The following is a 57,671-nucleotide window of genomic DNA, read 5'->3' as shown; positions in this document are numbered from 1 at the left end:
ACAAGCTGCAAATTCACAATTACAAATAGTAACAGGAGTAATAACAGAGATACAAAATAGAGTAGCAGGACTGCAAGCACAGAATCTTCCGGTACCGAATACCGCTGCACTTTTGCGATCACTAAATAATATAGAAAATAGGGTAAATAACAGAATAATAGCATTAGAGACTGCCCAGAGAGAAGTGACAGAAGGTAGGGAATCAGATCATGTACTTTTTTTAGATTCAATACGAGAAATAGCTATAGCACGAATGCTAACAAATCTAGCACCGCAAATAGGTCAGATAGCACCAGTTCCACCGCCAATGCCCGTAAATGCTCAGAGAAATCCAAATGCTCAAGGACGGCCTTTACCTCAGCTTCCTGGCCAAGGAAATGCTCAAGCGAATAATCAAGGAAACGCTCAAGGCAATGCTAATAGACCGCATAGAAATAGGAACAATCAAAATCGAGGAATGTAGTAAAATCGTAGAGGCTAACAGCCACTATTTACATGATTTATTGTATCTAAGTAAACCGAAAATATGGAGAGAGTTATTTACTCCATATTTTTTTGTTTTACTTAGATTATTAGTGTCATTTAGTTAGAGAGATAATTTATGTACTTTACTAAGCATATTTATTTTTGTAGTTGCTTTTTCTTTATATGATCTGAATCCGCTGCATTCTGAGTAATCATTTGATTAAGGAAATAGGCGAGGATCATTCATAGTTCGAGAATTCTTAGTGTGTTTTTGAACTTTTTTACGGGTTTTCTTTATAATAGCCTGCTCTCTTACCGTTTTCCCTTTAAGAACAGTCCTTTGTTTTAGAAAGGGTAATTCTTGGTTAAGCTTTGCTAATCGATCTAAGTACTTTTTATCAAATGCTATTTTTTTCTCAATAGGGTTGGTTTTTTTGATGTTTTTTTTGTTGATTATGTTTATACTTTTGATAGTTTGAATTAGGTTAAGAAGTGTAGACCGTAATTTCAGGTGTGCTCTCTTTTTTTTGAAATTAGAATTCTCCTTCTTATTTGTTGATATTGCTTCTTTAGTTTTGGGTTTAACAACATCTTTTTTTTGAATTGAATCCGTTTTTATACGAGATGGTGCAATTTGTATTCCCAGGTTTTTTGCTATTTTAATAAGTGTTTTTTTCATGATCTGTGATTCTTATTATTTCTGTGCAGAGAGTACAGTATACCTTGTTTTTCTTTTTTTAGAAAGTTACCTATAAGATTTTAGAGGTAATAAGTACAAAGTAATAAACGATGATATTCGATTAATATCTGGTGCTTTTGAGGAATGAAACTTTATAAAACGAGTTGAATAGTATAAGTGTGTACATTTTGGATTATAAGTGGGATATTTTAATATTGATGAAGGTTATTTACATGTAGATCAAGTTTTTTTGTTTAAGATTTCAAACCACAGACTTTTCTGATATTCAAAATGTTCAAATACTTTATAAGAAAAGCTTATAGTACTATGTTAATTTTTGTTTAACTGATATGGTTAAAAGTTAAACATTTTTGTAGATTTGAACTGTTAGGACCAACAAATGGGCTTATTAATGAATAAAATTGATCCTAAAAGCTCATATAATTTTGTTTGTCATTGACAAAAAATAGCAACCTCACCTCTTAAAAAAAGAAAATTAATGAAACTAAAGACTGAAACTTTGTTACGACCCAATGGTTACAAATTAGATGGTTTTTCTGTAGATGAGATTGGTGATGATCATATCAGTACCGGACTCGAAACCCCTATGAAAAAAGATGCTTTTGACATTTCTGATATAGAGAAAAAAGAGCGGATAGCTCATTTATTTGCAGAAATCATGGATGTTATGGGTTTAGATTTATCTGATGATTCTCTCAAAGGAACTCCGAATAGAGTTGCTAAAATGTATATAGATGAGATTTTTTCTGGGTTAGATCCAAAAAATAAACCAAAAGTAGCTTTGTTTGATAATAAGTATAAATACCAACAAATGTTGGTAGAAAAGGATATCACCTTTTATTCTAATTGCGAACATCACTTTGTACCTATTATTGGTAAAGCACATGTAGCTTATATTTCCTCTGGTAAGGTAATTGGTTTATCTAAACTTAATAGAATAGTGCAGTATTTTGCGAAGCGGCCTCAAGTACAAGAAAGGTTAACAAATCAAATAGCTGTAGAGTTAAAAAAAGTGTTGCAAACAGAAGATGTTGCCGTTATTATTGATGCCAAACATTTATGTGTTTCTTCAAGAGGAGTTAAGGATGATACTTCTTCTACAGTTACTTGTTATTACGGGGGAGCATTTAATAGACCTAATAAAATAGTAGAGTTGCAAAACTATCTTAATAATTAGGTTTTTAATAAATAAAAATAAGGACATATGCTCGGATTATTTAAGAAAAAAAGTAGGACAGAAGTATTACAGAAAAAATATGAAAAATTGATGAGTCAATGGCATGAGTTGTCAACTGTAAATAGATCAGAAAGTGATGCTAAATATGCAGAGGCTCAAAAGGTTCTCGAAGAGATAGATGCATTGAGTAACACGTAGTTTAGTATGTCTATTGAAAAAAAGTAAACTAGTTTTAAGACCTTATATAGTTCAACCAAAATTTACGGATTAGGAGATTATTATCTACAAAACCTAACTCGTTTAACATTAATGTACCCCTTTAAAATTAATTTTTTAAAGGGGTTTATTTTTCGAGTTTTACAACGTTTATGGCTACTTAGCATCTGTATTTACTTAGACTTGTTTGAGTTTCTATAACGATGAATAATATGACCACAGTACACTACTTCAAAAGAACATAAACTAAGTTTTTTTTAAAAAAAACTCTTAAAACGTGTTATTAAAAATAAAAATTGCGTCATAAGTATAGAAGGTATAGAAAAAATAGCTAGTCAGATTTAGTATAATACCTAAATGATTTATCTATAACAATAATGTGAATACACATTATACTTTTCATTGTGTTAATAGTACCCCTAAATGCAATGCCTTTTTTCCCCACATCATTTTGCGATTACGTGAATACTCACGTAATATAATATTGATTATAGCTTGTGTAGTGCATTTTTAGAAACTCATACACATCATTAAATATCAAGAATTTGCCTTAATAACCAAACAATAAGAATGCACAACTTTAGGGTAATTTTTGTTAAAGTTTTTATTAAAATCTAAAATCTAACTAAATGAAAAGATCACAAAGAAAAAAAAGATTATTTTTAATTGTTTTATCATCTGTTTTTATGTTCTATTCTTGTCAAAAAGAAGAAATCATTAATAGTGAAGAAGTCGTAGTAGCTTTAGAAACTTCAGAAGTACAAAAATCAAAAAATTTTGTAGGTTTGGCCGAAGTAAAATCATTAGCAACAGTTCTTGAGTATCCTGTAATAAATGATATTGAAATTTCTCATGTAAAATCATCTGAAGTTCCTAGCACTTTTAAGGATATTGAGGCTGTTCTAGAAGTACCAGATGAAAACGGTGATCCCTCTTTTTATATTGTTAATTATCAAGATGGGGGATATATTATGATTTCTGCGGATAATCGGTTAGAACCGATCCGAGCTTTCTCGTATAATGAGAAATTCCCCTTTAATTCTGATGATATGCCTAGTGGACTTATACACTGGTTATCTCAAACCACAGATATGGTGCATGATGTCAGAATATTAGATGAAGAGCAAACAGTTTCTGTTGCTCAGGCTTGGAATATTTGTGAATTGCAAGCTACACTTGCCGTTACTAGAATTGCAGAATGTGAAGATCCTAATCCATCATGTCAAAATTCATCAGAAACCGTAGGTCCTTTAATGACTACAGAATGGGGGCAAGGCGGATTGTATAATGACTTAGTTCAGTTTGAAAATTGTACTACTGGTACGGCACCAACAGGATGTGTTGCTACAGCAATGGCCCAAGTTATGAGATTTCATGAATCTCCCGCTAATTATAATTGGGACGCGATGCCTGATAACTCGGGTTCTAATGCAACGGCTATCTTAATGAGGGATATTGGAAATGCTGTTTCTATGGAATATACGTGTACCACTTCGGGAGCGAATATGAATAATGCAGCTGTTGCACTTATGGCTAACTTTGGATATCAAAGTGTAAGTTATACCGGATTTGATCGTGATGATGTTATCCAGCAAATTCGTTGGAGACGACCTGTGATTTTAAGTGGATATAGAACCAAAGATGAGGATTGCTTTTTGTGGTGGTGTTCATCAAGTTATAGTAATGGACATGCTTGGGTTAGTGATGGATTTAGAAAATATAAAAGATGTAATTATGATGATTACGGAAACTTATATAGTACCTCTACTTATTACTATTTGCATATGAATTGGGGTTGGGATGGTTCAGAAAATGGATTTTATAATTGGAATGATTGGAGTCCCGGAACCAGAGATTATCAATACAAAAAAGAAATGATTATTAATATCAGACCATAATTATGAACGCATATTATTTTTTTATACTTCCAATACTGATGTTTATAGGTTGTACAGATGAAGACAAGAAGACTGATCAGTTCGAAAATGTCGATATAGCTGTAGATATATCAGTAAAAAACATAGACTTAATAGACCTTCTTGATCCAAATACTCCCGAGGGATATGATTTTGAAGAAATCAAGTTGTTTTATAAAAACGGAGATGAAAAAATTGAGATCTATGATCAGGATCTAACATACCCTAGAAAACTTAAACTTATAAAAGATGAAACAGCGTATCGATTAAGAATATTTGCCGATATTTCATACGAAGATGATCAAGCGACATTTTTTGTGAAATGGAATAATATTGATGAGGATACTCTTATATGTAGGTTTTTAAAAAGCGAAAATTACTTGGCCATTGATAAATTGTGGTTTAATGGAGCATCAGTTTGGGATTTGAATGTTGATGGAGATGATAGGCATTTTTCGATAAGAAAATAATTTGCAACCACGTAAAATTAAAACTAAAAACTCTCTATTAAAATTTATTTTTAATAGAGAGTTTTTCATTACACATACTAATTAATGCAGCTAGAAAGCTTACTCTAACACCAATAAATAATTTCTAAAAAGAACTCTTGTTGGATTATATTTGATTTTTTTTGACAATATCAAAAAAGCAAGTTTTCATTGATGCCTTTGATGAAACCACTAAACTCATAACCCTAAAGCCCACTTTATTCTTATCAAGTTTTATAAGAAATGAATTCAGAAAGTTTATATATTCCCATCAAATTATAGGGGTTTTATATGCATAGCTATAGAAAACTTGCCATTGATCAATTTTTATTATAAAAATTCATATCAAAAATTATAATCACTCTATTGAACGGTATAGTTTACAATTACTTGATTATCCAAAATGACGTTAGTCGACCAAATGAATTCTGCATCATTTTCGGGGTCATCAAATATATCGGTAAAATTGGTGTATGAGGGTTTGTTATTTACAACAATAGTTTCATTTGTATAGGTGGTTGCATTGGGCCAATCGGTACTGTCAAAATCTTCATTCATCCATGTTTCTGGTAACTCCCAGTGCAAGGCATAAAATGAAGTTCCATCATTTTCGCTATCGGTATTACAATTTGAGGTACTTCTTGTGGTTCCATTTTCGGTAGGACAACTTAAATCTTTAATAGGAGATGTGTAAAATGTTTGTGCCTTCCATTCACTGCCTGTTGTGGCAATACTATTTTCTGAAACATCTTTAAATACAGCTACCATACCCCCGTCACCAGCATAATAATCACTCCCTTGATTATTTTCAGAACCTAAACCTAAATTTTCTTCCCAATCTACCAATTTCATTGCTATTTTGAATGGTCTAGACACCCTAAACTTTACAATGTGAGAGTTGAATTGTGTAAATGGAATGGCGTCTTTTCCTACGGGAACTCCATTTATATAGAGTTCAAAATAGTTGTCAGAAAAAATATATCCAGTGATGATTTCACCACTTGCATCTATTTCGACAATATTGCTGTCATCAAATGCAGACAATGCTTCTGCTGCCGAAGCATATTCGGTACCATCAGGATTAGATAAGTCAGGAGCAAATGGAAAGGAACTATCGGTATAATTTACTTCTGCTGGTACGATCCAAACAGAGTCATCAGTTGCTGTGATTGTGCCAATTCCTGCTACACGCTGACCTGCAGGATAGAGGTTCTCTGTTACAGTAGTAGCGAGACCTTGCGATACAGAAGCTGTACCAGAGTAGTCTCCTGTAGTTACACCATCATCATCAGTTACTACTTCATCATCGGTATTATTGTCGTCTGAATTATCACTATTACAGCTTATGCAAGATATGATTACGAACAATATAGTCATTAAGTACATTTTTTTATTAATTTTCATGTTTACAATATTTAAGAGGTTATAGAATTAAATGTGATGGTCGCTGTTTCAATAATAGTTACTGTAGAAATTGCTTCAATAAATGCAGTATAATCTACATCTAAAGAACTTGTAGTAGGTAGACTTGATGGTGTTTCTGAAAGTGCATAAATAGTAATAATATATTCGTGAGTCCCTGCACCTTGAGAACAAGGAGAAGTATATGATATCGCATTACCATCTTTATTTGCACCCATATACCAAGGTCCTTCATCGGCAGTACCGTAGGGTATAGAAGTGATATCAGTATCAATATTCCATAAAATCATATAGGAGCTTACATTTTCTGTATTATCAGGATCGGGATAATGGATCATATGTATAGCTAATGATTTTGTGCCATCAGGAATTCCTGACCAAGCTAAAGGAATAGAGTTTTCGATACCATCTATCTTATCCTCACATTTATATTCATCAAGAAGTTCTCCATTTTCTATTGCTATACTAGTAATCGAAAATTCTGAAGTATCGTTGGTGTCGTCGTCAGGATTACATGCACTAACGGTAATTAGAAAGCAGAATATATAGATATGTTTTAGCATGGCTGAATGATTTTATCTTTGATACGTTTCAGTAGTTACATTGCCTTCACTATCAACATATTCATAGGTATATAACCCATTTTCATCCCAACTGTAATTGGTATAGTATGTGTCAGTTCCTATTTGATACTCTAGAGAATAAGCGTTGGTACCGGTTGATGTAAATGCTGTTATTTCTGCACCTGCTAATGGGGTTAATGCAGGTCTGACTTCTTGAGTCATTGCTTGCGGCAAAATTTGATCTTCGGGAGCGGTGGTACTTGGGTCTAGTGTAACTTCACCTCGCATTCCTGCGATAAAATAGGGGAATGTATCGGTTGTATGGTATTGGTATGAGCCATCGTCATTAAATTTACCTAAGTATTCATCCAGTTCATCTGTTGTTTGGCCATAGACAGGAAAACCGTCTAGCGCGTAGGCTAGGGGTTGATCAGATCCTAGGATAGATTCTAAGTGAGTTGGCGGAATATGATAATGGTAGTCGTCTGCTCTTCCGCAATGTCCGCCCCAATCATCTAATTCACCGATTGTAAATGCATCTTCTCCTCGGTTGTTAAGGGGGTTAAAAATTGGAATCCCATTTACCGCAATGGCAATGGCTCCTCTTAAAAAATGTTCAGAAGATAGTAACGGAGTTTCAGCAAGTACAGGTTGAATAGGAAAAGCCCAGCTGTTCGCCCCAGTATACTCTTGTGGGATTGGTACCTGCTGCTGCCAATTGGTAATGCCCACCATCATATCATGATCAGGTATACCCGTTGATGAAACATAGAAATAGGTGTCATCAGAACTAGTGGTGACATTTGAAAAATTTCCGAAGAAAGATTCTAACTGAGTGATTTCATTTGCAGGTACAGATATAGGTTCATCTGTAGAATCATCAGAATCGTCTTCTTCAGAATTATTGTCATCACAGGCAAGCAAAATCAAAACCCATGAGCAGAAAAATGTATTTACCAATAGTGGCTTTTTCCGTTTAAAAAGAAAGAAAAGAAGTATCGACAAAAGAAGTAGCCCGATCAGAACTTTTCTTTTGGTACTTTGGTGTAGCAGCAAAGATTGTTTTTTATCACTGCTTATTTTACTAGAAGCAAGGTGGTTAATCTCCTTAATGTGGGTTATTTTTTTTTGAATAAGGTGCTGGTTTTCTGGGGAGAAAGAGGACAGTTTATGCACTATTATTTTTCCTGACCTTGTTTCTAAAAAGATATTGTCTTCTGTCGATTTTAAAAAAGAAGCTTCTATTGTTTTGTCGTTAATGGTCCATTTGGTAAGGTTTTTAAATCCATGTCCCTCTTTATGGGCAAATGAATGAAGACTGAATAGTAAAAAAAATACTATTAGAAATGAAGATTGTTTCATGGTAAAAAGAGTTTTAATTTTACCTTTTGACAAGAACCAATATCAAATCCTTCGTTTGTTTGTTGTTTTTTTTTAAATTTTCTTTGTCTTACCGCAGTATGTAATCGATAGCTTTTTCTTTAAAGTTCTTGTAATGAGGTTTTTGTTCGTTGTTTAGAATAGATTTCATAGCCTCAAAATGTTCCTCAGTAATTTTTATTTTTTTAGCTTCAATTTCTTTAATATGATCTAATAAGGAGTCCGATGGAGTTAAAAAGTAGTTTTGCACATATTGTTTTTGTTCATTTCTCAATAGAGACATAACTTCACCGTGTTTTCTTCCAATTTCTTTGAATTCCTGATCTTGCTTTTGATCTAAATGCAGAATTTCTATAGCATTTGGTTTATGATGCGGGTTATGTTTTTGCGGAGGTTTTTTTGTTAATGGTGTATTACCAATCTGTATTATGTTCAGCACTAGTAAAATAGTTATGGCGATTTTGTAAAGTAGTTCTTTTTTCATTTTTTAGTATTAAAATACATAATTCGATAATAGAGAGACTTCCTTATCAGAACTCTCGGTTACATTTTTGATGGTTGTATTTTGCAATTGCAAGGCATAAACATTTACTACGATTATTGCAACCGCAGCAGCAGCTATCCAGGTTAAGTGAACTAGAGGAATTATTTTGTTTTCCTTTTTCTCCGGAATTTTAGCTAGTATTTCATCAAATAAATCATTTTTTGGGATCGCACGTTTTGCACCTTCTAAGCTGTGTAAAATGTCATCTGCCCACTGTTCTTTTTTATCCATTGTTTCTAAAAAGGTATTTTTCCTTTAGACATTATTTTTTTAATTTCCCTTCGGGATACATTGAAATTAATTTTTTTTTCAATGTTTTCTTACTTCTTTGTAATAAACTTTCAACTGATTTGAGTGTTGTTTGCATAATAGCTGCTACTTCTTGTCGGGGTAACCCTTCTACATAACTTAAAATAAATGCAGTTTTTTGATTGTCCGGCAGTTTGTTGATAACCGAAAATAATAAGGTGGCTTTTTCCTGATTTTCTAACAATATTCCGGGATGATTAAAATCTATACTATGAAACTCTTGTATTTCTGTTCTAGAAAAAAGTTGTCTTTTTCTTTTCTGTAGCAGATTTAGTGCCTTGTTCACCGTGATTCTATAAATCCAGGTACTTACTTTTGATTTTGCTCGAAATGTTTCTGCTTTCTCATAAATGGTTAAAAAAACATCTTGAGTAATTTCTTCTGCCTCCTCGATATTTTGTAAATAACCAATAGCTGTATTATATACTTTGTCCTTATACAATAGGTACAATTGCCGAAAAGCCTTTCGATTACCTTGAGCTACTTTTTTAAGAAGTTGAGTTTCTATGGTCATTCTAAATTACATACTGCGATAAGTGTATGAGTTCAGGATACGCTAATCAAGGGGTATATCTGTGTATGTTATTTGATTATGAATGTTGTACATACACTTGGCCATCACAATATTTTTTAAAATTAAGAATAAAAAATAAAGGTACCATTGGTATGAAACTTAAAACAAACCCAAAGTTTTTAAAAATATGTGAAAATTGAAAGATATAGAACAAAAAAAAGAAAAAGCATTTTGAAGCATTGATTTATGGTTTTTATTTATAATGATTATCTCATAGGAATGTTTTACATCTGGTCCTTACAAAGTTCTGTTTGAGAACAATAAAAATATCATCTAACACAAAAAAGCAAGCTCTTTTATTTTTAACTTTTGTTTATTTATAAACTCTAAAGAAAGAGATCGAAACAGTTTGAAATTGAATTCTCTAAAATCGAATAGTTTTCTTATTATTAGAGTTCAAGATCTCGTCTGTTTTTAAATACGACTTCAACACTAGATATGTTATCATTCCCTGCACGTGTTCCTACTAAAGAATCCTTAGAAACAAATACTTCAAAATTATCAAGAATCATTTTACCAGTTCTTCCTGATTGATTAGAATACTCAATTTCTTTGTATCTATTTATTAATTAGGTAATTCGACAAAGACTTCGATATTTGCTGTTCTACTTGTGAGTGTTTTTAGAAATGCTTCTATGGCATCTTTTTCTTCGGTACTTAGCTTTAGAGGTTTCAAAAGTACCGATGTAGTAGGAAATAAAGTGTCATTTTCTTGCTTTGGTTTTCGTCTTGGGCGAGGCATTCCCACATTGTACATGTTCATAATACCACCTAAATCAGGAAACAAACCATTATGCATGTAGGGCCCTGTTTTGGCTACTTCTCTAAGTGTTGGAGTTTTAAATCTACCAACATCCTCTTTTTTCCCCGTTTGATTATAGACTCCTAAATCTTCATAATAACGTTGATAATAGGTTAAGCCTACATTATGAAATTTTTGATCCGAAAAATAAGGGCTATAATGGCAATTTACGCATCTCCCTTTGGTTCTAAATAGATGTAACCCTAGTACTTCTTGATCTGTAAATACTTCTTCATTACCTCGTATAAAATGATCAAAACGTGTATTTGTACTTTTTATAGTCCGTTGATAGGTTGCTAAGGCCTTTTTAATGCGATTTTCAGTAACTTTTTGATCACCATAAACACCTGCAAATAATGAGTCATACCCCTTTATATTTTGAATGTTTTGTACCGCTACCGCAAATTTTGTATTCATTTCTATAGTACTTTCTACTGGTGCATGTGCTTGTTCCTCTAAAGAACCAGCGCGACCATCCCAAAACAAACTTTGGGCTTGCCCAATATTAATTATGGTTGGGGCATTACGACTTCCTTGTTTTTGTAAATCTCCATGTGAAACTCGTTTTCCGTCTCCCCATGCAAGTTGAGGTTCGTGACAACTCGCACAAGAAACTTGACCAGAACCTGATAACCTTGGATCAAAAAAAAGCTTTTTTCCTAATTCAGCTTTCTCTATAGAATATGGGTTGTTTTTGGGATGGTTAATGGTTTCAAGATTTCCAATTTCGACATATTCATCAATAATACTGCTATCTAATGTAGGAATGGGCCAATTTTTAGAATCACCACTACTGTAAAGTGCTCTTAATTTTTCTATAGTGTAGTCTCCAATTACAAACTCTTTGATACTAAATGAGGTGATCAGGCATGATATACTTACTAAGAAGAATATCAAAGTTAAAACTCTAAGATTCATTAATATGCTAAGTTAAGGTGTATAGAAAATGTATTATTCGTTCCTGTGATGGTATCTATATGGTGGCCCATGCCTATTAGATGAGAATAGAATGCTGCTATTGTGGCGATTTCCTTTTTCTTCATCCGTATTTGATAATTTATTCCTAAAACAGGACCAATTTTATGTAATGAATCATACGTATCATCGAATGCTATCACATCAGCTCCAAAAGTACTTCTAGGAGGAATTACTGATGCACCAGTACTGGTTGAAGAGTTGGTTGCATCATATATCAAAGAAGTAGTAATAGGAAGGTAATAATTAATTCCTGTTTCTAGATTGATAAATGATTTGGGGGTAATTTTCAGATCTTTATTAATAGAGAATTTAGTTTGCCAATATGTAACTTCTTTATCTGTGGTATTGATATCTTGAGTACGAGTCTGTCTTATATGTGTTTCTAATTGCGCTCCAATTTGTGTTCTATGATCTCTAAGTTTACCCCATTGTATGGTACTTTCTACATGTATAACTTCTTGTTTATAATTTGTTTTTACAGTACGTTGGGGATCATTTTCGATATAGTCATCAAAGGTATGAGCATTTGTCCCTTCTCCAAAAATCAATTTGGTATCTGAGATTAAATATTGCGATTTAGATTGTTTGATATAAGAAATTGCCAGTGCGGATTCTTCGGTATTAAAAACAGCAGCTAGATTCGCATTATCTATAAATGGTGTCGAAAAATAACTTTCTTTTTGATCTTTATACGTATAGATTAAAGTAAAGAAATTAGCTCCAGACGTATAGGAGTATCCACCTCCGAATACAAATTTATCTTTTTGAGTTATTCCGTCTAATAAAGATGCATTAAACCCTAGTATATCTCCATATCCAACAGAGTATCCAGCATAATAATCAGTTTCTGTAACAGAGTCAATACGAATCCCATCAATAGTATCACTATGATACGAAAAATTAGTCTGATGTTTTCCGAATTCAGCGATTCCGAATATATGATGTTTCTTGAATTGATACCCTAACTCAAACTTCCCCGAATAATCAATTACTTCCTGTTCAGTTTTCGGGATTGTAAGTCCAAAAAACTTTTCGAGATTGTAATGTATAGTTATGCTAAAGGGGAAACTCTTTTTTATAACACCACTATACCCTCCCATAAGTCTGTAATGCTGATTCTCTGTATTTCCGGCACGTATGGCAAGTGGGTAATGTGGACTCGTTACTAATTCATCAGAAAACTCTTCTGATAGATTTGGCATTAATTGGTAAGAAGATTCCTTGGTATATGATCTAGAGAAATCTAAGTGTCCAAAAAGTTTAGCTTTATTTTGTAGTGTAAAAATACCTCTACTTCTAAAACCGTAAGATTGTACATTGTTAGGCGTCTGTTTTTTGGAAAGAGGTTGTTCTTTGAGTTGTCCATAAAGACCAGTCTCTGTAAAATCAGCGATTGGTAACAGTTGATTATTAGCAGGTGCATTAACAAAATGTTTCCACGCAAGTGAACGAAGTCTAAACATCGAAATGTCTAAACTATCAATTTGCGCATTTAACTGAACGCATGTACAAAAACAAAATGTAATGCAAATACCTAAAATCTTCTTCATAACCATAACTAGAGTACTCCTTGATTTTTTAGTCCATTTCTAAGCTTAAAAAATCAAGAAGTATATTCTATTTTTTTATTCTACAAAGGCACCTGGCGATGCCATGTCTAAGTATGTGAAATCTACTGATGAGTTATTAGTATCGAATAACACTTTACGTCCGTTTACCTCTTTTTCTACTTTTCTGATTACAGATTGCGAAGAAAAATAACCATTTGGTACATAGGCATACCCCGCATCTAAGGCTGTGGGTAATTGTCTAGGGTATAAATTTGTTGGATCTTCTGTGTTTACTTCTACAGCATCCACTATATTTTCTACAGGGATTTGCATATATAAACTGTCATCAGAGGTATCAGGGCTTAGATATGTAGGTAAGTCATTTGGTGTATCATGGGTGAATATAACAAAACTATCAGCCCCACCTGTATTGAGTACCATATCTTTTCCCGATTTAAAATGTATAATTTCTAAATCAGGCACATTGTTATTTTGTACATCCCAAGTTCCTGGATATCCATCTGAACTGGTAATATAGTCTACTAAATATCCTTCGAAATCTGCTTCACTAAGATCAATAGTAAGTGATGGGTCCGTAACAGTCGACTCCCATCCATCACTCTCGATCAATGTTTCCTTATGATTATATGCATTTGTAGCAATTACGATGCCCTCACCAGGATTAATAGGATATGTAGTTCCGTTACCCGGAATTTGATATACAAAATCTGCATAAGCATACTTATCATTCGCATCAGCACCTACCTGATTTGACGGTGATTTAGTCCAATCAAACTGACCATTTTCTAATGTGTAGTCAGCAACACCTGTAAATATACTTCCGTATACTTGTGCTACTAATAAACCATCTGCATATAAAATTTCGTTAGAGTTGTTATAGATTTCGATAAACTGATCTCTAAAAGAGGCCCCATCAAACCCAGAACCTGCATAATAGACTTGTTTAATTAATAAATCCCCTATTTTACCAGTAGTAAGTTCGATATTGGTAGAAGTAACATTGACATTAATAACAATGTTTTCCTGAGCCCCATTAAATGTAACTTCTTCTGTGTCTGGGGTATATCCTAGTTTGTTTTCGAACTCTTCTTTTGTTAATGTCAATGTTGCTATCGCAGCGTATAGCCCAATTTCTAGTTGATCAAAAATAGCAGTTCCGTTTTCATTGGTACTTGTTTCAAAAATTTCACCTGTCGTAGTGTTTGTTAAACTGATGGTCACATCTTCTAGGTCAGCCTCTCCAATATCTGAACTTAATGAAGTTTGTATTGTAAAATCTATTAATTGTGTTTCATCTTCTTCTGTAATTGCCCCAAAATCATCGTCATTACTACAACTTATAATTGTAGAAGTTACTAGGAGGATCATAAATAATTTAAGTACTGAGTTTGTTTTCATGTTTGTTTGTAGTTAAAGTTTATAGTTTAGCTTCATCCCAAAAGATAATGGAGTAATGTCCCTTAGTATTTCATCACCATTATTATCTATATATGTGGGTTTTAGATTCAGAAAATTGTTTGCGTAAAAGTCAATTCTAAATCCATTTGTAAAGTCCTTTGATATTCTTAAGTGCAGATTATGAAATACTTTATCCGAAGTATTTGTAGCTACAGTATTTACCGTTCTAAATAAATGTCCGTATAACTCAGTATTTGATCTATCCGTTTCTGGGATATCGAAATATCTATTTTCTTGATCAAAATAGCCAATAGGATATGTATCATAAGTATCATCGAGAAATGTGTTGTTGATGATAAAATGTTCTGTACGAAGATTTACTAAAAGCCCTATTTTTGAGATATGATAATTAATAGAAGCACCTATTCTGAATAGTTCCTGAATCGTAGTAATACTTTTATCAAAAACACCAATAGTAGCGTTCTCGCTCTCTAATGAACTGTCGGTATAAATATCAGAGATGTTGTTATTTTCAGTTTTTGCAAATAAGCCATTAATCGTAGCGTCTAGATTAAGCCCTCTTATTTTAGGAATTCTAAGCAAAAATTCGAATCCATAATCTAAAGAGGTAAGACCATTAATTGTTTTGGAGTCTTCATAAGTATATAATTTTTCTCCAATAATATCTATGGTTGGTGCTTCGGGTTCATTGAATAGAACAAGGTAATCATCTCCTATTACAGTATTAAATACACGAAGGGATGTTAGACCATCGGATAATTTTTTGTAAAAACCAGTTATACTAAAATCTGCCCATCCCAATTGATAATCTAATCCCAATTCTGTGTTTAGACTTTTGGTAGGTTTTAGGTCAAGATTTTGTTCTTCTTTTACAAAGGTCTGTACATAGGCCACATTGTACTCATTTGATCTAAAATCTCCTATGATTTGATCAAAGTACTGTTTCCCTGTATAGATACTATTTAAAGAAGGAGCTTTGGCAGAGAGTCCTATGCCTCCACGTATTTTTATTTTGTTTTTCTGAAAATAGGTATTAATTCTAGGTGATATTGTATTGTAATTGTTTTGATTGTCCCATCGCAAACCTGCTGCTATACTCAAAGAACTATTATCCCAATATTTTAGAACATTATCTTGGATAAAACCTGCTAATTGAAGTTCTGGACGTAAGCTTTCGTTAAAGCTATATGGTCTAAAACCTGTTGTAGCAGAATTAAATCCACTAAGTACAAATTGCACATCAGCGGTTTGAGGATTACCAATTCTACCTGCTCCTAAATTATCACTATAGCGTAATGTGGCACCTGTAATGAATTTGTGTGTCCATTGTTTTTTAGTAGAAAAGCTCTTAAGCAATTGTATATCAAAAAAACCATTAATTGGTTTTCCGTCTATTTCTCTGGTAGAAAAATAAACAGTAGGGGTGTATACACCCTGAGAAATGCCGGATTCTAATGCTATAGGGATTACCTCTCCACCTGTATTTACCTTAGCCCGTCTAATTGTATGCTGTTGTCTATACTCAAAACTAGAAAGTATAGATACTTCATCAATCCACTGATTAACTTTATATGCAAATCGATTACTTATTCTAATGGACTGATCCTTATTTTTTACGAATGTTTCTGTAATGTCATTAGGGTCTTGTTTTCCATCATCTAAACTGCTAGAAAAAGCAAAAGACAATGTGTTTTTTGTTTTCGTTGTAAAAATCGACCAATCTGTATTTAGATTCACCCGGTTATACACATCCAAAACATCTTTAGGATCTTCTTTAGAGTTTAAATACGAAATCCCCATATTAAGTACTCCCCAAGTATCAGAAATTTTAAATCCTTTAGAAGCATTTATTTGTGTTGTCCCATCTCTAAAAGATATGGATGATATAAATGGAGTAATCCCCGCTTTTGTTTTAATTTTTACTAATCCAGATGTTAGGTCACCGTATCTAGCTTCGGGAATTCCTTGTACAACCTCTATCTCATCAATATTTTCTGTAGGTATTTGTCGTAGATCAACACCCAAACCAGCATTATTATAGGTCGTAGATGTATTAGAGGCATTTGCTTCTACGGTAAATTGATTGAATGCAGCACCGAATACACCCGCAGTATTCGGAGCCCATTTTTGCATATTTTCGTTATTAGATAAAGGAATATCATTAACTAAAACGGCTGTACCAAAGGCTTTGTTTGCATAAGATTCTCCACCTGTCAATCCTACTTCTGCTGTACGGAAAACCATGTTTTTATACCCGTTTAGCGATGTTTCTGAGGTAGATTGCCCGGGTAATTGTTCTAACACTCCTAAGGCAGAAAAAGATTGTATATTATCTACGGCTTCAGATTTTAAAACAATTTCTGAATACTTTTTATTTGTACCAATCAGCAAAATTTCATCAATACGCAAATCATTTTCTGCTAATCGTATGTTAATCGGGGTGTTCTCATCAGATGTAATAAAAACCTGTTGATTAACATAAGATAAATGTTTAACCTCTAGAAATATCTTTTTTGAGAGAGGGAGAACAATTGTAAAGTGTCCAGTAGCATCGGTAATAACCCAAGTGTGTGTTTCTGTATGTTCTACCAGGACATTTTCAATAGGTTTTCCTGTGGTATCGTTAACTATCATCCCACTATAACGAACCTGCGAAATTGCAGACGATAGATGTAGTATAAAGAAATAAAAAAGAAGTTTTTGCAATTGATTTTATTTTGGGAGGGCAAATATATTGTTATTTTTATTTATTCTAAATAAAAACATGTGAGCTCTTTTTTATTTTTTTGCATTCTTCATCTCACTGCTTTTTTATTGGTATTTATTAGGTTTTTTAACAAAAAAAATAAAAATATCAGTAGATAAGTAGAAGGGATTTCTTCTCTTCCTAGGCATGTAACCACAATATTTTTCTAATTAGAAGAGAACTTTGATATAAATTTGTACCGACAAACGGTCTCATATATAATGAACTTTTTATTAAAAGAGTTTTGATGTGCAAAATTGTAGAATTATTTTTTTCTAGTTGATAAATTGCAAGTCAATAATAGTTATAGTCTTTACAATTTAGAAACAGGTACACTAAAATGCATTATGACTGTGTTGTGAAGTCCGAAAATACAATTTGTACAGGTGTTTTCTTAGTTAGCATATGTCACGTAATCGATCTCATATACTCGTAATATTTTTGATTTATCGTAATTACTATAAAATACTAAAGAGATTATATCATGAATTTCTTTTCGACTAAACATCAAACATAAATTCTGTTGTAATGTAGGGATAGGAATTTTTCGTTTCAGATCTGAATTAGAATGATGATGCTCCCAATAGTCTAATTCTATACTTAATAAGTAATTCTTGAAGCTTATAAATTCTTCGTTTGTAAACTCAAACAACAAATTATTATAAGTGAGAAGATATAAGTCACAGGTAAGACATTTTGATAATTGCCCTTTTTTAATTTTTGATACTATTTTTACATCTTTGCACATAGACTTGATACATGTTTTTTAGGGTTTTCTTAATAACAATCCATTCTAATTTGCCCTTTACTAATTAATTCCTGAATGGTAGTATTTAATTTGGTTTGAATAATTTCCTCTAAAACAGCTATGACACCTTTTTGCATCTGCATTGATCCACAGATCATTATTGTTCCATTTTTAGATAAAATATCTGTTACTAATTCTTTTTCTTTTTTTATCAAATCTTGTACATAGGTTTTACTTTTTAACTCTTTTGAATAGGCTATTTGAAAGCTTATAAGTCTTTTTTCAAGCATTCTAGGATTGATTTGTTTTTGGTAGATATCCAAAGAATCGTTTGTTCGAACTCCCCAGATAATATGCTTTTTTATGTTCTTATTATTACAAAAAATCATACCTAAAAAAGGTGCAATTCCGGTTCCATTAGCAATCATAAGAACTTCTGGTGCAGAATCTGGAAAATGAAATTTCGGATTTGTACGAATGGAGGCTTGTAACTGGTTAGTAGTAGTTAATGTATTCAAGTAGTTTGAGCATAGTCCCAAATCATGCTTTTTGATACTTAGTACTATGTTTCTATCAATTTTACCTATAGAATAAAGTCTCGGAGGGTGGCTGTTATCAGCATTTGGTCTTATTGCAATCAAGTCTCCAGATTCAAATTTCAGATGACTAGGAGGCCTTAATTGAAGCAAAAAAGTATGATCTTTATTTATTTTTGTTTTGTGAATAACTGTAAACCTGAACATTTTTTCTGTTGGAGTGTTAATTTCCTCCAAGGGAGTTTTTGTATTTTGTTTCCATGTGGTTGCCCATTTTTGAAAAGCCTCAATAGACTGTTCATTGATTTTGAATAGCGGCATGACTGGATTAAATTTTTCATGCGTATTAAGCATTTTATCTATTTCACCTGCATATTTGCAATATTCGGGATACTTGGTCGACCCTAAGCCAATTACAGAAAATTGAAGAGGGTTAATGGGCTCGGTATTTTGGAACAAATTTGTAAACTTATTTGCATTAGCCGGAGATTCTCCGTCACCATAAGTCGAAGTAAATACTATGAGGTGTTTAGCTTTATTATAGGTGCTGTATGTGTTCAATTCAGATACAAATACTTGTTTACCAATTTTTGTCAGGCTCCTACTAAATGCTCTTGCAAAATTAAAAGTAGTACCTGTTTCGGATCCAACCAAAATAACATATTCACATTCATCTTTGCTGGCGAGATTGACTAATTTTCCTGATTTTTGTCTTTTGATAGTCATAAAAAAACCAGAATACATAAAAAATAAAAGAGAACAAGAACACAGTAATAATACTAAAGACCATAAAACATTTCCTTTTCCTGTATGTAACAAAAAACTATAATAAGATGCTACAGCAAAGAATGGATACACATTTTCTTTAATAATACTCCCGTCAAACTGATTGATTATCAATTCTTTGTTTTTTAATTCTAGTTTGAAATAGTCTTCAATATCCTCAGAAAACGGAAATTCAATAGATTTTACATCGGCTAAACGTGTGATTTTAAAAATATGAAAATGCCAAGGTGCAGTTTTCTTATCGGTTTGATTAAAATTAATTTCATTAGAGAAATTATGTTTGGGTAAGAGAGAAAACTTTTCAAGGGATAGATAAACGCCAGTAATCGCTATAATGAGTATAGGGATAAAGAGCCAACGTCCCAAAACTACATGAAAATATTGATTTGGAGACTCAGGAGTCACCTTAGAAAAGAATTTTTTGATTCCTCCTTGTCTTTTCAGAATAAGAAAAATTCCGGTTATTACAATTACGACTAATAATAAAGAAACAAATCCAACAAAGAAGCGTCCAATACTTTTTAGAAATAAGGACCTATGTAAGTTCGTTGCAAATTTAAAAACAGGATGTTTTTGTTCTATTCTCCCTAAACGTTTACCGTTTTTTGGATTGATATAAATTGTTTCGCTTTCCCCTTCTTTATTGATTACAGATGCTATAACAAAATCAGAATCAGTAATTTTAACCGTAATTATTTGATCATATTCAAGTTGTAATACTTCAATGGTTTCAGAAACTGAGATGCTCTTAATCCGATCTATTTTATAGGGACTTTGATTCTCGGTAATGGGTTCAATGGCAAGAATAATTCCCGTTATTGAAGCGAGCGTAAGAAAAATAGAAGAAGATATAGCCAAAAGCATATGACTATATCTCCATATTGAAATGGTCATTTAGTGATTAAAATTATTGAGGAAGAAGACGTACGTAGCGAATAAAACCTTTTCCCTCTACTTTATTTTTTATTGTCTCTGATGTTAATTCGAACTCAATATCGTCCTTATAGTATTCTTGATCCTCAACAGCTGTTTCGAAACGAATTTTGTACCCAGTATCAATTTTGTCATTTTCAATTTCAAAAACACTAATAGCTCTTTTTCCGCCACTAATAGTTGCTCCGGTGATGGCATCAATATTAGGCCGGTGTTTTCCATAAAAACGCCACCACTCCGGAATATCATGATACCATTCTTCGTCGTCACCTTGAACATATAATGTTTTCTCATAATTACCCTGTTGATCTAATAAGGATATTACGATATATGCTCCTTCTCCTGTATAATTTATCATTTGTATCATACACTTATATGTGGAGGTAGCATTCGAGGTTGAATTAAACCCTATCAACATAAAGCTTAGGAGTACTAAAGGAGTAATTATTTTATATAGTAAACTGAATTTCATTTTATTTTAAAAAATTTATAGCAATTTTATTCTTTTGTAATAGTTCATTTTCACTTGCAAGATCATACACGGATTCTTCAAAATCAGTCTTGATATTTTTGTCTGCTCCTATAGAAAGTAAATATTTAAGAATCGATTCATCCTTTGCAGTCATTGCTGCTTTATGTAAAGGAGTAATACCTTCTTTATTTTTGGTATTTACATCAATGTCAAAAGCTTTAATTCTTTTCAGTAATGTTATGTTATTTTTATCTAAAGCAATGTGATATAATGAGCCTCCATTTTTTTCTGATCTTTCTTTTATATCGAACCCTTGTTTTGTAAGTGTGGTAAGCTTTTTATTAAACATTTCTGGTTGATCAGCATCGAAGCTATGTAGGAGGTAATAGGCCAAGGTATTTCCCTGGTTATCTTTTACAGATACATCAGCGCCATTTGCTACAAGAAAATCAACTACTTTGGTTGTACCCCATTGTACAGCATTAGTCAAAGCTGTTCGTCCTGTATGGTCTTTACTGTTAATAGAAACCCCTTTTGATAAAAAATAACCCAACACATCAGTTTCTTTAGATTTATAGGCAAGAGCATGTAATGGAGTTTGACCTTTTTTTGTGGTTACATTGGGGGCTATTCCTAATTTTTCTAAAAATTGATAGGTTGCCAAGGAATTAGTGTGGCCACGGGTGCCGTTACTTGCAAAAAGCATAGCGTTACCATTGTTATTATTTAGGCCTTTATAAGCTACTCCTTTTTTTACCAGTATATCTAGCAGATTGGTATTCCCTCTTTTTGAAGCATAATTAAAAATCCCATTTCCCTGCTGATCGGTACTGTGTAGATCAATTCCTTTAGAAGTAAAATACTCAATAAAACTATATTCTTTTATGAATGGAGCTACTAATAATAGGGCATTTGCCCCTTCCTTATTTTTCTCATTTACAATATCTGCTCCATGTGCAATACAAAAATCATATAATTTGGTATTCAACTGTCCTGTAACTGCAGTAAAATTAAGTAACGAGTAGCCATGACTATCTATAATATCAGTTTTTGCTCCCTGATTGACCAAAAACTTCATCATTTCTAAATTATCACGATAAGCAGCCCAAAAAATATACGTTCGTGCATCATGGGTAAGTTTATTAACGTCATTTCCCTGTTTAGTAAGCAAATACTTAATAGTTGTATTGTCTGTTTTTTCTATTAATGCCCAAGAAACAGCATCAAAAAAATGTTCATTAAGAGCGGTTATATTGTGCCCCTCTTTGATTTTTTCTTCAATATCAGAAATACTTGGATTAAGTTGCCAATAACTTCTTTGTAAAAAGATATTCTCTTTTTGAGCAATTGTTATAGTCGTTTCTAATAAGATTACTAGAAAGATAATACACTTAATAAATTTCATTTTTTACTTTTTTACAAATGACTCTATAACTTTAGCAATATCATTTTGTTGCTTATAGTCTTCAGAAAATAAATGTTTATAAAGCGGCTTGTTATCTACTTTTGTTGCTAATGATAAGTCCTTATTTCTTGCGTAAACCTCTTGCCATTTGTTTCTTACTAAAGCCCATTTATCCTGATGCTCTTTCCACCAATTGGCAGCTGCTTCACATTGGCTATCAGGAACTTTTACATACGTATTATATCCTTTTTCTTTGGCAAGAAGAACATCATCTTTTCCTTCTTCTCGAATAACTTTATCATTATCCTGATCATGAATCCATCCTTTTTTAGTGATTTCATGACGATTTCCTCTTACAGTAAGATTATAATCGCTTCTTTTTGTATACTCTCTTCTTGGTAGGGGAGCATCAGTAGTGTTTTCCCAGAAACTTTTGCCATCTATATGAACCCATGTAGCAGAACCTTCGTATCGAGGGCTGTCATCAACCTGAAATACTTTTTGAGTCCATTGTCCATTCACCTCCTTTTTTGGTTTATTCTGAAATTTCCATTGGTTATTTGCATTATACATATAGAAAACTGTGTTTTCGTATAACCAATCTTGCCTCCAGTGTTTTACTATATGGGGTTCTGATGGATTACCTACTTGCAATAAATGCTGAATAGAAACTTTATCTTTTTCATCAACAATAAGTTGAGCCCATTCTAAAGCTTTATCTATTTTGGTTTTAGAAGGTTGATAAAGTGAGTCTTTACTGAATTGGAAAGTTTCTGCGAAATTAAAAGTCACTTCAAAACAACCACACATGCTTTTTATCGCATTAATGTCTTTTTCCTTTTTGTCTTGTGCAAATGTATTTAGGATCATACCAATTGCTAATGTAATAGAGAGTAATGTTTTCATCGATGAAATAATTATAATATATGTTTTAACAAACTTTCCGTCAAAAATAATTAAATTTATTTAGAATAAATAAAAATAACGAATATATTTGCACTCTATTAAGAATGATTTTAAATAGTGATGTCAGTTAGAGTTACCCGAATATGTATAGTATTGTTTTTGTTTTTTCAAGAGAGCTTTGGCCAGAAAAAACAAGTAGACTCCCTACAAGTCTCTGAAATTGATGAGGTTGTTATTACGGCTACCAGAACACCACGACAACTCTCTTCATTACCATTGCCGGTAACTTTAATTTCAAAACAGACTATTGATCAAACTGGTGTTGTTCGTTTAGACGAAATTCTTAATGAACAAACAGGAATCATTACTGTTAGTGATGAAAGTGGGTTTGCAGGGATACAGATTCAAGGAATTTCTTCAGACTATGTTATGATTCTAATAGATGGAGTACCGTTAGTTGGGCGCAGTGCAGGAAATTTTGATTTGAGTAGGATTACCACCGGAAACATTAAACAGATAGAAGTTGTAAAAGGGCCTTCTAGTAGTTTATATGGTTCTGAAGCTTTGGGAGGTGTCATTAACATAATCACAGAAAAACCAACTTCTGAGGAGTTTTCTGGGAATTTATCCTATCGTTTAGGAAGTTTTACACAGCAAGATGTTACTATTGATTTTAAACAAGTAATAAAGTCTTTTCGTTATTCCTTTTTTGCTAATCGTTTTTCTAGTAATGGTTATGATTTAACCCCCGAAATAGAAGGGGCTACTATAAATCCGTTTGAAAATTATACCTTAAATGCAAGGATGTATTATGACTTTTCTGATGCACTTTCTTTATTTGGATCTACACGTTTTTATTATCAAAATCAGGATGTAGGTTTTTCATTAGATAATGTGGCCTATGATGGAGATACTAAGGGAAATGAGTATAATACCCACCTTCGTTTTGATCATAAATGGAATAAAAAATTAAATCTCAACTATGAGTTTTATTATACCAATTACAAAGCTAAAGAAACTATAGTCGAAAAGTTATCTCAAGAAGTATTTAGTGAAAGTGATTTTGATCAACATCTTTTAAGACCAGAGATCAGAGGTACATATTCGTTTACCAAAGCAGGAGAATTTGTTGCTGGGGTAGGGTATCAATGGGAAGAATTGGATAGAACTTATTTTAAAGAAAGTGTTGATTTCAATTCTCAATATATATATGCTCAACACGACCATACATTTTTTGATCACCTCAATATCATAGCTGGGATTCGTTTTGATAATCATTCAGAATATAGTAATCAACTCAGCCCAAAACTTGCAGTTCGGTGTAAAATTTTTGATGATTTTGCTTTTAAGGCCTCAGTCGGGTATGGATTTAAAGCACCGGATTTTAGACAATTATATTTTGATTTTACGAACTCTACAGTAGGGTATACCGTATTAGGATATAATGTAGCTCTAGGTGAATTAAACGAATTAGAAGAACAAGGAGAAATTGTTAATGTTGTTGTGCCAGAGTCTGAACTTATGGGGGAGTTAAAAGCAGAAAGTTCTATTGGGTATAATATAGGGGTTACTTATTCCAAAAAGAAGTTGAGTACAGAGTTCAACCTCTTCAGAAATGATTTTAAAAACTTGATTGATACCCGGATTATTGCCCGCAAGACAAATGGACAAAATGTGTTTAGTTACGTCAATTTTGACGAGGTATATACAACAGGATTAGAATTTAATTTGGCGTATGATATTCTTCAGAACCTAAAAATCAGTTCTGGCTATCAATTACTTTATGCATTTGATAAAGCTAGAGAGCAAGAAATTGAAAATGAAGAAGTCTTTATAAGAGACCCAGAAACAAATGAGACCGTGGCGATTACGAAGTCTGACTACTTTGGACTCGTAAATCGCTCACGGCACAATATAAATTTTAAACTATCATATAGATGGGAGGCCACAAAAACAAACATTAGTGCAAGGCTGATTTATAGAAGTAAATACGGACTTCATGATACTAATGGTAACGGGTTACTTGATATATATGATACTAGTTTTGTCGATGGTTATTCTCTTACAAACTTCGCGGTAAGCAAAACCATCTATTCAAACCTTACATTTCAATTTGGGATAAATAATGTATTTGATCATACAGACACTAATATTCCTTCTCTAAATGGGAGACAATTTTATGGAAAAATTAATTATCAGTTATAAATTTTTAAACACAATGCAATGAAAAAAGTATTTCTTTTATTTATCGGAATAATAAGCATGTTAGCCTCATGCGATAGTAATGATGATGCAACACAATCTGAAGAATTTACCGTGGTTGGTTTATCAGTCGACCAAGGTAGTTCTGGCACAGAAATAACCATTTCGGGGACCGGTTTTCCTGATTCCTCAGAGGATGTTACGGTAACATTTAATGGTGTTGAAGCAGAAGTAAGCAGTATATCAAGTACTAGTATTTTAGTTATTGTTCCTGATACTGTTGATAGTGGTGAGGTGAGTGTCACCTTTAACGCTGAGACACTTAGTGCGGGTACATTTACGATTATAGAAGCGCTTGTTGAAGGTACTATCGAAAATTTGTATGCACCGTTAACAAGTAATTTTGGCGAACCTGATGCAGGTGAATTCACCAAATTTGATTTCGAAACAGGAGCAGAAACAGATAGTAATACAGATTGGGATATCGCTTTTAGAGGAACAACCATTGCCGTTAACGGTGGTGCTGCTACAGGAACTGATGATGAACCCGAGCGTAATGGAGATGCTAGTGTAGCTATAGTTACAGGTACTTTTGATAGTGTTGCTTCAGTTGATGGATTAACTTTTTTGCAGGATTCTATTGAAGATGGATTCGCAATACCAACAGGAAGTAATAATGGTTGGTATAATTACGATTTTACTACAAATATTATTTCTGCAATACCAGGTGTTGTACTGGTTTTCAAAACCAAAAATGGAAATTATGCTAAAGTTGAGATTTTGAGTTATTATGAAGATCAGGACAATTCAGGCAATGGACGCTATTATACATTCAATTATGTTTATAACCCTAATGATGGGGGAACTTCTTTTTAAAAAAGAAAATAAGCTATCAGCAAACATTAAAATTGTTTGGTCAAACCACCTAGGTTGAAACTATTTTAAGGACTATATTTTGTAACCGGATACGATAACTATTAGTATCCGGTTTTTTTGTTTAGATATTATTTTTATAAAATCTAAATATAAAGTATTAGATAATAGTTATTTAGATTGTTTCTTGCTGGATTTGAAAGTAACTTTATGAAATAACCTAAAAAAGACAAAATTATGGCTATTAGATTAGGAAATGGTTGCTCTAACTGCGCAAATTTAAAAGATAATAACCTTTGTGGAATACATGGAGTGAAGGTAACTAGTAGTTACACTTGTGATAGTTTCGAAATGAAAGCTGTTTTAAAGGATGATCGCAATTGCGAAACTTGTTTGCGATATGAAACAAGCGATTGTTCGAACCCTCAGAAAGCGGCACCGCATATGTTATGTTCTCATTGGGCTCCTCAAACAGGAATGGCTTAAACCCACTTTACTATAGTAGAAAATCTATTACACTCTAGACCTACTACATACACTAGCACTTCACTACATTTTTTTGTAGTCACTATAGCAATGCTAAGTAGAAAAGAAGAAAATGTCAGTGTTTATTGAAGTTTTGCTGCATAAAACGGGTTAAAGAGAATCTGAATATTTTAAAAAATTAAAAATAAAGTTGGTGTGCTCTTTTAGGTGATATGCAAACTTTGTAGCATCATTCGTACCTACTTTTCTAATAAAACAACAAAATATCTTCTGTTCACCATTTGACCGGATTTGCTTTTTACATAGTCAGTCTTGGGTAGAATACTTATAATTTTGAAAAAAGTGTTTTTTATTAATTTCTTGATTTTCTTTTCGTTATATAACTCAAAATTGTAAAGTGTAACGGGTAATGTTTTCATAAAATCCACATCTGCAAATACAAGACTGCAGCGACCTAAAGTTCGTAAAACCCGGTATATTTCATTAATAAATAGCGAGGGGTTAGACCAAAAATATATGGTGTTAATTTAATACTTACTATTTTATCAAAATGATTATCTCTAAAAGGTATGTTTTTTCCATCATAATGGTAAAAAGAAGCTATGCTATTGGTTATTGCAGATGGATTAATTTTTACAGCTTCATCCCTCATTAATAAAGAGGTCTCTAGCCCAAAGTACAGAAAAGGTTCTTGCTGAAATAAAAATTTACTTAAATGACTACAGTTGCCATGGCCTATTTCTAATAAACGATCTCCTTTTTGTATTTTTACAAAGTCTAATACTTATATAATTCGGTGTCTTCGGCAAGTACTAAGCATTTTACTTTATGGAAAGGAGAACCTTACTTTTAGAAAGTAAGAGCGAGAGATTTGCAAAGAAAAGAAAGTTAATATAGGTCCACAAGAACATTGTATATCGTTCTTGGCGGTATCTCTTAGAAGTCTTATAGATGTACCTCTTGTAGTAATTTATAAATAAGTAGACATAAAATGGTTGATGGGCTATTTGCAGATCATAGCTTACTAAAATATTTACGTTACAAAAGCTGTTACAAATAAGAGTTTAATAGAATAAAAAAACCACAATTACTTTGTTATTAGGTGGTTATGGTTTTTGTTTGTGACCTCGGTAGGATTGCCTTAGGTTTTCCTTTGAACTCCGTAGTCTAAATGAAAAGTCGCAAATCACAGATTTGTACTTTTTTGTTTGTATTTCGATTTTTGAACTTGTTCAAATCTCATACAAACAAAAAAGCTCACCGATTGGTGAGCTTTTCGTTTTTAAGTGACCTCGGCAGGATTCAAACCTGCAACCTCTTGAGCCGTAATCAAGTGCACTATTCAGTTATGCTACGAGGCCGTTAGGCGGGTGCAAATATAGTTTAAATTATTATTATATACCAAACTATTTTTGTCAAAATTTTCTCTTTCAAAAACACAGGAAATCTCCTCTTTATAGCAGCGAATCTAGAGACTTAATAATGTTACGGTCTGTTGCTTTGGTCGCTTTGAACAAAGTTATTTGTCCAGTGGTATCAATAATCATATAGCGAGGTATCCAATCTAAATCAATAAATGTGCAAAATGGGCTTCCTTTCCAACCTCTTTTAATCAAATAATGATCACCATACTCAATTTTGAATTTTTGTATCCCTTTTTTCCACTTTACTACATCGTGATCCACGGTTAGAAAAACAAACTGAACATCAGGGTACTTTTTATGTAGCTTATTCACTTTGGGCATACCAATAATACAGTCCTTGCACCAAGATGCCCAAATGTCTATAAAAATTGTTTTGCCTTTGTGTTTTTCTAATATCTCATCAAAAGGAGTATCAACAGCATCGAGAGTAACAAAAGTATCTTCTAATGAGGTAGTGTCAAATTGTGTAGGAGGTTGGGCACAGGAAATAAATAAATTTCCGAAAATAAATAACAAAATAAATCTCATAGATAATTTTTTAAGATGTGTTGAACAGGAATTTGAGAATAATCTAAGTAAAAATATTAAATTTCATTATTTTCGATTCATGAACATAGAAGATTTTATCAGAGATATTCCAGATTTCCCTAAACCGGGTATTTTGTTTAAAGATATAACTCCACTATTAGCAAATCATAAAGCATTGGTACGTTGTGCAGATCAATTGGCACAGTGTTACTCTGGTGATGTTAAAATTGATAAAGTGATTGGTATAGAGGCAAGAGGTTTTATTTTAGGAGGGATGCTTGCCGAACGATTAGAGGCAGGGTTTATTCCGGTTCGAAAAAAAGGAAAACTTCCGTATGAAGTAAGATCTAAGAGTTATGGTCTTGAGTACGGTACAGATACCCTTGAGATTCATGCTGATGCCATAAAAGAAGGGGATAATATATTAATTCATGATGATGTTTTGGCAACTGGTGGTACAGCAAAAGCAGTATCAGACCTAGTCAAAGAATTAGGTGGAGTGGTGGTACAGTTTAACTTTATTATGGAATTAGGTTTTCTTCATGGAAGGGATAAACTTGATGCACCTATTGCTTCTTTACTAGAGTACTAAAAAACAAGGGACTTTTACACTTTGATTGTAAAAAAGTCCCCTGTCACTTCTTCTATTATTTTTTGGTGATGGCAATAATGGCACCATCTTTTGCTTTGTCTCCATAGATACTTATAGCGGTAATGGGTTTGAGAAAATCCACTTCGGCCAATTGATCTGAATTTGCCAGATCATCTAGTGTCTCAAAATTAGCTTCTTTACCATCAATGATAATGAGTTTCTCGATATTTGGGTTGTCTACAAAACTATATTTTTGAGATCTTTGATTTTGAAAAGGTTGCATTTGTTTTCCGCCAAAAACCAGATTTCCGTTTTCATCTTCTTCAAAATTAAAAGATTGCATGAACTGATCTTTTAACTTGTGGATGTCAAAATGGCTACCCAATATAGAATCATTTTCTTCTTCAAAATTAAAGTTAAACGCTAATCCATGTTTTTTCATAATACTATCCATATCAATATTTGGATAACTGAAATGAGATAAATTGTTCAAGATATTAGTTCCTGATATTCCTGAATTAGTTATGAACAACCCTCCATTTTTATATCCTAATTCTAGTTTAGAGATAGGTGTGTTAGAGGAGGAGGAGTATTGGCTTTTTGAATTTCCTTTTTTTAGAATAATGCTTAAACTTGTTAACTCATTATTCTGATTATATTCAATTTTTTTAATAATCAATTCTATGCCATTATCATAAAAAAAAGCTTTCAGATCATCTAACTCTTTTTCTGAAGTGTCTTTGTTAATAATAGCTGTTATTTCATCGGATTGGATGTTGTTACTGTTGTTACGCAGGGTAGAGTTGGTAGCAGAAGCTGTTAAGGATAGCGTACCTAGTATGCTCATTCCCAAAATGATCCATTTTCTCATACTCAATGTTTTTTGGTTATCTATAATAAGGATATTTGAACTATATTCTTAATTACGAAAAATAAGCAGAAGTGTTGCAAGATTTTGTAAACATCAAATTTTTCTGAAAGAAAATTTTATAAAGCTCGTTTAGTTACATACAATCTCCATCCAAAAATAAGTAATTGAAGTTTTGAAGCCTTACTCAAGTCCAGACCTTTTTTAGTATAGCTTGGGAGAATTAATTTGTTGATTTTGGCAAGTAGTATGAAACCATGTTTAGTCATATATCAAAAGTACAAAAAAACTTAAGTAGTTAAAGAAAGTTGATTGCAGATTCTTAGGGGTAGGTGTGTTAATTTTTTATCAGAATTTTTGAAGATCATTTTTTTAATTATGATATTCCTACTTCATAAAAAATAACATGAACTGTATTAACAATGGGTTACTTATTTTATCTTCGCAAAAAAAATATAGTTTATGATTGGGAGTGTTTTTTATGTTATTGTAGGGCTTGTATTGCTTGTAGTTGGAGGAGAGTTTTTGGTTAGATCCTCTGTTGCATTGTCTTTTAGGCTTAAATTATCTCGTATGGTAATTGGTTTGACTGTGGTTTCTTTTGCTACCTCTGCTCCCGAGTTGTTAGTGAGTATACAAGCGGCATTAGATGGGTTGTCTGATATATCCTTGGGGAATGTGATTGGGTCCAATATTGCTAATATAGGATTAGTATTAGGGATCACGGCAATTATTGGTCCATTGGCGATTGATAAAGATTTTTATAAGTTCAATTGGCCCGTTATGGTTTTGTTGTCTTTTGCATTATACATACTTCTTATGGATGGCGTTTTGACTCAGTTAGAAGGGATGCTTCTGTTTGTATCTTTAATTGTATATTTAATTCTGTTGATAAGAAGGGCCAGAAAGTTCTCTGATACTATGGTAGAAGAAGTAGATGATGCTTTACAAAAAACATCAAATTTCAAAATAGTTATTTGGTTGCTCATTGGTGGCGCTGCGCTATATTTTGGTTCTGAATTTTTAGTTAGTGGTGCAGAAACTATTGCGCTCAAAATGGGTATTAGCGAAGGGGTAATTGCGGTAACGTTAATTGCTGTAGGAACTAGTGTTCCAGAATTAGCGGCATCTGTAATAGCCGCATTAAAACAAGAAAAAGCAATTTCTTTAGGAAACTTAATTGGATCTAATATTTTTAACATAGCTTCAGTTCTGGGGATTACCGCTTTGATTGAGCCCATTATGGTTAAAGATGAAACCTTAATGAATGTAAATATTTATTGGATGCTTGGTTTTGCAATTATTTTGCTTCCGTTGGCTTTTATACCTAAGAAAATGATTTTAGGTAGACCCAAAGGACTTTTGATTTTTGCGTCATATTGTATTTTTATCGCATTGGTTTTTTTGAAATAACGAATAAAAGAGAAGTGCTAGATTCCAATATTTTTTAAACCTTCACGAAATCATATTATAAGATTCGATTTATACAACTGGCTGTTTTTACAAGAGTAGGGTCCAGACCTTTCTGAAAATGAATAGCAATAATGTATTTGATTACTACTTTTTTTGTGATGTTGGTTAATGCTAAAGCTTCAATTTTCTTATACATGATAAATACCTTACGGTTGACTAAGTTTTAGGATATTTATTTGTTTTATAAAGTAAGTTTAGAAAAAATTAAATTTTATAAATAAAAAACACCTCTAGAGTTTGATCTCCAGAGGTGTTTTTAGCGTTTAACCAACAATTGGTGTTTTACAATTTTGTTATGCTAACAAAGCTGTAACATCTGCGGTTTTAACAGTTTTGATAATTCTTGCTGCAATCTTATATGGATCTCCATTAGATGCAGGACGACGATCTTCTAACCATCCTTTCCATCCATTCTCTACAGTAATGATAGGAATACGGATAGAAGCTCCTCTATCTGATACTCCGAAAGAGAATTCATTGATAGATTGTGTTTCATGCTCTCCAGTTAAACGTTGATCGTTAAACTCACCGTAAACTTCTATGTGCTCTTTAGTAACAGGTCTGAAAGCCTCACAGATAGTTTCGTATACTTCTTTAGAACCACAAGTTCTTAATACTTCGTTAGAGAAGTTAGCGTGCATACCAGAACCATTCCAGTCACCTTTGATTGGTTTTGGGTGATACTCAATGTACCAACCAAATTGCTCAGTAAGACGATCTAATAAGTATCTAGCAATCCAGATCTCATCTCCTGCTTTTTTAGCACCTTTAGCAAACAATTGAAATTCCCATTGTCCACTTGCAACTTCTTGATTGATCCCTTCAAAATTAAGTCCAGCAGCGATACACAAGTCTGCGTGCTCCTCAACAAAATCTCTTCCATGTGTGTTTTTTCCACCTACAGAACAGTAATACATACCTTGTGGACCAGGGTAACCACCAACAGGGAATCCTAATGGCAATTGTGTTTGGCTGTCCATAATAAAGTATTCTTGCTCAAAACCAAACCAGAAATCATTGTCATCATCATCAATTGTAGCTCTTGCATTAGATGCGTGAGGTGTTCCATCAGCATTTAAAACTTCAGTCATTACTAAATAACCATTATTTCTTGATGGATCAGGATAAATGGCAACAGGCTTTAATAAACAGTCAGAAGAACCACCTTCTGCTTGTTTTGTAGAACTCCCATCAAAAGACCACATTGGGCAATCTTCTAGCTTACCACTAAAATCATCCTCAACTTTTGTTTTACTTCTTAGATTAGCTGTTGGCTTGTAACCATCTAGCCAGATATACTCTAATTTAGATTTACTCATAATTAACACTTTATAAATTGAACTCTTTATAGTAGACAAATTTAGCTTTCTTTTTTATAATCATGAAAAAAAGAGAGGGTTAAAGTTAATTTGTTCTTATAATTTTATTAATACCCTACTTTTTTTGGGGTATTTTTTATTTTTTTTAATTTTTGGAGAATATATTTTTAAAATCGACAATAAAACTTACTCTATATTTGCATTAAAATTTATGCGATTATGCCGACACTTAGATTTCAAGCATTAAAAGAAACATTACGCCGTAATTCGATTGTTATAAAAGAAACAGAAAGGCGATCCGCTTTGTTTGGAGAAAATGTATTCAATCAAACTACAATGCTTCAATATTTAACTAAAGATGCATATGATAGTGTTATTGATGCGATAGATAATGGGTCGAAGATCAGTAGGAGTATTGCAGATCAAATCGCATCTTCAATGAAAGAATGGGCGTTATCAAAAGGAGTGACGCATTATACACACTGGTTTCAACCTCTTACAGGAGCAACAGCAGAGAAACACGATGCTTTTTTTGAGACATTGGGTAATAGTGGTAAGGGTATAGAGAAGTTCGGGGGAAGCCAGTTGGTACAGCAGGAACCCGATGCTTCCTCATTTCCTAGCGGGGGTATTCGAAATACGTTTGAGGCTAGAGGATATACGGCCTGGGATCCTAGTTCTCCTGCTTTTATTTATGAAACAACACTTTGTATACCAACTGTTTTTGTTGCGTATACGGGGGAAGCATTAGACTACAAAACACCGTTGTTACGTGCTTTGCAAGCAGTCGATAACGCGGCTACCGCAGTAGCTAAATATTTTGATAAGAATGTAAAAAAAGTGAATGCGCAATTAGGTTGGGAACAAGAGTTTTTTTTGATAGATAGCGCGCTTGCCATTTCTCGTCCTGATATTGTAATGACCGGAAGGACTTTGTTAGGTCATTCATCTGCAAAGGGTCAACAATTAGATGATCATTACTTTGGGACTATTCCCGCCAGAGCTTTAAATTTTATGCGGGATCTTGAGATCGAATGTATGCAACTTGGTATTCCTGTCAAAACACGCCATAATGAAGTGGCGCCTAACCAATTTGAAGTGGCTCCTATATTTGAAGAAACAAACCTTGCAGTTGATCATAATTCATTACTAATGGATGTAATGGGGCGGGTAGCTGTGCGTCATCATCTTAAAGTGTTATTGCATGAAAAACCTTTTGCAGGGGTTAATGGGTCAGGAAAACATAATAATTGGTCCTTAGAAACTAATACCGGGATTAATTTATTAAGTCCAGGTAAAACACCTATGAGTACACTTCAATTCTTGACATTTTTTATTAATACTATCAAAGCAATTAATGAAAATGAAGAGTTAATGAGAGCCGGGAGTGCATCAGCAAGTAATGATCATCGTCTTGGTACTAATGAGGCACCACCCACAATAATGTCAGTTTTTATCGGTCAGCAACTTAACAAGGTTCTCAAAGAATTAGAAGGAGTTACCGATGGTAAGTTATCTCCTCAAGAAAAAACAGATCTTAAACTTAATGTAATAGGCAAAATCCCAGAGATATTATTAGACAATACAGACCGAAATAGAACTTCTCCTTTTGCATTTACAGGAAATAAGTTTGAGTTTCGAGCTGTAGGATCAAAAGCGAATTGTGCTAACCCAATGATTATTCTGAATACAATTGTTGCCAAACAACTTATTGATTTCAAGAAAGAGGTAGATGTTTTGATTGATAAGAAAGGTCTTAAAAAAGATGAAGCAATATTTAATGTTTTAAGAGAATATATAAAACAATCTAAAAATATTCTTTTTGAAGGAAATGGATATAGTCCTGAATGGCAAAAAGAGGCAAAGAAGAGAGGGCTAAGTAATAATAAAACAACTCCCGAAGCATTAAGCGCCAAAATATCTGAAAAAAATATTACTCTTTTTGAAGAAATGGGAGTAATGAACAGAACAGAAACAGAAGCCCGCTATGAAATTGAGATAGAAGAGTATATTAAGCGTATTCAGATTGAAGGAAGAGTACTGGCAGATGTTTCTCGTAATCATGTAATTCCTACTGTAATAAAGTATCAAAATATATTGATTAATAATGTGTTAGGTTTGAAAGAGTTATATGGTAAAGACTTTAAGGAATATAGCAAGGAGCAGATAGAAATCATCGAAGAAATCTCAATTCACATAGGAAAAATCAATGCTAAAGTGAGTGAGATGACCGAAGCAAGGAAAAAAGTGAATAAACTCTCTGATCTAAGTAAGAAAGCTACCCAATATTGTAATACCATAAAGCCTATGTTTGATGAGATTAGATATAGTTGTGATAAGTTAGAGTTGATAGTAGACGACGAATTATGGCCGCTTACCAAATACAGGGAGCTGTTATTTAGTAGGTAAAGTAGGAATCAGATTACAATTATTTTTTTTAAGAATACTTTAGTATTTCGCAAAGCCTTTATTAATGGTAGAAGTTTAGTTTTTATGGTTTTTTGACATGTATTTCATCGAATAATGAAAGAATCCTCAAAAAAAACCTTAATATTTGTATAAATTTGATGATATCAAAATTGCATTATATCAATCTGTACTACCCCTTTTAGTCACAAGATATAGCTAAAATGTTCAAGACAAGGTGCTTTAATTGTTTGTCACCCCAGGATTTTGTTGTGTTAAAACCAAGTTAAGTTTTAAGATATTTTTTTGTATCTATTTTTTTTAGCAGGGTTTATTTGGCTTTTTTTGAGGATTACCATGCATGATTATTGTATATATCTTCTCTGTAAAAGTGCAAGTACTTAACGTAAATTGTATTGTAATATAAAAGTAAAGTATTGGTCAAATCTTATAATTCAGATTTGCGTAAATCAAGTGTTACTTCACACATAATACTTGGTTAAATAATAGAAGTAGTGAACTCATTAATCATTTTAATTTAAAGTATATGAAAAAAATAGTATTTAATGTGGCTGTTTTGTTAGGCTCAACAGCAATGATTGCTCAGTCAAACTCGTCAAGTGTAGATCAAATTGGCGCAAGTAATGCCGTTGATGTTTTGCAGATTGGTGATTTGAATTATTCTTCAATTGATCAAGAGGGGGATAGTAATAGTTCTGAGGTGATTCAAGGAAATGATTTTTTCTTTTCAAGCAATGGCTTAGTATCTCAATCCCAAATAGGTGATAAAAACTCAGCATATGCTCAGCATGAGGAAACTGATAATGTAATATTTCAAATACAAAACGGAAATGGTAATACTGCAAGTGTAGTTCAGAATGAGTTATCATTTGGAGGAGGTAATTATGGAGATCAGGAACAAGTAGGAAATGGTAATAGTGCAGGTATAATTCAGAACGGAATCTCAAATTCTGCAATACAGTATCAGGTAGGTGATGCGAATACAAGTACAGCTGAGCAAGATGGTTCTGTTAATAATAGCGATACCTATCAATTGGGATCTTTTAACACAGCTTCAGTACTCCAAGTAGGAGATTTTAACTTTGGGTTACAATTTCAAACAGGGGATGCAAACACAGTAAATTTAGAGCAATGGGGTACTGATAATTTGTCATATCAGGATCAGCAAGGTACTGGTAATACCGCTTTGTCTATTCAAGGGAGTAGCGCATACAGTTCTAGAGGAGGAAGAGTAGATCAGTTACAAATAGGAGATGAGAACTATGCATATGCTCAACATGAAGAGGATAATAATACTGTACAGCAGGTTCAGGTAGGAAATGCTAACAGTGCATCTGCAGATCAAAATTTATTTGCTTTTGGAGGAGAAAATGTAATTTATCAAGAGCAAGAAGGTGGAGGTAATATAGCTACAGCTTCGCAAAATGGTAGTATCAATAATGCTACACAAGTTCAAGTAGGTGATGAGAATTCGGCTGCAGCAGGTCAAGAAGGAGATGGTAATTTACTTTACCAAGCTCAGTTTGGAGAAAGTAATGTTGCAACCTCTGTTCAGGGATCTTTTTTTACATCTAGAGAAGGTCTTGTTCAGCAAATACAAGAAGGAAATAGCAATGATGCATATGCCAGACACGAAGAAGATAATAATATAATATCTCAAGAACAATATGGTAATATGAATAGTGCGTATGTTACTCAAAATCTTGCTACTTTCGGAGGCGATAATGTAGCTTTACAGTATCAAGAGGGCGAATCAAACATTGCACAAGCATCTCAAGAAGGGATTTCTAATATTGTGTATCACTACCAAAGCGGGTTTGAGAATATAGCATTCTCAACACAAGACGGAATCGGAAATGTAAGTGATATTTATTCATCAGGAGACCTTAATATAGCCGAAGATCTGCAATTAGGAACTGATAATTCTACCTATGTAACACAGGTGGGAACTTCGCAAAGAAGTACAATCATTCAATCAGGAGCTCTTAATGATGCAACTGTAACTCAGGTTAATTTCTAGGAATAATAGTAAAAGCCATAAAGTTTTTGATGGTGTTAACCCAATAAAAGAATGTAGAGTTGTGCAAGGTCTTGGTACAGTGCACAACTCTTTCTTATAACTATTTTAAAATTTTTTAAAAGATGCGTATTTCCTTTTTTACTTCTGTTGTTTTTATTTGGATGACCTTCTTTACATCAGTGTTGATAGCACAGGATATAACTAAAGAAGATGATTTTTTTGAAGAAAAAGGATCTCAAAGTGTTCAACTTTTTCAGATAAGAGATATCTTATTACAATCAGAGAAGGTTAATAGTGAATTTCTTGAGAGTAGTAATACGATTTTTATAGAACAAATAGGTGCAAGCAATGTCGTCAATGCTAACATAAATGCAGTGTCATCTAATATAACTATACTTCAGAATGGAAATGAAAATAGGATAGATATTAACGAGTCAGCAGAAGAAATTACTAAAATAATTACCCAGACAGGAAATAATAATTCTGTAGTAGACTTTTCTTTTGATACCCTCGGATCTACAAGCTTAGAGTTAATTCAAGAGGGGAATAATTTGATTTTTGAGAAATTCGGAAGTAATGAATTGTCAAATAATCTCAAATTTAGAATGACAGGAGATTTTCGAACAATAATCGTTCGAAGTTTTTAATTCCTGAAATTTAGGAAAGTAACTAATGAAACTAAAGATTCTTTATACGCTATTTTTTTGTTTTCAAGTTACACTTGCCCAATACACCAATACAGATATTTTAGCCAAAATACATATTGAAGCCATAGATGGTTCTACGAATGTAATTTACAAGGCAACCAATACAACAGAAATTAATAAAAGCTTACGGTATTTGGCTACTGTTTTTAAAACAGATCACAATTCTAATATTTCTAAAAAGATACAAGAGGGAAGATTTACTTTAGAACCAAACGAAAGTAAGGAGTTGTTCAAGAGTCCTATAACGATCCAACCTGATATAAAGTTGGTTGTTCTTTTATTGATTTATGAAGAAGAAGAAATAGTAGGTAAAGATCGTGTGGCATTTAATGAAGAAGTTATCAAAGAAGAAAAAAATAGCGAAGTAGCTAGTAATGACGGAATCGAATTAAAGGGGATTGTTGTCGAAGAAACTAAAACCAAACCCGGCAGGGATTTTTATGAATTTTTCTTTTCGCTCTATTCGCAAAACCAAATTAATGGGAATAAGGTTGTAGAAGTATTAGAGAAACTAAGCTTTGGGAGAAGCACTATTATTCAGGTAAAAATTGAAGATGTAACGATTCATGAATTTATAGGTAAACCTGATTTAGAGTATTTAGAGCAAATGTCAAAAGTAGCTATAAGAAAAGTGTATAAGTATTTTAAAGATCAGAAAAAGCAAAAAGAAGATATTTTTCAGTATTAGCAGTAGGCAATGTATACACTCAAAAAAAGAGTTTCGATAAAATTCTTTTTTTTAATAAAAAATAAAAATTGATAAATAAATACCATTCTCATTCTTAATCAATTCTAAATAATATCTTTGAGATTGTCAAAATGAGATTTTAGTAAATGCACAAGCACATCATGAGAGTCAGTACGATCACATTAGTTTTAATTGTTTTTACAATGAGCTTTTCATTTGGTCAGGATTTGGTTTACAAACCCATAAACCCTGCTTTTGGAGGAGATACGTTTAATTATCAATGGCTTCTTAGTTCTGCAGAAGCTCAGAATACATTTACAGATGATAGTGATTCATCTGCAGATCAGAGTTCTGATCTCGATAGGTTTACAGAAAACCTTAATAGCCAATTGTTAAGCCAAATATCCAGAACCTTATTTACAGAACAATTTGGAGACGATGGTTTAACAGAAGGTACCTTTAATTTTGGTACATTGTTCGTAGAGATTTTTCCTTCTGGTGAAGGTTTAGTAATTGATATTCTCGATACGAGTACAGGGGACCAATCACAAATAATAATTCCAAATTAGATTTTTAATGTTTTTGAAGTTTTATAGAGTAATTACCACATTTTTTTGTGCATTTCTGGTATTCGGATGTGGGACATATTTTAATCAACCTATAGGTGTCGAAAATGCAAGAATCGGAGAAGATACCAAAATGACTAAGGTATTGCGTGATTTTCCAATGCCAGTTGATCCGGTAGTTGTGGGTGTATATAAATTTAGAGATCAAACAGGGCAATATAAGCCTACAGATGCAGGTAGTACATTTAGTACTGCTGTTACACAAGGAGCGACTACTATTTTGGTTAAAGCACTTGAAGATTCAAAATGGTTTGTGCCGATAGAAAGAGAGAATTTAAGTAATTTACTCAATGAACGTAATATCATACGTTCTACCAGAAAAGAGTATAAAAAAACAAATAATACTTCAGAACCCCAATTACCACCACTTTTGTATGCTGGTATGATCCTAGAAGGAGGTATTGTGTCCTACGATTCTAATATAATAACAGGAGGTTTAGGTGCAAGATATTTCGGAATAGGAGGGGCGACCCAGTATAGACAAGATAGAATAACGGTATACCTTCGTGCAGTATCTACCTCTAATGGTAAGATTCTTAAAACTGTATATGTGTCTAAAACGATTTTATCTCAGGCATTAGACGCAAGCTTTTTTAAATATGTGAAATTTAGTAGGTTATTAGAAGCAGAAACAGGTTTTACTAAGAATGAACCTGGTCAAATTGCCGTCTCAGAGGCTATAGAGAAAGCAGTCGAGGCATTGATCATAGAAGGGATAGAAGATAAACTATGGAGTGCCAAAACATCTCCCGAAAATATAGAAGCACTCGTAGAGGAATACAACTCAGAAAAAAATGAGGCTCAAAATACCGCATTGTACAATAGATATTTAAAGGAAAGAAGATCAAAAACTTCTGTCTATTTAGAAGGTGGGCCAGCCCTTATTAGTGGAGACTTTAATAACCCAGAAATTACTTACTCTGCAAAAATAGGAGGGCGATGGTATTTTAATCCATATCTTAATATGAATTTGAATCTGCATAAATTCGAATTGACTAATCAGAATGCTTTTTCGAGCGGATTTAATGCAGTAAACCTTAATGCAGAATTAGTCTTATTGCCTTTTGAGCAATTATCCCCATTTATAAAGGCCGGAATTGGAGTTGTTAATACAGATGATTTTGATACCTCATTGTTTAAACTACAATATGGTGCAGGGATTGAATACCTATTATCTGATTCGATAGGAATTTCTGTAAATGGAATGCATAATTTGGTAATGAGTGATGAACTAGATACTGTGGCACAAGGAAAAAGAGATGATCAATATTTTGATTTCTCCTTAGGTATTCAGTGGTATTTTGGAAACACAATAAAGAAAAAGAAAATTGATTAAACGAATGAAAAAATATATCACAAAAGTTGTAAGTATTCTATTGCTAGCGGTTGTATTTTCTTGCAGTGAGGATACTATTGATTTAGAAGGTGTAGGTTCTATAACAGGTACAGTAGTTCGTGTAGGGACTAATGAGCCTCTAGAAAATGTGAAAATATCAACAAATCCTGCTACAAGTACTGTTTTTACAAATGATGTCGGAGTTTATATCATAGAAAATGTGCCATCAGGGGAGTACTCACTCTCGGCAGAACGCGAAGACTTATTAACTGTTTTTGAAGGAGTAAGTGTATTGGTTGATAGCGAACTCGAAGTAGTTTTAGAAATGGATGTCTCAACAGCAAATAATCGCCCTCCAACAGTCGTGTCATTGGTAACTCCAGCTGATAATAGTACTGATGTTCCTGTAGATGTAGAATTTGTTTGGACTGCAAGCGATCCAGAAGATGATGACCTGTATTATACATTGACGCTCAGGAATGATGAGGATACCAATGTAGAAGTTTTTGAGAATATTACAGATACGACGTATACAATTTCTGAGCTATCCTATGGGGTCAAATATTTTTGGCAAGTTAGTGCTACCGATAGTATTAATGATCCTATTAATAGTACAACGAATGCTTTTCAGACAATTTTTCCGCCTAACAATAGGCTTGTTTTTAGTAGGATAGAAGATGGTAATAGTATTATCTATTCTGCAGATGAGGACGGAAATACAGAATTACAGCTTACTTCTAGTTCAAAAAATAGTTTTAGACCTAGGAGAAATAGCACCACAGGAAAAATAGCCTTTTTACAGTCGGTAGGTTCTCAAACACATGTATTCATAATGAATGAGGATGGCTCTCAAGTAGAACAGGTAACCTCTACCGTAGGTGTATCCGGTTTTAACTTAGAAGAAGTTGATTTTTCTTGGGATGCAGATGGGGCAAAAATTTTATTTCCTAATCAAAATAAACTATATACTATTAATGTTGATGGTAGTGGTCTAGATTTGTTATACCAAACGACAGGAGATTTGATAACCGAAGTAGATAAGAATGAAGATACTGGTGTTATTGTGCTGAAAACTAATAATTTAGATGGTTATGGTGTTCAGATTTTCACAATTGATGAGTCAGGAACCGTATTAGATGTTGTACTTACCGGTGAAAATGGTGCTGCAGGTAGTATCAATCTTTCGGTAGATGGGACTCAGTTACTTTACAGTAGGGATGTCTCAGGGTCAGAAACCGCGAATTATCGTCAATTAGACTCACGTATGTTTCTTTATAATTTTGGTGATATGACAAATACGGACTTATCAGTAGATAAGACCTCAGGGACAAATGATCTTGATGCGAGATTTTCACCAAATGAAGCTAGCGTGATTTTTGTGAATACTTCGAATGACGGAATCTCAGAACGTAGCGTACAAAAACTATCGATTTCTGATATTGAAGTACGAACTATCCTGTTAGAAAATGCGTCAATGCCCGATTGGGAATAATAAATTCTGAATTCAGAATTCTGAATTCAGAATTTCAACTATCTTTGTGCTCTACTATAGTTATTATACTTAAAAATGAGCCAAGAAGTAAGTAAACGCTATGCGCAGCGTGGAGTTTCTGCGTCCAAAGAGGACGTACATAGTGCAATTAAGAATATAGATAAAGGTCTTTTTCCTAAAGCATTTTGTAAAATAGTTCCTGATCACCTTACTGGGGATGAGGAATATTGTTTGATTATGCATGCAGATGGAGCGGGTACAAAATCTTCTTTGGCCTACATGTACTGGAAAGAAACAGGAGATATATCTGTATGGAAAGGTATTGCACAAGATGCATTAATCATGAATATTGATGATCTACTTTGCGTAGGTGCAACAGATAATATAATGCTTTCTTCAACTATTGGAAGAAATAAAAACCGAATCCCGGGAGAAGTCCTATCAGCAATTATTAATGGTACAGAAGAGCTTCTTGAAGAACTTAAAGGGTTCGGAGTAGAGATACATTCTACAGGTGGTGAGACTGCTGATGTAGGTGATTTAGTGCGTACAATTATTGTAGATTCTACCGTAACGGCTCGTATAAAACGTAAGGATGTTATTGATAATGCCAATATAAAAGAAGGAGATGTCATTGTTGGTTTGGCTTCTTTTGGGCAAGCTAGCTATGAAAAAGAATATAATGGAGGGATGGGAAGCAATGGGTTGACTTCTGCAAGACACGATGTGTTTAGTAAAATTTTAGCAGAAAAGTATCCAGAAAGTTTTGATCCTTCGGTACCTTCAGAATTGGTCTATAGTGGTAAAACAAAGCTGACTGATGATGTTAAAGGTGCTCCTATTGATGCAGGAAAACTCGTTTTGTCACCTACAAGAACATATGCCCCTATTATTAAAAAAATGCTCTCAAAATTTGATAGCGAAACAATTCATGGGATGGTTCATTGTAGCGGAGGTGCCCAAACTAAAATTCTACATTTTATAGATAACCTACACATTATAAAAGATAATTTATTTGATGTTCCTCCTTTGTTTAAACTAATACAGGAAAATTCAGGAACAGACTGGAAAGAAATGTATCAAGTCTTTAATATGGGGCATCGAATGGAAATATATGTATCACCAGAAATTGCGGCTGAAGTTATTTCAATTTCTAAAAGCTTTAATGTCGACGCGCAAATTGTTGGTAGAGTAGAAGCTTCAGAAGAAAAGAAACTTACAATTACAAGTGAGTTCGGAGAATTTACATATTAGATTTATATGTTATAAACAATAGGACTAATCTCACTTTGTAAAAAGTGATATTAGTCTAATTTCTTGTTCGGAATAAATTGTTTTGGATCATAGAAAAATTGTTCTGCCATTATTTTATCTCCTTTCCAGGTTTGATAAGCAATTTCTTCTATTTCACTAACAGAATTGTCTTTCCATTCAAATCTGAATTTCCATCGTATAATTACGTTTTCGTTATTTATGAAAAAGGGACGAACGCATGCTGAAGTTACAGAAGTGGCTTTTTTAAGCATGTTCTGTTCATTTGTTATTAGGTTTTTTTTCCCAATTCTGGGAGTATTTTGATTTTCCTGAATAGATGCGTCCTCGGTATAGAACTTTTCTATTACGGTATCGTGAGGAGTTGTTTCCACAGCATGTATAAATTTTTCAAGAAGTGCTGGTGTAGGCATAATATGTTCTGTTTATTTTATGTATTGATGCGATATTACTAGAATTTAAAATATTTCTGTTTTTCCTAAAACTTTATTTGTTAATTAACATAAGCCTCGGTTGTTTTATTCTTCTTTAAAGGCCACCAACCGATCCTTTATATACTATTAGTCTTAAGAATATGGTATGTTTTTTAGTCACATAACATAAGAAACATAAGATTAATTTTTAGGCTAATTTTTCATTTGTAATCTATGAGGGCTAGTTTTTGGTATCCGCTCTATGATTCCTCTGGCTTCTAAATCCAATTTAACAGTTACAATATACCAAACTACTTTTCCTTCAAAAGAATTGGTAAGTTTTGTTACGGCAAGATCATTTAAAGCTGAGTAAGAAATTTCTTTATGTTCCTGAATAGTTTTTATAATAAAGGCTCTAATGATGTCATATTTATTTTTATCAATATTGACTCCGTTCTTACCTTTAGGATGTAAGGTCATGATTTTATCTAGACTGGTCATTTTTTCTTTGTTACTCCCTAAAGTTACTATTTTTTGTTCTATTCTGGGGTATGAAAGTAGTTTGATGAAATTGCAACCTGGCACGTTAATTATGGATTTTGTACAGGTACAAGTGAATCAAAAAGCGTTTGTGCGGTATTAAATTAAACGGGCGTTCTAGTGTAATCTCTGTGACGTATTAGAATATCTTTTGTAGCTTAAAATTATCACAAATACTATAACTTCTTTTGTTGTTAATGTAATTAGTAGCTTTTTGCTATACCAAAATTAAGCAAATGTCATTATATGTTGTTTTTGTGGGCTTTAAGAAGAAGTTGTAATACATCACAAGTGTTTAGGAAGTATCATTGTTTAGAAAGCAATTTTTGGTACTCGATATTTGAATAGTATTATCTTAGAAAATCAATATGTAATATGAGCTTTTGCTAAAAAAGCGTACTTTTGTATATTCTACATACAGGAGTATCTAATTATGATTGATAAATTAAATATTGTAAAGCAACGATTTGACGAGGTGAGTGATTTGATCATTCAGCCAGATATTATTGCGGATCAAAAAAGATATGTAAGACTCAATAAAGAGTACAAGGATTTTAAGGCCATAATGGACGAGCGGGAACGCTATATTGAACTTACAGATAATATTAAAGAGGCAGAGGAAATTATAGCAGATGGCAGTGATGCCGAAATGGTAGATATGGCCAAAATGCAGCTCGAAGAAGCAAAAGAAGAGTTGCCGGCGTTAGAAGAAAAAATACGATTTATGCTGGTTCCTAAAGACCCAGAAGATGCTAAGAATTGCGTAGTCGAGATAAGAGCAGGAACGGGAGGTGATGAAGCAAGTATTTTTGCAGGAGATCTTTTTCGTATGTATACAAAATATTGCGAAGGTAAAGGTTGGTCAACTAGTGTAGTGGATCTTAATGAAGGTACAAGCGGTGGTTACAAGGAAATTATCTTCGAAGTTAATGGAGAAGATGTATATGGTACATTACGTTTTGAAGCAGGAGTACATCGTGTTCAACGAGTGCCACAAACAGAAACTCAAGGTCGTGTTCATACCAGTGCGGCTACAGTAATGGTGTTGCCTGAAGCAGAAGAGTTTGATGTAGAGTTAGATATGACAGAAGTTCGTATTGAGCGTACAACATCTACAGGGCCAGGAGGGCAGTCTGTAAATACAACTTATTCTGCGATTAAATTGCATCATGAACCTACAGGAATGATTGTAAGTTGTCAAGATCAGAAGTCATCTCATAAGAATCTCGAAAAAGCATTGAAAGTTTTAAGATCGAGATTATATGAAATGGAATTGGCAAAAAAACAAGCAGCAGATTCAGAGAAAAGAAAGAGTATGGTATCCTCAGGAGATAGATCTGCAAAGATTAGAACATATAATTACCCACAAGGCCGTGTCACAGATCATCGTATTGGTTTAACATTATATGATCTAGGTAATATTATTGATGGAGATATTCAAAAAATTATTGATGAACTTCAGTTAGTTTCTAATACTGAGAAACTAAAAGAATCCAATGAGGTGTTTTAAGAAATCATACGCATAAACAAAAAAGAAGACCAAAGGGTCTTCTTTTTTGTTTATGCGATTTAATATAAAGCAGTGTTTCTTTGATTTATAGTATCCATTAATAAAAGATTAAGGGTTTTTCGAGATAATCTCATTTCTAACCATGGCACCAGAAGTAGTAAGTTGGTCTTCAGTCCAACCCCCTAAGCCGCTAGCCCCAGGTTTAAGAGCAGCTGAGAGTTCATCCTTATCAGCAATAGACCAATTGCACCAAGATATTTTGTTTTGGTCTAGGAAATCCCACCATGTTCTAGCTTCGTTTTCATCAATAGAGCCATCTCCAGAAGCTTCTGATACTCCGTATTCTGTGACAAAAATGGGAATATTGTTATTTATCGCATTCTGAGCTTTATCTCTCAGGGATTGTTTGTGGGTAGCTGCATAATAGTGTAGGGTATACGCGACATTATTGTCGTTGATAGTGTTACCGATGACTTCATCTACATCTTGAGACCATGTGCGTGTTCCACAAATGATTAAGTTGTCAGAGTCAAACTCTCTAATGCTAGCAATTACTTCCTCATGATATGGTTTTAGAACCTCTGTCCATGAAACATTAAGGGGTTCATTGTAGATTTCGTAAATCAAATTAGGAGAGTCTCCATATTTTTGAGCAACTTCAGCAAAGAAAGATTTTGCTTCGTTGACATAGTCCTCTGCATGATGACTGTGCCAATCAACAATTACATAGATGCCTTCTTTTATAGCGGCATCAATAACTGTAAAAACTTTTTGTTTTTCTGTTTCTTTGTTCGATAGGTATCCATCAGAATCCTCTACACCCATAGCCGCTCTTACTATGTTGCAATTCCAATCATTTTTTAGCCAGCTAATAGCCTCTTCAGTATAATACTGTCCCATCCACTGACTCCAAAATAAAGACATACCCCTAAGCTGGATAACATCGTTGTTTTTATCAAGGATTTTATTTCCTGAAACCTGTAATCTACCATGAGTTTCTACTACAGAAGCAGTAGGATTATCGGTGTCAGATTCATCCTCCTCGTCCTCGTTGTTATCCTCATCATCGTTTTCTTCTTCCTCGTTTCCTTCTTCTTCATTTCCTTCTTCCCCATTTCCTTCTTCTTCATTATCAGGGGTCTCTTCATCAATGAGTTCATCAGATTCGGTTTCTGGTGTAGGATTCGATTCAGACTCACAAGCTGTAACGATAGAGAATGTTACTAATAAAGCTACTATTGTGATTCTTATGCTTTGGGTTTTCATAAAAAAAATCTTCAAGTTATGGTATACACAACGAGAAGATGTTTTTTTTAGTATCAAGAAGAATTTTCTTTTCTATTGATTTTCTTTGTTTTTCGGTTTTAGAAACTAACCAATATCTTCTTTTTTCTTTAAAGATTGTACTATGAAAAATATACCTGCAATAATGAAGGGGATACTTAGCCATTGTCCTGTGGATAAGGATTCTCCGAGTGAATCTTCAAAGCCACCTTGGCTCTTTTTGACAAATTCAACAATAAATCGCACTGTCCAGAGAAGTACTAGGAATACTCCAAAAAGAAATCCTGAATATTTTCTTTTGTCCGTTTTCCAGTATATAAGCCATAAAATAATGGCTACAAAAATATATCCGAAAGCTTCATATAACTGAGCCGGATGTCTATAGGGTATAGCTTCTAATAATTCAATATATTTTGGGTCATTTGCAATTGCTGCATACGCATCATTTATGTTTTTTATTCCTGTTTCTTTGATTACTTCAGATTTTCTGAGTCCATCTCTGACAAATTTGACTCCTAAAGCAAAATCCCCGGACTCATTTCCGTTAATCTCTGAATTGAAAAAATTTCCTATTCTTACAAAAATTCCTCCAAAAGCTACAGGGATTACAACTCTGTCTAAAACCCATAGCAACTTTTTCTTAATTACATTCTTAGCATAATAATACATCGCTATAATAACTCCTATTGCTGCTCCATGACTAGCAAGGCCTTGAAATCCAATAAATTCAAATTCGGGTTTGAATCTGAAAGGTAAAATAATTTCTAAGAGGTTATTTTTATAATAGTCCCAATCGTAAAAGAATACATGGCCTAATCGCGCACCTAAAAGTGTGGCAATTACAGCGTATATAAAGATCGAGTCAAGTTTTTCTAATGAAATGTCTTCACGGATATAAATTCTTTTCATGAGATACCATCCTAACGAAAAGGCGATTACAAACATCAGGCTGTAAAAACGAATAACAAAAAAGCCAAGATCAATTCCTTCGACCGGATTCCAAATAATTTTTGATAGGATCATGTATGAGTTTTATTTTATGAAAGTAAATATAGGTATTTAAACGAGAATCAGAAATCAAGAGTTAAAACAAATTATGGATACTATAAAACAATTATCAATGTGTTATTTGCGACTCTTTTTTTCTAATGGATCCTCTACCTTGGGGACAGGATCATATCCACTTCCTCCCCAAGGGTGGCAACTAAAAATTCGTTTTAAAGAAAGCATGCTTCCTTTTAATAACCCATGCTTTTGTAGGGCTTCGATAGTGTAATGTGAGCATGTGGGTTGGTAACGACATGCCGCCGGTGTTAATGGCGAAATGACATGCTGATAAAATTTTACCAATACAACAAAAGGAGTAATAAGGATTCGTTGTATTGTTATTTTCGATTTCAAAATAATTTAGTTTAAAGAAAAACTAGTGCCTTCGCGACTATCTTTTAGTTGAATTCCCATTTCTAGGAGTTCATCTCTAATTTTGTCACTAGTTGCAAAGTCCTTATTCGCTCTAGCTTCTGCTCTAAGAGTAATTAACAGTTCTACTGTACCGGTTAGTTTATCACCAAGGTCAGAAGAGGTCTCAGCAGTATTTACCAAACCGAGCACATCAAACACAAACCCATGCATTGTTTTATGCAAGATTGCTAAATCAGATGCCGAAATAGTAGCTTTTTTTTCTTTTACGGTGTTTATGAATTTTACTGCATCAAATAATTTGGCAATAAGTATTGGGCTATTAAAATCATCATTCATTGCATCATAGCAAGAGGTTGTCCATTTTTCTATATCGAACCCTTCTGTTTTGGTATTTGCAGATAAGGTGTCAATAGCTTTGACAGCATCGATCAATTTATAGAACCCTTTTTCTGATGCTTCTAGTGCATCATTAGAAAAATCAAGGATGCTTCGATAATGAGCCTGAAGCATAAAAAAGCGAACAACAGAAGCATCAAAAGCTTTATTCAGGATGTCATTATTACCAGAGAATAATTCACCAGGCGATATGGTGTTTCCTGTAGACTTAGACATCTTTTTCCCATTTAGGGTTAGCATATTCGCATGCATCCAATAATTTACAGGAGTTTGACCGCAAGCTGCTTCTCCTTGCGCAATTTCACATTCGTGATGAGGGAATTTTAAGTCCATTCCTCCCCCGTGAATATCAAAGCGCTCTCCTAGATATTTTGTGCTCATTACGGTACATTCGAGGTGCCACCCGGGAAAACCATCACTCCATGGTGAAGGCCAACGCATAATATGTTGTGGCTCAGCTTTTTTCCATAATGCAAAATCCTGAGGGTTTTTCTTATCACTTTGCGCGGTAAGTTCTCGGGTATTAGCAATCATATCTTCAAGGTTTCTACCGCTTAATTTGCCATAATCATTTGTCTCGTTGAATTTTTGAACATCAAAATAGATAGACCCATTAGATTCATAAGCAAAGCCATTGTCTATAATTTTTTTAATGATTTCAATCTGTTCTACAATGTGTCCTGTTGCTGTCGGTTCAATACTTGGTGCTATAGAATTAAATTTTGACATTACCTGATGAAAATCAAGTGTATATCGCTGTACAATTTCCATAGGTTCTAATTGCTCGATACGGGCTTTTTTGGCCACTTTGTCTTCGCCATCATCTGCATCATTCTCAAGATGTCCTGCATCGGTAATATTACGCACATAGCGTACTTTGTATCCTAAATATTTCAGGTATCTAAATACAAGGTCAAAAGATATAAAAGTACGGCAATTACCCAAATGAACATTGCTGTATACCGTGGGGCCACAAACATACATACCAATATTACCTTCTGTGATTGGCGTAAATGTTTCTTTTTTTCCTGAAATTGAATTATAAATTTTTAATTCTTGAGTTGTATACGACGGATTAGATGTCATAATATGTGCTAATGCTTAAGATTGATTGATGTTGAAAAATAAAATTAAAAAGTGGTGTCTAATTTGATGTAGTCTAAAAACTCTCTTCGTACGGCATTTTCTTTAAACTTACCTCCAAATTCACTAGTGACAGTACTACTCTCTATATCGCGAATTCCTCTAGAATTTACACAAAGGTGCTTAGCGTCAATAACACATGCCACATCTTTGGTTCCTAAAACAATTTGTAGATCCTGAACAATTTGCATAGTCATACGTTCTTGTACTTGAGGTCGTTTTGCATAATAATCAACAATACGATTCATTTTTGACAGCCCTACAACGGTTCCATTAGAAATATAAGCTACATGTGCTCTACCAACAATAGGTAATAAGTGATGCTCACAGGTAGAATATACTGTAATGTTTTTTTCTACAAGCATTTCTCCATATTTATAGTGATTCTGAAATGTAGAAGCATCTGGTTTTCGTTGAGGATGAAGACCAGAAAAAATTTCATTCACAAACATTTTTGCCACACGTTGAGGAGTACCTTTGAGGCTGTCATCAGTAAGATCTAGCCCCAGTGTCTCTAAAATATGTTTTACATCATCTTTAATCAAAGCAATTTTCTCTGCATCACTAAGCTTAAAAGCATCTTCTCTAAGAGGATTGGTAGCGCTAGTAGCTACATGATTATCACCTAGCGCTTCAATAGCTTCAAGGGCCTTGTCAATTTTCACACGTCAAAATTTTGGTATTCATTAAAATTAAAATAAAAAGATCTAGCACTTGTATAAGTGCTTAAAAAAACACTACTCTTATACTTTGCTGTATTACTTTTTACCCATAAAAAACAAGATATTACCTAATACTTGTACTATGATGGGGTGCAAAGATACGATTTTGTTGTTTTCCTGAGTAAAAGTGATGTTAAACAATTATATATGTTAGTTTTTTTGGAGAAGTTATGTATATTTAAAATCCAAATTTTAGACAGACATACAAAAATTGTAATTTTTAACGTTATAAGAACATGGTAAAAGTAAGGCCCCAGATTTTTTTCTTTTTGTTCCTATTGATAGGTTGTTCTACGTTGTTCGCACAGGACGATCTAGAATGTAGAATTTCGAGTCCTTTTTGTTCGGATGAAGCACGAGAGTTAACTTTTAATAATACGATTAGTGATCTTGATGGTCATGGTGAGGTTGGTTGTTTGAATACATCACCAAATCCAGCATGGTATTATCTAAGGATAGATGAGCCAGGAGAATTAATTTTCGATATTCAGCAATGGGTGGATACAGATGATGATAGTAGGTTAGATAGTAGTGAGCGACAACTGGATGTTGATTTTATTGCGTGGGGACCGTTTACTACGTTTTATGTAGATTGTGATATACTTTCTCAAGGTTGTGATCTTAACGGGGATACAGAGAATATACGTCCTGCTGAATGCGAAAACAATGCAGATTTCCCTTTTTTTTATTACGAAGATCAAGACAATACGAATATAGTGGATTGTAGTTATGCTAGAACGCCTATAGAAAATGAAGAAACAATCTATACAGAAACTTTTACGATACCTAATGCTCAGTCAGGAGAATATTATATTATTTTGATGACTAACTTTGCAGATGAGTCGGGAGTAATTCAATTGCAACAAACAAATTTAGATGAACCCGGAGCTGGTACAACTGATTGTTCTATTTTGGATGAAGGTTTGCCAGATAACATCGCTACTTGTGGTGTGATTCCTACGCTTATTCAAGGAAGATTTGATGGAGCAGTGACCTATCAATGGTATGTGCAAAATGGCGCAGGGACGTTTGATCCAATAGCAGGAGAGGTAGCGCCTTTTTATGAAGCCCCCGTACCAGGGACATATCGATTAGAAGGATTTACCGGTGCCGGTTCTAGTGCAGGCTTTGATGATATTGTTATCGCTGATGTATCAGGAGCTGTTTTAGACGGAACTGTAATTGGTGTTGTGACCGAAGAGTCTTTTTCTGGAAGTTATACCGTAACGGCAGAATTCGAAGCTCAACAAGCGTTAGTGAACGCAGAGTTTACGGATTTTGAATTTAGTTTGTTTAGATATGATGCTAGTCTGGGGTTGGGAGAATATAGAATATATAGAGAGTTACAAACATCTCCGATTTTTGAAAATGTGCCTCCCGGTGATTATTATGTAGTTGCCAGATATGCAGATTGTGAAGAAAGTGAAGTGCAATCAGAACCTTTTATGATCGTAGGGTATCCAAAATACTTTACACCGAATGGCGATAGTTTTCATCCTACCTGGAATGTCATTAATCTAGAAGATCAAACGGCAACAGCATTAATTTTTATTTTTGATCGCTATGGTAAGTTGTTGAAACAAATACGATCAGATGGTGAGGGTTGGGATGGTACCTATAACGGTAAAAATATGCCTTCTGCTGATTACTGGTTTAGAGTCGAGTTTAATGAACCTACAGATCCAAATTTTAGAAGACGTGTTGTTACAGGAAACTTCTCTTTAATAAGGTAAGAATAAGCTTTTCTTTGTGCTCTTCTTTTACAAAGGAATCCAATCTTTGGTTGGTATCCAGCGTCTAGTTGTTTTGTAGACGCTGAATTATTTGTAAATTCTTTCTTTTAGAAATTCATTCCCAATGTAAAGGTAAAATTAGTAGTGTTGTTTTCTACTAATGCGGCATTGCTAAATGCAGAATTAGGATAAAATTGTTCTAGACGTTCTTGGTATGTATGTGTATAGGCAACATCGAACTTATATTTGTCAAATGAGAATCCTGTTCCTATAGAGATTCCAGTTTTGTCACCCAGAATCAAGTTGTCTTTGTATGGGCTTTCTTCAAAACTATATCCTCCTCGTATACTCCAGTTATAATATCTCCATTCTGTACCAATTCTAAGAGTTGAAGCGGCTTGTAAATTCTCTTCTATACTATCATTAATAGAAGAAAAATCTATGCCTTCATCAGAACTGAGCTTTGTTGTAGAGTAATCTTTGTAAGAATAATCTAGGCTAATTAATCCTTTTTTATCAAAAAGTAGAGCAATACTTCCAGTTGCTTTTGCTGGAGTTGTAATTTGATATCCTGGAAAAATATTAATAACATTTGGGTTGGCAAAAGCAGTGCCATCTGTATCACTAACTGTTGTTAGCCTTTGAGAAGTTTCTTCTTCTAGATAGTACCAGGTAGGGGTTTCAAAAGAAGCACCTACACGCACCATCTTTGAAACCTTTGCAATTCCACCAATTTGAGCAGAAAATCCTGAACCAAAGGTAGATAGTCTGTTGGTGAATAGTATTTCATTTATATTTGACCCTGTATTATTATTTCCTTCGAAAAATTCGGTTACCCTATCAAAGTTAATAAAATGAGAGTTTAGGTTCAGTCCAATAAAAAAGTCTTTATCGATTTGAGCGCCTATATTGGCGGTAAGTTTACCATTAATACCCGTCGTTGTATTGATGTATTCATGATTGAAGACGCCTGGAGCAACATTAGAAAAATAAGAAGTATTCGATGAGTCATCGGGGTCTGTAGGCTCTATAATAAAGGTTTCATGCCCTAAGAAAGCCTGTTGCGCACTGTATCCCTCTGTTTCACCTAGAAAACTATACAGTTCATTAACTGTTTCTCCTGTTCTTCGAGAAATTAAATCCAATGGTAGTCCTTGTGATTCAGAAAGGAATAGTTCGTCAATAGAGTTAGTGCTTTGTCCGAAAACAAATAATTCATCAGCATTGTCTGTAGTTTGATCATACGTTAACCCCAATGTAAGCTTGTTTATGCCTGTAGATTCGGGATTATAGTCATCATGAATGAAAACTACACCAACCTGATTAAAGTTGGCGTTGCCTGTATTGGTGTTATTGAAACCGTTAAAATATAAGACATCATTGTCAACTCTTCCGCCAGAAAGGGTAATAGAACCAAATGAGTTTAGGAATATTGCTGATCCTGCAGGATTAATTTGTAAAGCAGAAAGGTCTCCTCCTAATGCTCCAAAAGCTCCACTCATGCCACGATATCTTGCTGTTCCTAGTATCTCTTGCTGAGAGTATCTTACGGCATCAGTAATGTCTTGGGCGTTCAAAAATTGCATAGATAGTATACCTATGAATAAGAATATCTTTTTCATATTTTTTATCTTCGTTTTAATAGGACCTAATAATTATTAGGACTGAAAAGAAGTTGAAATAAATTTATTTGATTTTTAGTATCTGCTTCGGCTTCGGCTTGTGCTTCGAGACGATCCACTAGATCCGCTACTTCTTGATCTAGAATATCCACTGCTTCTGCTAGATGAACCACTACTTCTTGAGTATCCAGAACTTCTACTTCTCGATGAATTACCATTAGAGTATCCAGAGCTTCTTCTAGAAGAATTATTGTTTCCTGAAGAAGAGTAGTTTCTCGATCTTGATGTTGAATTTGAGTACCCAGAATTATTTCTACTTGTCGACGTTGCTGATCTTGATCTCGACGAATTAGACGAGTAATTTCCAGAAGAGGATCGACTTCGGTTTGCATTTACATTTCCTCTAGAGTATCCTTGTCTATTTCTGTTGTTGTAATAATTTGAGTTGCTTCTTGATCTAGATGCATTATTATTGTATTTCGAATTATATCTGTTTCTTGAGTTGTATGCATACGCATTTCGGTATCCTCTATTAAAGGCTAGGTTTCCACGACCGAATCCACCATACCAAGGGCTTCCCCATCCAGCATTCCAGCCCCAGCCAATATTTCTTCCCCATCGGGCGTTCCAGCCCCATCCGGCATTCCATCCCCATCCGGCATTCCAACCCCATCCAGGTCCCCAGTTGTTCCAACCAGCATTCCAACCCCATCCGGCGTTCCATCCCCATCCCCATCCTGGTCCCCAGTGATTCCATCCAGGTCCCCAGTTGTTCCAACCGGTACTATATATATTTACATTTACTTCACTGGGATTACTTCCCCAAGAAGCTTGTCCTGTTTCATAACTTAGTCTTGTATTTGTAGTATCTGCAGCATCATAGTCTTCACTAGAATATGAATCTATATCTGTAAAAACAGGGTCTTGCTCGATGGCACTATCAATAAAAGCTGATTTTTCAGAAAAATAATTAGAGTAGTAATTTGAGTTGTTACCCGTGTTATTTTGAGGTCTTTCGGTATTAGTCTCATTTGTTCCACTATAAACCCCATCTCCATAAGGTACATATTCATAGGTGCCACAAGACGTCAACATCAATATGGAGCCTAAAAGTAAAAATCCTTTAGCCATATTTTTGTGAAAATAATTTTTAGGTCGCATATCTTCGTATTTTATTGTTGAACATTACAAATTTAGTTAGTTTTGCGCTAATTAAATTATATTTAACATAGCCGCAACATTTGTGCCAAATACAAGTTTATGAGCAAAAAATTAACAAAACGTAGTGAAGATTATTCAAAATGGTATAATGAATTGGTTGTTAAGGCTGATCTAGCTGAAAATTCTGCGGTAAGAGGTTGTATGGTAATTAAGCCATATGGATATGCTATTTGGGAAAAAATGCAGGCAGAATTGGATAAGAAATTTAAGGAAACTGGGCATCAGAATGCTTATTTTCCTTTGTTTGTTCCTAAAAGTCTTTTTGAAGCAGAAGAAAAAAATGCTGAAGGATTTGCAAAAGAGTGTGCTGTAGTGACTCATTATAGATTAAAAACAGATCCAGAGGATGCATCTAAGCTTATTGTTGATCCAAAAGCTAAACTAGAGGAAGAATTGATTGTACGTCCTACTTCTGAGGCTATTATTTGGAACACATATAAAGGTTGGATTCAATCTTATCGTGATTTACCTTTGTTAATTAATCAATGGGCAAATGTGGTTCGTTGGGAGATGCGTACACGATTATTTCTTCGTACTGCTGAATTTTTATGGCAAGAGGGGCATACTGCTCATTCTACAAAAGAAGAGGCCATTGCAGAAACAGATCAAATGAATACGGTATATGCGGATTTTGTAGAAGATTTTATGGCTATTCCTGTTATTAAAGGAAGGAAAACGGAGAGTGAGCGCTTTGCGGGAGCAGATGATACTTATTGTATAGAGGCGCTAATGCAAGATGGAAAAGCTTTGCAAGCAGGAACTTCACATTTTTTGGGACAAAATTTCGCAAAAGCTTTTGATGTTAAGTTTACCTCAAAAGAAGGTAAATTAGATTATGTATGGGCGACATCATGGGGTGTTTCGACTCGTTTGATGGGGGCGTTGATTATGACGCATAGTGATGATAATGGCTTAGTACTACCTCCTAATCTAGCACCAATTCAAGTTGTTATTGTTCCTATTTATAAAGGAGAAGAGCAATTGGCGCAAATATCTGAGGTAGCTAATGAATTAGTAAATGATTTAAGAGCTCAAGGCGTATCGGTAAAGTTTGATAACCGTGATACATATAGGCCAGGAGCTAAGTTTGCGCAATATGAATTGCAAGGTGTTCCTCTTAGAATTGCTATTGGACCAAAGGATTTGGAGAAAGGTACTGTAGAGCTTGCGCGTCGAGACTTATTGACAAAACAATTTGTAGCTAAAGATGAGGTGGTAAATACCGTAAGTGAGCTTTTAGAAGAGATACAGAAGAGCTTGCATCAAAAAGCAACTCAGTACAGAGATGAGCATATAACTGAGGTGAACTCTTTTGATGAGTTTAAAGAAGTGTTAGAAGGAAAAGGAGGTTTTATTTCTGCTCATTGGGATGGGACAATAGAAACTGAACAAAAAATAAAGGAGTTAACTAAAGCTACAATTCGATGCATACCTTTTGATGCTAAAGAAGAAGAAGGTGTTTGTGTGTATAGCGGAAAACCATCAAAAATTCGTGTATTATTTGCTAAGGCATATTAGGTATTTAATAAAAAAATAAAAAAGACTTGCAGCATTAAAAAATAGTTGTATTTTTGCATCCGCAATTAGGCAAATAAGGCCCGTTCGTCTATCGGCTAGGACGCCAGGTTTTCATCCTGGTAAGAGGGGTTCGATTCCCCTACGGGCTACAAATATTGATATTAATTGCAAGTTTAAAGTGAAAACTATAAATTTGCAATCCTTGAAAAGGAAAAACGGCCCGTTCGTCTATCGGCTAGGACGCCAGGTTTTCATCCTGGTAAGAGGGGTTCGATTCCCCTACGGGCTACAAGATGTTATAATTAAGAAACTTAATAGAAGAGAGATGGCAAATCATAAGTCAGCATTAAAGAGAATTAGAAGTAGTGAGACAAAACGTCTTAGAAATAGGTATCAGCATAAAACAACACGTAATGCTATAAAGAAATTACGTGAATCAGATAAGAAAGAAGCTGAAGCTTTATTTCCAACTGTAATCTCTATGCTTGATAAGTTAGCTAAAAACAATGTTATTCATAAGAATAAAGCTGCTAACTTAAAATCGCAACTAGCTAAACACGTAGCAGCTCTTTAGTAAAATAAGAGTTTTTATTATATAGTACAGAAGCTTCTTCAATTTATTGGAGAAGCTTTTTTTGTTCAAAACTATATGATTTAAGTAGGTCGTCAGAAAATAAGCATACTTTTGTGCTAGCTTGTTTTATGTTATTATTGCTTTGAACTTGATTTAAAGGGATCAAGGCCAATTGTTGTGTTTA

52 protein-coding genes and 3 tRNA genes (1 of these 55 running past the window's edge) are annotated in these 57,671 nt (G+C 33.7%); 24 read left to right on the top strand and 31 right to left on the bottom strand.

Annotation, left to right across the window (positions count from 1 at the left end):
* Positions 1 to 463, top strand: partial view of a hypothetical protein gene (locus DZ60_RS0109170; protein WP_025741789.1) — the 3' portion only. The gene continues 98 nt to the left of window position 1, outside the view; only the last 463 of its 561 coding nucleotides appear in the window; its start codon lies beyond the left edge, outside the window; it ends in the stop codon at positions 461 to 463.
* Between the two features lie 222 nt (positions 464 to 685).
* Here DZ60_RS0109170 and DZ60_RS0109165 read toward each other — a convergent pair whose 3' ends face one another.
* On the bottom strand, positions 686 to 1,144 hold the full coding sequence (locus DZ60_RS0109165) for a hypothetical protein (RefSeq protein ID WP_025741788.1): 459 nt from the start codon (positions 1,142 to 1,144) through the stop codon (positions 686 to 688).
* A gap of 499 nt (positions 1,145 to 1,643) precedes the next feature.
* On the opposite strand from DZ60_RS0109165, the gene folE (DZ60_RS0109160) reads away from it, so the two are divergent.
* The 4 genes from folE (DZ60_RS0109160) (at position 1,644) to DZ60_RS0109145 (ending at position 4,944) form a co-directional block, all read left to right on the top strand.
* Positions 1,644 to 2,342, top strand: a complete 699-nt coding sequence (gene folE / locus DZ60_RS0109160; protein WP_025741787.1) for a GTP cyclohydrolase I FolE — start codon at positions 1,644 to 1,646, stop codon at positions 2,340 to 2,342.
* Positions 2,343 to 2,369: 27 nt separating this feature from the next.
* Complete coding sequence (locus DZ60_RS24865) at positions 2,370 to 2,540, top strand: Lacal_2735 family protein (protein ID WP_034229235.1); 171 nt, start codon at positions 2,370 to 2,372, stop codon at positions 2,538 to 2,540.
* 647 nt (positions 2,541 to 3,187) lie between these two features.
* Positions 3,188 to 4,456, top strand: coding sequence for a C10 family peptidase (locus DZ60_RS0109150; RefSeq protein ID WP_025741786.1), 1,269 nt, complete (start codon positions 3,188 to 3,190; stop codon positions 4,454 to 4,456).
* Positions 4,457 to 4,458: 2 nt separating this feature from the next.
* Positions 4,459 to 4,944, top strand: a complete 486-nt coding sequence (locus DZ60_RS0109145) for a hypothetical protein (protein WP_025741785.1) — start codon at positions 4,459 to 4,461, stop codon at positions 4,942 to 4,944.
* 381 nt (positions 4,945 to 5,325) lie between these two features.
* Here the strand turns inward: DZ60_RS0109145 and DZ60_RS0109140 are convergent, their stop codons facing one another.
* The 15 genes from DZ60_RS0109140 to DZ60_RS0109065 form a co-directional block, all read right to left on the bottom strand.
* A complete protein-coding gene (locus DZ60_RS0109140; protein WP_152537402.1) occupies positions 5,326 to 6,366 on the bottom strand; it encodes a hypothetical protein in 1,041 nt (346 codons plus the stop codon).
* An 11-nt stretch (positions 6,367 to 6,377) separates the two neighbouring features.
* Positions 6,378 to 6,947, bottom strand: coding sequence for a YbhB/YbcL family Raf kinase inhibitor-like protein (locus tag DZ60_RS0109135; RefSeq protein ID WP_025741783.1), 570 nt, complete (start codon positions 6,945 to 6,947; stop codon positions 6,378 to 6,380).
* A gap of 12 nt (positions 6,948 to 6,959) precedes the next feature.
* Positions 6,960 to 8,309, bottom strand: a complete 1,350-nt coding sequence (locus tag DZ60_RS0109130) for a YHYH protein (protein ID WP_025741782.1) — start codon at positions 8,307 to 8,309, stop codon at positions 6,960 to 6,962.
* Between the two features lie 88 nt (positions 8,310 to 8,397).
* A complete protein-coding gene (locus DZ60_RS0109125) occupies positions 8,398 to 8,811 on the bottom strand; it encodes a hypothetical protein (protein WP_025741781.1) in 414 nt (137 codons plus the stop codon).
* 9 nt (positions 8,812 to 8,820) lie between these two features.
* Positions 8,821 to 9,102, bottom strand: coding sequence for a hypothetical protein (locus DZ60_RS0109120; protein ID WP_025741780.1), 282 nt, complete (start codon positions 9,100 to 9,102; stop codon positions 8,821 to 8,823).
* 31 nt (positions 9,103 to 9,133) lie between these two features.
* Entirely contained in the window at positions 9,134 to 9,694 is a 561-nt protein-coding gene (locus tag DZ60_RS0109115; protein ID WP_025741779.1) for an RNA polymerase sigma factor, read from the bottom strand.
* Between the two features lie 625 nt (positions 9,695 to 10,319).
* Positions 10,320 to 11,474 carry a cytochrome-c peroxidase gene (locus tag DZ60_RS0109105; protein WP_025741778.1) on the bottom strand — a complete coding sequence of 385 codons (1,155 nt, stop codon included), beginning with the start codon at positions 11,472 to 11,474 and terminating at the stop codon, positions 10,320 to 10,322.
* Positions 11,474 to 13,084, bottom strand: a complete 1,611-nt coding sequence (locus DZ60_RS0109100) for a DUF6850 family outer membrane beta-barrel protein (protein ID WP_152537401.1) — start codon at positions 13,082 to 13,084, stop codon at positions 11,474 to 11,476. The genes DZ60_RS0109105 and DZ60_RS0109100 overlap by 1 nt, the downstream gene beginning before the upstream one ends.
* Positions 13,085 to 13,159: 75 nt before the next feature.
* Positions 13,160 to 14,503, bottom strand: coding sequence for a DUF4876 domain-containing protein (locus DZ60_RS22785; RefSeq protein ID WP_025741776.1), 1,344 nt, complete (start codon positions 14,501 to 14,503; stop codon positions 13,160 to 13,162).
* A 12-nt stretch (positions 14,504 to 14,515) separates the two neighbouring features.
* Entirely contained in the window at positions 14,516 to 17,230 is a 2,715-nt protein-coding gene (locus tag DZ60_RS0109090) for a TonB-dependent receptor (protein WP_025741775.1), read from the bottom strand.
* 434 nt (positions 17,231 to 17,664) lie between these two features.
* A complete protein-coding gene (locus tag DZ60_RS24860) occupies positions 17,665 to 18,018 on the bottom strand; it encodes a DUF6686 family protein (protein WP_025741774.1) in 354 nt (117 codons plus the stop codon).
* 29 nt (positions 18,019 to 18,047) lie between these two features.
* The gene (locus tag DZ60_RS0109080) at positions 18,048 to 20,234 is read right to left on the bottom strand and encodes a PepSY domain-containing protein (protein WP_025741773.1); all 2,187 of its coding nucleotides are present in this window, start codon (positions 20,232 to 20,234) and stop codon (positions 18,048 to 18,050) included.
* Between the two features lie 13 nt (positions 20,235 to 20,247).
* Entirely contained in the window at positions 20,248 to 20,745 is a 498-nt protein-coding gene (locus DZ60_RS0109075; protein WP_025741772.1) for a DUF2271 domain-containing protein, read from the bottom strand.
* A 1-nt stretch (position 20,746) separates the two neighbouring features.
* Positions 20,747 to 22,150: an ankyrin repeat domain-containing protein gene (locus tag DZ60_RS0109070; RefSeq protein WP_025741771.1), complete on the bottom strand. Its 1,404-nt coding sequence runs from the start codon at positions 22,148 to 22,150 to the stop codon at positions 20,747 to 20,749.
* 3 nt (positions 22,151 to 22,153) lie between these two features.
* Positions 22,154 to 23,056, bottom strand: a complete 903-nt coding sequence (locus DZ60_RS0109065) for a DUF6607 family protein (protein ID WP_025741770.1) — start codon at positions 23,054 to 23,056, stop codon at positions 22,154 to 22,156.
* A gap of 120 nt (positions 23,057 to 23,176) precedes the next feature.
* Here DZ60_RS0109065 and DZ60_RS0109060 point away from each other — a divergent pair, with 120 nt between their 5' ends.
* The 3 genes from DZ60_RS0109060 to DZ60_RS0109050 all read left to right on the top strand — a co-directional run bounded on the left by DZ60_RS0109060 (position 23,177) and on the right by DZ60_RS0109050 (position 26,617).
* The gene (locus tag DZ60_RS0109060; protein ID WP_025741769.1) at positions 23,177 to 25,261 is read left to right on the top strand and encodes a TonB-dependent receptor plug domain-containing protein; all 2,085 of its coding nucleotides are present in this window, start codon (positions 23,177 to 23,179) and stop codon (positions 25,259 to 25,261) included.
* An 18-nt stretch (positions 25,262 to 25,279) separates the two neighbouring features.
* A complete protein-coding gene (locus DZ60_RS22780) occupies positions 25,280 to 26,134 on the top strand; it encodes an HmuY family protein (RefSeq protein ID WP_025741768.1) in 855 nt (284 codons plus the stop codon).
* A gap of 234 nt (positions 26,135 to 26,368) precedes the next feature.
* Positions 26,369 to 26,617 (top strand): hypothetical protein, encoded by a 249-nt coding sequence (locus DZ60_RS0109050; RefSeq protein WP_025741767.1) that lies wholly within the window; start codon positions 26,369 to 26,371, stop codon positions 26,615 to 26,617.
* 454 nt (positions 26,618 to 27,071) lie between these two features.
* Here the strand turns inward: DZ60_RS0109050 and DZ60_RS24145 are convergent, their stop codons facing one another.
* From DZ60_RS24145 to DZ60_RS0109035, 3 genes are all read right to left on the bottom strand, one after another.
* Positions 27,072 to 27,269 (bottom strand): hypothetical protein, encoded by a 198-nt coding sequence (locus DZ60_RS24145; protein WP_025741766.1) that lies wholly within the window; start codon positions 27,267 to 27,269, stop codon positions 27,072 to 27,074.
* A gap of 635 nt (positions 27,270 to 27,904) precedes the next feature.
* Positions 27,905 to 27,978 (bottom strand) — tRNA-Arg (locus tag DZ60_RS0109040).
* A gap of 93 nt (positions 27,979 to 28,071) precedes the next feature.
* The gene (locus DZ60_RS0109035) at positions 28,072 to 28,569 is read right to left on the bottom strand and encodes a TlpA family protein disulfide reductase (protein ID WP_025741765.1); all 498 of its coding nucleotides are present in this window, start codon (positions 28,567 to 28,569) and stop codon (positions 28,072 to 28,074) included.
* 79 nt (positions 28,570 to 28,648) lie between these two features.
* Between DZ60_RS0109035 and DZ60_RS0109030 the strand changes: the two genes are divergently transcribed.
* On the top strand, positions 28,649 to 29,161 hold the full coding sequence (locus tag DZ60_RS0109030) for an adenine phosphoribosyltransferase (protein WP_025741764.1): 513 nt from the start codon (positions 28,649 to 28,651) through the stop codon (positions 29,159 to 29,161).
* 55 nt (positions 29,162 to 29,216) lie between these two features.
* Here DZ60_RS0109030 and DZ60_RS0109025 read toward each other — a convergent pair whose 3' ends face one another.
* Positions 29,217 to 30,032, bottom strand: coding sequence for a hypothetical protein (locus DZ60_RS0109025; protein WP_025741763.1), 816 nt, complete (start codon positions 30,030 to 30,032; stop codon positions 29,217 to 29,219).
* Positions 30,033 to 30,148: 116 nt separating this feature from the next.
* Positions 30,149 to 30,298, bottom strand: a complete 150-nt coding sequence (locus DZ60_RS25580) for a hypothetical protein (protein WP_034229228.1) — start codon at positions 30,296 to 30,298, stop codon at positions 30,149 to 30,151.
* Between the two features lie 193 nt (positions 30,299 to 30,491).
* Between DZ60_RS25580 and DZ60_RS0109020 the strand changes: the two genes are divergently transcribed.
* Positions 30,492 to 31,442 (top strand): calcium/sodium antiporter, encoded by a 951-nt coding sequence (locus DZ60_RS0109020; RefSeq protein ID WP_025741762.1) that lies wholly within the window; start codon positions 30,492 to 30,494, stop codon positions 31,440 to 31,442.
* Between the two features lie 353 nt (positions 31,443 to 31,795).
* Here DZ60_RS0109020 and DZ60_RS0109010 read toward each other — a convergent pair whose 3' ends face one another.
* The gene (locus tag DZ60_RS0109010) at positions 31,796 to 32,821 is read right to left on the bottom strand and encodes a glutamine synthetase beta-grasp domain-containing protein (RefSeq protein WP_025741761.1); all 1,026 of its coding nucleotides are present in this window, start codon (positions 32,819 to 32,821) and stop codon (positions 31,796 to 31,798) included.
* Positions 32,822 to 33,040: 219 nt separating this feature from the next.
* Between DZ60_RS0109010 and DZ60_RS0109005 the strand changes: the two genes are divergently transcribed.
* The 8 genes from DZ60_RS0109005 (at position 33,041) to DZ60_RS0108970 (ending at position 43,371) form a co-directional block, all read left to right on the top strand.
* Positions 33,041 to 35,230 carry a glutamine synthetase III family protein gene (locus DZ60_RS0109005; RefSeq protein WP_025741760.1) on the top strand — a complete coding sequence of 730 codons (2,190 nt, stop codon included), beginning with the start codon at positions 33,041 to 33,043 and terminating at the stop codon, positions 35,228 to 35,230.
* Positions 35,231 to 35,774: 544 nt separating this feature from the next.
* On the top strand, positions 35,775 to 37,268 hold the full coding sequence (locus DZ60_RS0109000) for a hypothetical protein (RefSeq protein ID WP_025741759.1): 1,494 nt from the start codon (positions 35,775 to 35,777) through the stop codon (positions 37,266 to 37,268).
* Between the two features lie 122 nt (positions 37,269 to 37,390).
* A complete protein-coding gene (locus DZ60_RS0108995) occupies positions 37,391 to 37,915 on the top strand; it encodes a hypothetical protein (RefSeq protein ID WP_025741758.1) in 525 nt (174 codons plus the stop codon).
* Positions 37,916 to 37,940: 25 nt separating this feature from the next.
* Positions 37,941 to 38,663: a CsgE family curli-type amyloid fiber assembly protein gene (locus DZ60_RS0108990; RefSeq protein WP_025741757.1), complete on the top strand. Its 723-nt coding sequence runs from the start codon at positions 37,941 to 37,943 to the stop codon at positions 38,661 to 38,663.
* Between the two features lie 146 nt (positions 38,664 to 38,809).
* On the top strand, positions 38,810 to 39,232 hold the full coding sequence (locus DZ60_RS0108985) for a curli production assembly/transport component CsgF (protein ID WP_241448737.1): 423 nt from the start codon (positions 38,810 to 38,812) through the stop codon (positions 39,230 to 39,232).
* A 7-nt stretch (positions 39,233 to 39,239) separates the two neighbouring features.
* Complete coding sequence (locus tag DZ60_RS0108980) at positions 39,240 to 40,625, top strand: CsgG/HfaB family protein (RefSeq protein WP_034229225.1); 1,386 nt, start codon at positions 39,240 to 39,242, stop codon at positions 40,623 to 40,625.
* 4 nt (positions 40,626 to 40,629) lie between these two features.
* A complete protein-coding gene (locus tag DZ60_RS0108975) occupies positions 40,630 to 42,117 on the top strand; it encodes a carboxypeptidase regulatory-like domain-containing protein (RefSeq protein WP_025741754.1) in 1,488 nt (495 codons plus the stop codon).
* A gap of 75 nt (positions 42,118 to 42,192) precedes the next feature.
* Positions 42,193 to 43,371 carry an AIR synthase related protein gene (locus tag DZ60_RS0108970; RefSeq protein WP_025741753.1) on the top strand — a complete coding sequence of 393 codons (1,179 nt, stop codon included), beginning with the start codon at positions 42,193 to 42,195 and terminating at the stop codon, positions 43,369 to 43,371.
* Between the two features lie 50 nt (positions 43,372 to 43,421).
* Here the strand turns inward: DZ60_RS0108970 and DZ60_RS0108965 are convergent, their stop codons facing one another.
* Both DZ60_RS0108965 and DZ60_RS22765 read right to left on the bottom strand, forming a co-directional pair.
* Positions 43,422 to 43,802 carry a hypothetical protein gene (locus DZ60_RS0108965; RefSeq protein ID WP_025741752.1) on the bottom strand — a complete coding sequence of 127 codons (381 nt, stop codon included), beginning with the start codon at positions 43,800 to 43,802 and terminating at the stop codon, positions 43,422 to 43,424.
* Positions 43,803 to 44,015: 213 nt separating this feature from the next.
* Positions 44,016 to 44,387: a DUF6958 family protein gene (locus DZ60_RS22765; protein WP_025741751.1), complete on the bottom strand. Its 372-nt coding sequence runs from the start codon at positions 44,385 to 44,387 to the stop codon at positions 44,016 to 44,018.
* 388 nt (positions 44,388 to 44,775) lie between these two features.
* Here DZ60_RS22765 and prfA point away from each other — a divergent pair, with 388 nt between their 5' ends.
* Positions 44,776 to 45,852 (top strand): peptide chain release factor 1, encoded by a 1,077-nt coding sequence (gene prfA / locus DZ60_RS0108955; protein WP_025741750.1) that lies wholly within the window; start codon positions 44,776 to 44,778, stop codon positions 45,850 to 45,852.
* A 108-nt stretch (positions 45,853 to 45,960) separates the two neighbouring features.
* On the opposite strand, the gene DZ60_RS0108950 is transcribed toward prfA, so the two are convergent.
* The 5 genes from DZ60_RS0108950 to folE (DZ60_RS0108930) form a co-directional block, all read right to left on the bottom strand.
* Complete coding sequence (locus DZ60_RS0108950; RefSeq protein ID WP_025741749.1) at positions 45,961 to 47,118, bottom strand: glycoside hydrolase family 5 protein; 1,158 nt, start codon at positions 47,116 to 47,118, stop codon at positions 45,961 to 45,963.
* A 105-nt stretch (positions 47,119 to 47,223) separates the two neighbouring features.
* Positions 47,224 to 48,159, bottom strand: a complete 936-nt coding sequence (lgt, locus tag DZ60_RS0108945; RefSeq protein WP_025741748.1) for a prolipoprotein diacylglyceryl transferase — start codon at positions 48,157 to 48,159, stop codon at positions 47,224 to 47,226.
* 102 nt (positions 48,160 to 48,261) lie between these two features.
* Positions 48,262 to 48,519 carry a membrane protein insertion efficiency factor YidD gene (yidD, locus tag DZ60_RS22760; protein WP_051477619.1) on the bottom strand — a complete coding sequence of 86 codons (258 nt, stop codon included), beginning with the start codon at positions 48,517 to 48,519 and terminating at the stop codon, positions 48,262 to 48,264.
* Positions 48,520 to 48,543: 24 nt separating this feature from the next.
* The gene (gene cysS / locus DZ60_RS0108935) at positions 48,544 to 50,040 is read right to left on the bottom strand and encodes a cysteine--tRNA ligase (RefSeq protein WP_025741747.1); all 1,497 of its coding nucleotides are present in this window, start codon (positions 50,038 to 50,040) and stop codon (positions 48,544 to 48,546) included.
* Positions 50,041 to 50,084: 44 nt separating this feature from the next.
* On the bottom strand, positions 50,085 to 50,762 hold the full coding sequence (gene folE, locus DZ60_RS0108930) for a GTP cyclohydrolase I FolE (protein ID WP_025741746.1): 678 nt from the start codon (positions 50,760 to 50,762) through the stop codon (positions 50,085 to 50,087).
* 293 nt (positions 50,763 to 51,055) lie between these two features.
* Here folE (DZ60_RS0108930) and DZ60_RS0108925 point away from each other — a divergent pair, with 293 nt between their 5' ends.
* Entirely contained in the window at positions 51,056 to 52,552 is a 1,497-nt protein-coding gene (locus tag DZ60_RS0108925; protein ID WP_025741745.1) for a T9SS type B sorting domain-containing protein, read from the top strand.
* 107 nt (positions 52,553 to 52,659) lie between these two features.
* On the opposite strand, the gene DZ60_RS0108920 is transcribed toward DZ60_RS0108925, so the two are convergent.
* Both DZ60_RS0108920 and DZ60_RS22755 read right to left on the bottom strand, forming a co-directional pair.
* Complete coding sequence (locus DZ60_RS0108920) at positions 52,660 to 54,174, bottom strand: OmpP1/FadL family transporter (protein WP_025741744.1); 1,515 nt, start codon at positions 54,172 to 54,174, stop codon at positions 52,660 to 52,662.
* A gap of 75 nt (positions 54,175 to 54,249) precedes the next feature.
* A complete protein-coding gene (locus tag DZ60_RS22755) occupies positions 54,250 to 55,305 on the bottom strand; it encodes a hypothetical protein (protein ID WP_025741743.1) in 1,056 nt (351 codons plus the stop codon).
* Between the two features lie 129 nt (positions 55,306 to 55,434).
* Here DZ60_RS22755 and proS point away from each other — a divergent pair, with 129 nt between their 5' ends.
* The 4 genes from proS (at position 55,435) to rpsT (ending at position 57,487) form a co-directional block, all read left to right on the top strand.
* Positions 55,435 to 56,913, top strand: coding sequence for a proline--tRNA ligase (gene proS, locus DZ60_RS0108910; protein WP_025741742.1), 1,479 nt, complete (start codon positions 55,435 to 55,437; stop codon positions 56,911 to 56,913).
* A 77-nt stretch (positions 56,914 to 56,990) separates the two neighbouring features.
* A tRNA-Glu gene (locus tag DZ60_RS0108905) sits at positions 56,991 to 57,062 on the top strand.
* 68 nt (positions 57,063 to 57,130) lie between these two features.
* Positions 57,131 to 57,202: transfer RNA gene (locus DZ60_RS0108900), tRNA-Glu, on the top strand.
* Positions 57,203 to 57,238: 36 nt separating this feature from the next.
* Positions 57,239 to 57,487, top strand: coding sequence for a 30S ribosomal protein S20 (gene rpsT / locus DZ60_RS0108895; RefSeq protein WP_025741741.1), 249 nt, complete (start codon positions 57,239 to 57,241; stop codon positions 57,485 to 57,487).
* Positions 57,488 to 57,671 lie beyond the last annotated feature (184 nt).

The sequence above is a fragment of the Aquimarina pacifica genome (genome assembly GCF_000520955.1).
Classification (GTDB): domain Bacteria; phylum Bacteroidota; class Bacteroidia; order Flavobacteriales; family Flavobacteriaceae; genus Aquimarina; species Aquimarina pacifica.
The sequence above is the reverse complement of the archived record's forward strand: the minus strand, read 5'-3'. Positions and strand labels throughout refer to the sequence as shown.

Bases quoted from the DNA above. Each gene is read 5' to 3' on its own strand.
- DZ60_RS0109165 (WP_025741788.1), bottom strand. From the start codon at position 1,144: ATGAAAAAAACACTTATTAAAATAGCAAAAAACCTGGGAATACAAATT.
- folE (WP_025741787.1), top strand. From the start codon at position 1,644: ATGAAACTAAAGACTGAAACTTTGTTACGACCCAATGGTTACAAATTA.
- DZ60_RS24865 (WP_034229235.1), top strand. From the start codon at position 2,370: ATGCTCGGATTATTTAAGAAAAAAAGTAGGACAGAAGTATTACAGAAA.
- DZ60_RS0109150 (WP_025741786.1), top strand. From the start codon at position 3,188: ATGAAAAGATCACAAAGAAAAAAAAGATTATTTTTAATTGTTTTATCA.
- DZ60_RS0109145 (WP_025741785.1), top strand. From the start codon at position 4,459: ATGAACGCATATTATTTTTTTATACTTCCAATACTGATGTTTATAGGT.
- DZ60_RS0109140 (WP_152537402.1), bottom strand. From the start codon at position 6,366: ATGAAAATTAATAAAAAAATGTACTTAATGACTATATTGTTCGTAATC.
- DZ60_RS0109135 (WP_025741783.1), bottom strand. From the start codon at position 6,947: ATGCTAAAACATATCTATATATTCTGCTTTCTAATTACCGTTAGTGCA.
- DZ60_RS0109130 (WP_025741782.1), bottom strand. From the start codon at position 8,309: ATGAAACAATCTTCATTTCTAATAGTATTTTTTTTACTATTCAGTCTT.
- DZ60_RS0109125 (WP_025741781.1), bottom strand. From the start codon at position 8,811: ATGAAAAAAGAACTACTTTACAAAATCGCCATAACTATTTTACTAGTG.
- DZ60_RS0109120 (WP_025741780.1), bottom strand. From the start codon at position 9,102: ATGGATAAAAAAGAACAGTGGGCAGATGACATTTTACACAGCTTAGAA.
- DZ60_RS0109115 (WP_025741779.1), bottom strand. From the start codon at position 9,694: ATGACCATAGAAACTCAACTTCTTAAAAAAGTAGCTCAAGGTAATCGA.
- DZ60_RS0109105 (WP_025741778.1), bottom strand. From the start codon at position 11,474: ATGAATCTTAGAGTTTTAACTTTGATATTCTTCTTAGTAAGTATATCA.
- DZ60_RS0109100 (WP_152537401.1), bottom strand. From the start codon at position 13,084: ATGAAGAAGATTTTAGGTATTTGCATTACATTTTGTTTTTGTACATGC.
- DZ60_RS22785 (WP_025741776.1), bottom strand. From the start codon at position 14,503: ATGAAAACAAACTCAGTACTTAAATTATTTATGATCCTCCTAGTAACT.
- DZ60_RS24860 (WP_025741774.1), bottom strand. From the start codon at position 18,018: ATGTGCAAAGATGTAAAAATAGTATCAAAAATTAAAAAAGGGCAATTA.
- DZ60_RS0109080 (WP_025741773.1), bottom strand. From the start codon at position 20,234: ATGACCATTTCAATATGGAGATATAGTCATATGCTTTTGGCTATATCT.
- DZ60_RS0109075 (WP_025741772.1), bottom strand. From the start codon at position 20,745: ATGAAATTCAGTTTACTATATAAAATAATTACTCCTTTAGTACTCCTA.
- DZ60_RS0109070 (WP_025741771.1), bottom strand. From the start codon at position 22,150: ATGAAATTTATTAAGTGTATTATCTTTCTAGTAATCTTATTAGAAACG.
- DZ60_RS0109065 (WP_025741770.1), bottom strand. From the start codon at position 23,056: ATGAAAACATTACTCTCTATTACATTAGCAATTGGTATGATCCTAAAT.
- DZ60_RS0109060 (WP_025741769.1), top strand. From the start codon at position 23,177: ATGTCAGTTAGAGTTACCCGAATATGTATAGTATTGTTTTTGTTTTTT.
- DZ60_RS22780 (WP_025741768.1), top strand. From the start codon at position 25,280: ATGAAAAAAGTATTTCTTTTATTTATCGGAATAATAAGCATGTTAGCC.
- DZ60_RS0109050 (WP_025741767.1), top strand. From the start codon at position 26,369: ATGGCTATTAGATTAGGAAATGGTTGCTCTAACTGCGCAAATTTAAAA.
- DZ60_RS24145 (WP_025741766.1), bottom strand. From the start codon at position 27,269: ATGAGGGATGAAGCTGTAAAAATTAATCCATCTGCAATAACCAATAGC.
- DZ60_RS0109035 (WP_025741765.1), bottom strand. From the start codon at position 28,569: ATGAGATTTATTTTGTTATTTATTTTCGGAAATTTATTTATTTCCTGT.
- DZ60_RS0109030 (WP_025741764.1), top strand. From the start codon at position 28,649: ATGAACATAGAAGATTTTATCAGAGATATTCCAGATTTCCCTAAACCG.
- DZ60_RS0109025 (WP_025741763.1), bottom strand. From the start codon at position 30,032: ATGAGAAAATGGATCATTTTGGGAATGAGCATACTAGGTACGCTATCC.
- DZ60_RS25580 (WP_034229228.1), bottom strand. From the start codon at position 30,298: ATGACTAAACATGGTTTCATACTACTTGCCAAAATCAACAAATTAATT.
- DZ60_RS0109020 (WP_025741762.1), top strand. From the start codon at position 30,492: ATGATTGGGAGTGTTTTTTATGTTATTGTAGGGCTTGTATTGCTTGTA.
- DZ60_RS0109010 (WP_025741761.1), bottom strand. From the start codon at position 32,821: ATGAGTAAATCTAAATTAGAGTATATCTGGCTAGATGGTTACAAGCCA.
- DZ60_RS0109005 (WP_025741760.1), top strand. From the start codon at position 33,041: ATGCCGACACTTAGATTTCAAGCATTAAAAGAAACATTACGCCGTAAT.
- DZ60_RS0109000 (WP_025741759.1), top strand. From the start codon at position 35,775: ATGAAAAAAATAGTATTTAATGTGGCTGTTTTGTTAGGCTCAACAGCA.
- DZ60_RS0108995 (WP_025741758.1), top strand. From the start codon at position 37,391: ATGCGTATTTCCTTTTTTACTTCTGTTGTTTTTATTTGGATGACCTTC.
- DZ60_RS0108990 (WP_025741757.1), top strand. From the start codon at position 37,941: ATGAAACTAAAGATTCTTTATACGCTATTTTTTTGTTTTCAAGTTACA.
- DZ60_RS0108985 (WP_241448737.1), top strand. From the start codon at position 38,810: ATGCACAAGCACATCATGAGAGTCAGTACGATCACATTAGTTTTAATT.
- DZ60_RS0108980 (WP_034229225.1), top strand. From the start codon at position 39,240: ATGTTTTTGAAGTTTTATAGAGTAATTACCACATTTTTTTGTGCATTT.
- DZ60_RS0108975 (WP_025741754.1), top strand. From the start codon at position 40,630: ATGAAAAAATATATCACAAAAGTTGTAAGTATTCTATTGCTAGCGGTT.
- DZ60_RS0108970 (WP_025741753.1), top strand. From the start codon at position 42,193: ATGAGCCAAGAAGTAAGTAAACGCTATGCGCAGCGTGGAGTTTCTGCG.
- DZ60_RS0108965 (WP_025741752.1), bottom strand. From the start codon at position 43,802: ATGCCTACACCAGCACTTCTTGAAAAATTTATACATGCTGTGGAAACA.
- prfA (WP_025741750.1), top strand. From the start codon at position 44,776: ATGATTGATAAATTAAATATTGTAAAGCAACGATTTGACGAGGTGAGT.
- DZ60_RS0108950 (WP_025741749.1), bottom strand. From the start codon at position 47,118: ATGAAAACCCAAAGCATAAGAATCACAATAGTAGCTTTATTAGTAACA.
- lgt (WP_025741748.1), bottom strand. From the start codon at position 48,159: ATGATCCTATCAAAAATTATTTGGAATCCGGTCGAAGGAATTGATCTT.
- cysS (WP_025741747.1), bottom strand. From the start codon at position 50,040: ATGACATCTAATCCGTCGTATACAACTCAAGAATTAAAAATTTATAAT.
- DZ60_RS0108925 (WP_025741745.1), top strand. From the start codon at position 51,056: ATGGTAAAAGTAAGGCCCCAGATTTTTTTCTTTTTGTTCCTATTGATA.
- DZ60_RS0108920 (WP_025741744.1), bottom strand. From the start codon at position 54,174: ATGAAAAAGATATTCTTATTCATAGGTATACTATCTATGCAATTTTTG.
- DZ60_RS22755 (WP_025741743.1), bottom strand. From the start codon at position 55,305: ATGGCTAAAGGATTTTTACTTTTAGGCTCCATATTGATGTTGACGTCT.
- proS (WP_025741742.1), top strand. From the start codon at position 55,435: ATGAGCAAAAAATTAACAAAACGTAGTGAAGATTATTCAAAATGGTAT.
- rpsT (WP_025741741.1), top strand. From the start codon at position 57,239: ATGGCAAATCATAAGTCAGCATTAAAGAGAATTAGAAGTAGTGAGACA.